Source organism: Algoriphagus sp. A40, assembly GCF_002002735.1.
Taxonomy (GTDB): domain Bacteria; phylum Bacteroidota; class Bacteroidia; order Cytophagales; family Cyclobacteriaceae; genus Algoriphagus.
In genome coordinates this window covers 115344-161429 of sequence record NZ_MUNY01000036.1, presented here as the reverse complement: position 1 = coordinate 161429, position 46086 = coordinate 115344, and the positions used below count along the sequence as shown (strand labels likewise).

At 44.4% G+C, this 46086-nt stretch carries 34 protein-coding genes and 1 tRNA gene (1 of these 35 cut by a window edge); 20 read left to right on the top strand and 15 right to left on the bottom strand.

Features of this window, described 5'->3' with window-relative positions:
• Positions 1-226 precede the first annotated feature (226 nt).
• The gene (locus B0E43_RS25555; protein ID WP_077346849.1) at positions 227-766 is read right to left on the bottom strand and encodes a DUF4924 family protein; all 540 of its coding nucleotides are present in this window, start codon (positions 764-766) and stop codon (positions 227-229) included.
• Positions 767-972: 206 nt separating this feature from the next.
• On the opposite strand from B0E43_RS25555, the gene lepA reads away from it, so the two are divergent.
• The 6 genes from lepA to B0E43_RS25525 all read left to right on the top strand — a co-directional run bounded on the left by lepA (position 973) and on the right by B0E43_RS25525 (position 7457).
• Positions 973-2760 (top strand): translation elongation factor 4, encoded by a 1788-nt coding sequence (gene lepA, locus B0E43_RS25550; RefSeq protein WP_168171886.1) that lies wholly within the window; start codon positions 973-975, stop codon positions 2758-2760.
• A 63-nt stretch (positions 2761-2823) separates the two neighbouring features.
• Positions 2824-3180 (top strand): four helix bundle protein, encoded by a 357-nt coding sequence (locus B0E43_RS25545; protein WP_077346847.1) that lies wholly within the window; start codon positions 2824-2826, stop codon positions 3178-3180.
• A 54-nt stretch (positions 3181-3234) separates the two neighbouring features.
• The gene (locus B0E43_RS25540) at positions 3235-4116 is read left to right on the top strand and encodes a bifunctional 5,10-methylenetetrahydrofolate dehydrogenase/5,10-methenyltetrahydrofolate cyclohydrolase (RefSeq protein WP_077346845.1); all 882 of its coding nucleotides are present in this window, start codon (positions 3235-3237) and stop codon (positions 4114-4116) included.
• 78 nt (positions 4117-4194) lie between these two features.
• Positions 4195-4278 (top strand) — tRNA-Leu (locus tag B0E43_RS25535).
• A 90-nt stretch (positions 4279-4368) separates the two neighbouring features.
• Positions 4369-4911: a DsrE family protein gene (locus B0E43_RS25530; RefSeq protein WP_077346843.1), complete on the top strand. Its 543-nt coding sequence runs from the start codon at positions 4369-4371 to the stop codon at positions 4909-4911.
• A 47-nt stretch (positions 4912-4958) separates the two neighbouring features.
• Positions 4959-7457: an ATP-binding protein gene (locus B0E43_RS25525; protein ID WP_077346841.1), complete on the top strand. Its 2499-nt coding sequence runs from the start codon at positions 4959-4961 to the stop codon at positions 7455-7457.
• A gap of 2 nt (positions 7458-7459) precedes the next feature.
• Here B0E43_RS25525 and B0E43_RS25520 read toward each other — a convergent pair whose 3' ends face one another.
• Together B0E43_RS25520 and B0E43_RS25515 are read right to left on the bottom strand one after the other, a co-directional pair.
• On the bottom strand, positions 7460-8878 hold the full coding sequence (locus B0E43_RS25520) for a sigma-54 dependent transcriptional regulator (protein ID WP_077346839.1): 1419 nt from the start codon (positions 8876-8878) through the stop codon (positions 7460-7462).
• Positions 8879-8963: 85 nt separating this feature from the next.
• Complete coding sequence (locus tag B0E43_RS25515; protein WP_139352653.1) at positions 8964-9281, bottom strand: hypothetical protein; 318 nt, start codon at positions 9279-9281, stop codon at positions 8964-8966.
• Positions 9282-9610: 329 nt separating this feature from the next.
• Here B0E43_RS25515 and B0E43_RS25510 point away from each other — a divergent pair, with 329 nt between their 5' ends.
• The 5 genes from B0E43_RS25510 to B0E43_RS25490 all read left to right on the top strand — a co-directional run bounded on the left by B0E43_RS25510 (position 9611) and on the right by B0E43_RS25490 (position 15618).
• A complete protein-coding gene (locus tag B0E43_RS25510) occupies positions 9611-11494 on the top strand; it encodes an amidophosphoribosyltransferase (RefSeq protein WP_077346835.1) in 1884 nt (627 codons plus the stop codon).
• 311 nt (positions 11495-11805) lie between these two features.
• Positions 11806-12858: a M42 family metallopeptidase gene (locus tag B0E43_RS25505; RefSeq protein WP_077346833.1), complete on the top strand. Its 1053-nt coding sequence runs from the start codon at positions 11806-11808 to the stop codon at positions 12856-12858.
• A 72-nt stretch (positions 12859-12930) separates the two neighbouring features.
• Complete coding sequence (locus B0E43_RS25500; protein ID WP_077346831.1) at positions 12931-13908, top strand: phosphatase domain-containing protein; 978 nt, start codon at positions 12931-12933, stop codon at positions 13906-13908.
• Positions 13909-13912: 4 nt separating this feature from the next.
• Positions 13913-14785, top strand: coding sequence for a diacylglycerol kinase family protein (locus tag B0E43_RS25495; protein WP_077346829.1), 873 nt, complete (start codon positions 13913-13915; stop codon positions 14783-14785).
• Positions 14786-14814: 29 nt separating this feature from the next.
• The gene (locus B0E43_RS25490) at positions 14815-15618 is read left to right on the top strand and encodes a DUF1080 domain-containing protein (protein WP_077346867.1); all 804 of its coding nucleotides are present in this window, start codon (positions 14815-14817) and stop codon (positions 15616-15618) included.
• A gap of 120 nt (positions 15619-15738) precedes the next feature.
• Here the strand turns inward: B0E43_RS25490 and B0E43_RS25485 are convergent, their stop codons facing one another.
• Both B0E43_RS25485 and B0E43_RS25480 read right to left on the bottom strand, forming a co-directional pair.
• Positions 15739-18372 carry a valine--tRNA ligase gene (locus B0E43_RS25485; protein ID WP_077346827.1) on the bottom strand — a complete coding sequence of 878 codons (2634 nt, stop codon included), beginning with the start codon at positions 18370-18372 and terminating at the stop codon, positions 15739-15741.
• A 150-nt stretch (positions 18373-18522) separates the two neighbouring features.
• A complete protein-coding gene (locus B0E43_RS25480; protein WP_077346825.1) occupies positions 18523-19758 on the bottom strand; it encodes a multidrug effflux MFS transporter in 1236 nt (411 codons plus the stop codon).
• A gap of 440 nt (positions 19759-20198) precedes the next feature.
• On the opposite strand from B0E43_RS25480, the gene B0E43_RS25475 reads away from it, so the two are divergent.
• The gene (locus B0E43_RS25475) at positions 20199-22703 is read left to right on the top strand and encodes a phosphocholine-specific phospholipase C (RefSeq protein WP_077346823.1); all 2505 of its coding nucleotides are present in this window, start codon (positions 20199-20201) and stop codon (positions 22701-22703) included.
• 128 nt (positions 22704-22831) lie between these two features.
• Here B0E43_RS25475 and B0E43_RS25470 read toward each other — a convergent pair whose 3' ends face one another.
• Together B0E43_RS25470 and B0E43_RS25465 are read right to left on the bottom strand one after the other, a co-directional pair.
• The gene (locus tag B0E43_RS25470) at positions 22832-23977 is read right to left on the bottom strand and encodes an ATP-binding protein (RefSeq protein ID WP_077346821.1); all 1146 of its coding nucleotides are present in this window, start codon (positions 23975-23977) and stop codon (positions 22832-22834) included.
• Between the two features lie 81 nt (positions 23978-24058).
• Positions 24059-25948: a CocE/NonD family hydrolase gene (locus B0E43_RS25465; RefSeq protein ID WP_077346865.1), complete on the bottom strand. Its 1890-nt coding sequence runs from the start codon at positions 25946-25948 to the stop codon at positions 24059-24061.
• Positions 25949-26118: 170 nt separating this feature from the next.
• On the opposite strand from B0E43_RS25465, the gene fahA reads away from it, so the two are divergent.
• From fahA to B0E43_RS25450, 3 genes are all read left to right on the top strand, one after another.
• Positions 26119-27384, top strand: a complete 1266-nt coding sequence (gene fahA, locus B0E43_RS25460; RefSeq protein ID WP_174567127.1) for a fumarylacetoacetase — start codon at positions 26119-26121, stop codon at positions 27382-27384.
• A gap of 39 nt (positions 27385-27423) precedes the next feature.
• On the top strand, positions 27424-28155 hold the full coding sequence (locus B0E43_RS25455; RefSeq protein ID WP_077346819.1) for a diphthine--ammonia ligase: 732 nt from the start codon (positions 27424-27426) through the stop codon (positions 28153-28155).
• Between the two features lie 359 nt (positions 28156-28514).
• Positions 28515-30023, top strand: a complete 1509-nt coding sequence (locus B0E43_RS25450) for a hypothetical protein (RefSeq protein WP_077346817.1) — start codon at positions 28515-28517, stop codon at positions 30021-30023.
• A 210-nt stretch (positions 30024-30233) separates the two neighbouring features.
• Here B0E43_RS25450 and B0E43_RS25445 read toward each other — a convergent pair whose 3' ends face one another.
• From B0E43_RS25445 to B0E43_RS25425, 5 genes are all read right to left on the bottom strand, one after another.
• The gene (locus B0E43_RS25445; protein WP_077346861.1) at positions 30234-31139 is read right to left on the bottom strand and encodes a sugar phosphate isomerase/epimerase; all 906 of its coding nucleotides are present in this window, start codon (positions 31137-31139) and stop codon (positions 30234-30236) included.
• A gap of 191 nt (positions 31140-31330) precedes the next feature.
• On the bottom strand, positions 31331-32110 hold the full coding sequence (locus B0E43_RS25440) for a glycerophosphodiester phosphodiesterase family protein (RefSeq protein ID WP_077346815.1): 780 nt from the start codon (positions 32108-32110) through the stop codon (positions 31331-31333).
• A gap of 119 nt (positions 32111-32229) precedes the next feature.
• Positions 32230-32352: a hypothetical protein gene (locus B0E43_RS25435; RefSeq protein ID WP_256386897.1), complete on the bottom strand. Its 123-nt coding sequence runs from the start codon at positions 32350-32352 to the stop codon at positions 32230-32232.
• Positions 32349-33869: an arylsulfatase gene (locus tag B0E43_RS25430; protein ID WP_077346813.1), complete on the bottom strand. Its 1521-nt coding sequence runs from the start codon at positions 33867-33869 to the stop codon at positions 32349-32351. The genes B0E43_RS25435 and B0E43_RS25430 overlap by 4 nt, the downstream gene beginning before the upstream one ends.
• Positions 33870-33936: 67 nt before the next feature.
• Entirely contained in the window at positions 33937-36555 is a 2619-nt protein-coding gene (locus B0E43_RS25425) for a hypothetical protein (RefSeq protein ID WP_077346811.1), read from the bottom strand.
• 176 nt (positions 36556-36731) lie between these two features.
• On the opposite strand from B0E43_RS25425, the gene B0E43_RS25420 reads away from it, so the two are divergent.
• The 4 genes from B0E43_RS25420 (at position 36732) to B0E43_RS25405 (ending at position 42932) form a co-directional block, all read left to right on the top strand.
• Positions 36732-39053: a hypothetical protein gene (locus tag B0E43_RS25420; protein WP_077346859.1), complete on the top strand. Its 2322-nt coding sequence runs from the start codon at positions 36732-36734 to the stop codon at positions 39051-39053.
• A 144-nt stretch (positions 39054-39197) separates the two neighbouring features.
• Positions 39198-41468, top strand: coding sequence for a hypothetical protein (locus B0E43_RS25415; RefSeq protein ID WP_077346809.1), 2271 nt, complete (start codon positions 39198-39200; stop codon positions 41466-41468).
• A gap of 298 nt (positions 41469-41766) precedes the next feature.
• On the top strand, positions 41767-42360 hold the full coding sequence (locus B0E43_RS25410) for a hypothetical protein (protein ID WP_139352652.1): 594 nt from the start codon (positions 41767-41769) through the stop codon (positions 42358-42360).
• Positions 42357-42932, top strand: a complete 576-nt coding sequence (locus B0E43_RS25405) for a hypothetical protein (protein WP_077346805.1) — start codon at positions 42357-42359, stop codon at positions 42930-42932. The genes B0E43_RS25410 and B0E43_RS25405 overlap by 4 nt, the downstream gene beginning before the upstream one ends.
• A 316-nt stretch (positions 42933-43248) precedes the next feature.
• Here B0E43_RS25405 and B0E43_RS25400 read toward each other — a convergent pair whose 3' ends face one another.
• Entirely contained in the window at positions 43249-43926 is a 678-nt protein-coding gene (locus tag B0E43_RS25400; protein ID WP_077346803.1) for a hypothetical protein, read from the bottom strand.
• Between the two features lie 231 nt (positions 43927-44157).
• Entirely contained in the window at positions 44158-44532 is a 375-nt protein-coding gene (locus B0E43_RS25395; protein ID WP_077346801.1) for a glyoxalase superfamily protein, read from the bottom strand.
• Between the two features lie 206 nt (positions 44533-44738).
• Here B0E43_RS25395 and B0E43_RS25390 point away from each other — a divergent pair, with 206 nt between their 5' ends.
• Complete coding sequence (locus tag B0E43_RS25390) at positions 44739-45176, top strand: DUF1761 domain-containing protein (protein ID WP_077346799.1); 438 nt, start codon at positions 44739-44741, stop codon at positions 45174-45176.
• A gap of 162 nt (positions 45177-45338) precedes the next feature.
• Here B0E43_RS25390 and B0E43_RS25385 read toward each other — a convergent pair whose 3' ends face one another.
• Positions 45339-46086 carry the 3' portion of a phosphocholine-specific phospholipase C gene (locus B0E43_RS25385; RefSeq protein ID WP_077346797.1) on the bottom strand. It continues 1415 nt past the right edge of the window, so the window shows 748 of its 2163 coding nt (coding positions 1416-2163); its start codon lies beyond the right edge, outside the window — the gene reads right to left on this strand; the stop codon is at positions 45339-45341.

The window sequence follows — 46086 nt, the reverse complement described above, 5'->3', positions numbered from 1 at the left end:
GCTACTCAACCAAAAAAAGAAATATGTTCTCAAGCTTGCAGCAGAAATGAATATGGAAGTATACCAGACAAAATAAACATTCGATAATTGAATAAAATCAAAATAAATATTATCTCGTCATTGGTAGCGGAGTCGAAGCTTTTAGTATCATCACCCTTCGACTCCGCTCAGGGCGACACGAAATCCTAATTTTCCAATCTTCCAATTTTTCAACTTTTAAACCTCTTCAGTTCGGAGACATAAAAATCCGCTGCTGATAATTGAAATTCAGTAGGCTAAGTACCTCGCCAAAGGCTTCTGCAGCCTTAATTCTTTGCTCTTCGACTTGTTTCCCCATAAGTCTGCTCAGCAAGAGTCCATAGACTCCGTTAAGGCAGATTTGGATCTCGTTTCCGGGACTGACTCCGTCAGATTCCACGATCGCTTCCAGGATGAAAGGCTTTGCTTTGGAGTAGGAATTAAAGTAGGCGATGTCAGTCTTGAGGAGTTTCCAGTGAAGATTTGCAAGGTTGTCCACTAGCTCTTTGAGCTCTTTCAAATGGCCTTTTTCGAGAATTTCCTGACTTTTCATTTTCTCCAATATCCCCTCAAACCAGACTGTGATTTCCGCTTTTTCCTCTTCCGAAACAGGATAATGTGAAATAACATACTGGTTGATTTCATCCATATTTCCTTGATAGGACCGGATCAGATCCTCCATTTGGTACATGTAAATCAGGTATTCTCCGATGTTTTGGGATTTTTTCTTTTCGGCAATGGATTTCATGGAACAGGTTTTTGCGAGTCAAAGGTAATGAATGAACAAAAGATAGCTTCGCAGATAATCTTAAGAGATGGCTGTGGCGAAATATTTCGCGCAGCGTATCTCACGAAGTTTATTTCGCAAAGCATATCTCTCCTGCTAACCCTATTTCTCATTTGAGGTTACCTATTCATCCCCCTTTTTTTCCTACTTTTGCGGCACGAATACTTATGAAAAACATCAGAAATTTCTGTATCATCGCCCATATCGACCATGGGAAGAGTACATTGGCGGATAGGTTATTGCAAACAACCGACACGGTTGCAGACCGGGATATGCAAAACCAGTTGTTGGATAACATGGATTTGGAGCGTGAGCGAGGTATCACGATCAAGTCTCATGCAATCCAAATGAAGTACACCCACGAAGGAGAAGAGTACATTCTCAACCTGATCGACACTCCGGGCCACGTGGATTTTTCCTATGAAGTTTCGCGTTCTATTGCAGCCTGCGAAGGCGCGCTGCTGATCGTGGATGCCTCTCAGGGCGTGGAAGCTCAGACGATTTCCAACCTGTATCTTGCACTAAATCATGACCTGGAAATTATCCCGGTTTTGAACAAAATCGATTTGCCGGGAGCAGATCCTGAAGCAGTTGCTGATGAGGTGATTGACTTGCTGGGTTGCAAGCGTGAGGACATCATTTTAGCATCTGGCAAAGCTGGATTGGGAATTGAAGATATCCTCAAAGCTGTGGTGACAAGAATCCCGGCACCTAAAGGGGATCCCCAAGCTCCATTGCAGGCGATGATTTTTGACTCGGTTTATAATTCGTTTCGTGGGGTCGAAGTCATTTTCCGGATTTTCAACGGTACTATAAATAAAGGCGACAAGATCAAATTCGTCAATACAGGCAAAGAATACGAGGCTGATGAAATCGGGATTTTGGGTCTCAACCAAATCCCCCAGCAAACCATGTCAGCAGGCAATGTGGGGTACCTTATTTCAGGTGTCAAAGTGGCCAAAGAAATCAAGGTTGGGGATACAATCACGCACGTGAAGCGCCCTTGCGATGCTGCAATCCAAGGTTTTGAAAACGTAAAACCGATGGTTTTTGCAGGGATATATCCTGTCGAGACTACGGATTATGAAGAGCTTCGCTACTCAATGGAGAAACTTCAGCTGAACGATGCATCGCTGGTGTGGGAACCTGAAACTTCAATGGCATTGGGTTTTGGATTCCGATGCGGATTCTTGGGAATGCTGCATATGGAGATCATCCAGGAGCGTTTGGAGCGGGAATTTGACATGACCGTGATCACCACTGTGCCTTCTGTCCAGTTTAAAGCGCTGATGACCGATGACACCATTCAATTAATCAATGCTCCTTCGGACATGCCGGATCCCACCCGGATGAAACACATCGAGGAACCCTATGTGAAAGCTTCCATCATTACTGCTGCGGAATTTGTCGGCGCTGTAATCACCCTTTGTATGGATAAGCGCGGTCAGATCAAAAATCAGGTCTACCTCACTGCTGAGCGGGTTGAGTTAACATTTGATATGCCTCTGGCCGAGATAGTGTTTGACTTTTTTGACAAACTGAAGACTATCTCAAGAGGCTATGCTTCCTTGGATTACGAACTGATCGGCTATCAAGTATCGCACATGGTTCGATTGGATGTAATGCTCAATGGTGAGGCCGTGGATGCGCTTTCTGCGATCGTTCACCGGGATAAGGCTTACGATTGGGGCAAAAGACTCTGCGAAAAGCTAAAAGAGCTTGTGCCGCGTCAAATGTTTGAAATCGCCATTCAGGCTGCTATTGGACAAAAGATCATTGCCAGAGAAACCGTAAAAGCGATGCGTAAAAACGTTTTGGCTAAGTGCTACGGTGGTGATATTTCCCGTAAGCGTAAACTCCTCGAAAAGCAGAAAAAAGGCAAGAAGCGAATGAGGCAAGTCGGAAACGTGGAGATCCCTCAGGAAGCGTTTATGGCAGTACTGAAGTTGGACTAAATGATTTAAGATTTAAGATTTTTGATTTACGGACGAAAAAGGACTTCAACCCTGATATGACATATGGATAAGTATGTGATGCAAAGGAGAACTAAAAAATTTGCGGTTGATGTCTGGTATTTATGTTCAAAACTTCCGCATTCCCGTGAATTTAACGGGTACGTAAATCAAATCATTCGTTCCTCTAGCTCTGTTGGAGCGAATTATCGTGCAGCTGTTCGAGCAAAGTCAACCGCCGATTTTGTAAACAAATTAAAGATAGTAGAAGAGGAGGCTGATGAGGCTCAGTACTTTCTTGAATTGATTATGGAGGTACAGAAGGATCAAATTCTGAGTGGAGAGATAGAAAGGTTGAGAAAAGAGGCGGATGAAATCGTGGCGATTATTGTCTCTAGTATAAAATCAGTGAAATTGAAATAGGCTTCAACATATTCCGAAGACTTCGTAAATCGTATATCATAAATCAAAAATCAAATGGTACTGATTGATGGAAAAAAAACCTCCTCCGACATCAAAAACGAAATCGCAGCCCGGGTTTCGGAAATCAAAGCTGAAGGTGGAAAAATCCCCCATTTGGCCGCCGTTCTTGTTGGCAGCGATGGTGCAAGCCAAACCTATGTAGGAGCAAAAGTGAAGGCCTGTGAAGAAGTGGGGTTTAAATCCACACTTGTCCGGTTGGATGCTTCTGTTTCTGAGGAGGAACTCCTCAAAGCTGTGGAGGATATCAACAACAATCCGGACATCGATGGATTGATCGTTCAGTTGCCTCTGCCAAAGCATATTTCAGTGGACAAAGTCACCGACAAAATCCGGCCTGAAAAAGATGTGGACGGATTCACTCCTGCAAACGTCGGTCGGATGACTTTAAACTGGCCGGCCTATGTGGCGGCAACTCCCTATGGAATTGTTGAGTTGCTGAAAAGATACCAAATCGAAACTTCAGGAAAACATTGTGTTGTTATCGGCAGAAGCCATATCGTAGGCAGCCCGATGAGTATCCTGATGGCCAGAAACGGCTATCCCGGAAATGCGACTGTGACTCTGACTCACAGTAAAACTCAAAATCTTGCTGAAATTTGCCGAAGTGCTGATATTTTGATTGTCGCCATCGGAAAGCCTGAGTTTATTTCTTCAGACATGGTGAAGCCAGGTGCGGTGGTGATTGATGTGGGGATCCACCGGATCGAGGATGCGACCAAGAAGTCCGGCTTCCGGTTGATCGGGGATGTGAAGTTTGATGAAGTTGCGGAAAAAGCATCAGCTATCACTCCGGTACCCGGTGGAGTTGGCCCGATGACTATTGCAGCATTGCTTTTTAATACCCTTCAGTCGGCTGAAAAGAAGGTTTTTGGCTGAATTTGAAAAAAAGTGAAGAAATCCCTGATTCAGGTTTGCTTCAATTGGCTTGGATTTCTACTTTTGCAGTCCCTAACCGCGCACGTGGTGAAATTGGTAGACACGCCACTTTGAGGGGGTGGTGCCCTTACGGGTGTGGAAGTTCGAATCTTCTCGTGCGCACAAAGCCTAATCGATCATCGGTTAGGCTTTTTTGATTAATGGACTTTTTGGAGCCTGATTTTTAGTTACTTTTCTGACAAATTATCACAAATGAAAAACTCCATTAAAGCCGTCATTTTAGTCTTATACATTTCCATTGCATTTCAGGCTAAGGCTCAGACTCCTCAATTTCCGATTGTTCAGGGATTCGGGGGGATTTATGAAATACCGGATGCGAGCGAAAGGCCGGATCCAAGTCTGGAGTATAAAATAATCGTTGACCTATCTACAGGTGCCGAGGATAACAAAGAAATTTCCCGATGGGTGGATAACATTGCCCGAATGATGAATCTACACGGTTTGGCCGGGGTCCCCAAGGATAAAATCAAGGTAAAAGTCATCGTCCATGGCGGTGCCATTTTCACCCTACTCAATGATGATAATTACAAAAAGCGCTTTGAGGTGGACAATCCAAACCTTAAAGTATTCGAGGCCTTAAAGGCAGCTGGAGTAGATGTAATGGTTTGCGGCCAATCTTTAATAGCCCGAAATCTTAAAACTGGTGACCTTTGGCCGGGAGTGAGGGTGGCCCATTCCGCCCTGACCACGATTACTACCTATGTGCCACAAGGGTATGTTTTGCTGAAATTCTGACCGTCTTGGAATAGTTATTGGGCTGTGATAGGCTCACGTTAAAACACATGAGCTCCTTAACCTCAATTACTTCCACTGGTAGAAAAGTAGCCGCCGGTTTTTTTGTGGCTACATCAATTTTGATAAGTGTTGCAGCTTTAACCTATTTTACCTTAAATCAATTAGAGGAATCGGTTCGACTTCTGGCTCAGCCCAATCAAAAGTTGGATTTACTAAACAACCTACAGGCAGAGATTTTTAGAATTACAAGAATTGGCGGTGATAGCCTAAAAGCTGATGTGCGGGTCAATGACTCTACGATTTCCCTTCTTCAAATCAAGCTTGATAATCTGGACAATCTGGCTTCCGACTCCCTGGAAAAGCAAAGTGTTCAGACAATCCGTGATAATCTAGCCGTTCTCATCAACGGTTATGTGGATCTCTATGAAGTAAAAAAGAACCTGGCTACACGGAATTTCTCCCAAGAAGCGCTAAGCAGGGTGGAACTCGGCATAAGGCGGCGTGCCCAAAGTTTGGAATTCAGGCCTCTCCAGGAGCTGAATCCCAAAAATTACATTTATAACGAACTTCAACAGCAAACTACAAGTCGACAAGACCTTCAAACCGGAATCATTACCCGCGATGAGGACAAATTGGTTACTTATTTAAGAAGGCTTCAGGAGCAAAATTCGCAGATGAGCACCACCACAGAAGCTCAAAATCTGGATAGTATGCTATATTCTCTGAGGGGTGTGATCAGCAGGATTTATCGGGAGGAAAGTTCCCAAAGGCAAAAGTTGGCCATATTGGAAACCTCTCTTTCCCAAAAGCAAAATGAAATAGGCAGTACCATCCAAACACTTATTGGGGACCTTCAATCCAAGGCAATTTTTGCCTCCAATGCCCAAAGTAGCCAAGCCTCCGGATTGGTGTTTGAGGTTACGTTTTTCCTGATCATAGTAGTTATCATTGCTGTTTTGGGAACTTCCTTTCTGGTTTTTTCGGTCTTGAAGGAAATCCGGCTAAATCGAACTTACCAGGAAGATCTTGAGGTGTCCAGAAAAAAATCAGATCAACTAGCCAGATCTAAGCAGGAGTTTTTGGCCAATATGAGCCATGAAATCCGCAATCCACTCCATGTTATCCAAGGTTACCGAGCTATTCTTGAAAAATCAGATTTGGAGACAGAGCAAAAATCCCATTTAAAAATGATCGGATTTGCCTCTGATACTTTGATTGAAATTGTGGATGATATCCTTGATTTCTCCAAACTGGAAGCAGGAAAACTTAAACTTGAAAAGCACCCCTTTGATCCCTATGAGCTGTTTGGATCAATCCAAAACCTTTTTGAGCTCACTGCAAAAGAAAAAAAGCTGGAGTTTAATTGGAACCTGAAATTACCAGAAGATAATTGGCTGATAGGGGACGAGCTCAGAATCAAACAAGTGATGAATAATCTGCTCAGCAACTCTTTCAAATTTACCAAGGAGGGAAAAGTTGAAGTGGGGGTAAAATGGTTAATTAACCATCTGGAGATTGATATCAAAGATTCAGGAATAGGAATGAATCCTGACGAACTGAAAAAAGTCTTTCAGGAATTTGATCAGGCGGACACCTCCATTTCCAGGAAATTTGGTGGGACTGGTCTTGGGCTTTCAATAGTCCAGCGTCTGGTGAATTTGATGAAGGGGGAGCTTCGAGTCGAAAGTATTCCAGGGAAAGGAACTACCATGAGGATCAAGATCCCAATGGACTTGAGTCCCGTTATGGAAATTCGGGAGGCTCAGTCGAGCGCTGAGTTTATTGACCTGAAAGGTTTGAATATTCTTTTGGTAGATGATGACCGGGTAGGTTTACGCTATCTGGAGACTGTATTACTATACTTTGGTGCCAATATTATTTCTTTTCCCGGCGGTGTATCATTTCGAGACGAATTCCAACCGGTCCCTTTGGATCTTGCAATGATCGATATTCAAATGCCCGAATTTTCCGGATTTGATGTGGCCAAAGCAATAAAAAGCTTTAAAGTCTACAACGGCTTGCCTCTCCTTGCAATGACGGCCAACGTTTTTGTAGAGGAAAAGGAAAGACTTTTTTCCCAAGGGTTTGATAACCTGATTTTGAAACCTTTCCAGGAGAAAAAACTGATTTCAATTCTGGGGGATTTTTTCCCTGATCGACTCGAAGTGTTTTCTGAAGAAGAAAGAGGGGCGCCTTTAGCCTCAAATGAATTGTTCAGTCTTTCGGATTTGGAAAAGTTTTGCATGGGAGATCAGGAATTACTTGCAGACATTGTGCGGGACCTGATCAGGGATACAGAAACAGACCTTCAAAAAATTACCCGAGCGAGGCTGAATAATCGCTGGTCCGATATTCTTGAAATCTGTCATCAACTGGGAAGCAGACTGGGTCAGATCAAAAGTCACGCAGGTCCGATTGCCAGAAAAATCGAAAACAGTCTAAAGCTCAACAACCTACATGGGATTCAGGAAGTCCTTGTGCAATTGGATAAAGAAACGAAAAAAATGTTGACAGCATTGAAGGGAAAAGTAGCGGAAATGGCCTGAATTTACTCCAGGCCATATTTTTCCAATTTACTATAGAGGGTTTTTCGATCCATATTTAGAATCCGCGCCGCTTTCGATTTATTGAATCTGGTGTCTTGAAGTACTCTTTGAATCAGTTCTTTTTCCTGTTCTTTCCACTGTGACTTGTAATCCTGTGAAGTTGGCTGACTTCCCGGAGAGTTGGTGATGGAGTGAGGCTGAAAGGAGGAAGCTGCTTGTGCCGGTCTCTCAGGCAAGAAAGATGAATCATACAATTCCATTGGCAAAGCTTCCTTTTCAATTTTTTCTCCTGTGGAAAGCAAAACAGCACGTTTGATTATGTTTCTGAGCTCCCTGAGATTTCCAGGCCAATCGTAATTGTAAAAAATGTCCCAAACAGCAGGACTAAGCCCTTTGATGGATTTGTGGAGTCGGCTATTGCTTTCCTCCAAAAACCCTCCAACAAAGAATTCCAAATCAGCTTTCCTTTGCCTCAGCGGAATCGCATAAAGGGTGAATTCATTGAGTCTATGGTAAAGGTCTTCCCTGAAAACTCCATCTCCGGATTGTGAAATGAGGTTTTCATTAGTTGCAGCTATGATCCTGACATCGATTTCGATTTCCTTGTTGCCACCGATTTTCCTGATTTTTCTTTCCTGGATTGCCCTGAGGAGCTGGATTTGCACCTCATAGCTTAGGTTTCCGATTTCATCCAAGAATATGGTTCCTCCATTTGCCGATTCGAAATGTCCGGTTTTATTGTCCAATGCTCCTGTAAAGGCGCCTTTCACATGACCGAAAAGCTCGCTACCAGCCAGTTCCTTTGGCAAGGCTCCACAGTCAATTGCGATAAACGGGCCCTCTTTTCGATGCGAAAATTCATGAATCCGTTTAGAAATCAATTCTTTCCCAGTTCCGGTTTCTCCCAAAACCAAGACACTCAAATCCGTGGGGGCTACCAGTTGAATATGCTTTTCCAACTTTTCGGCTTCCTGCGATTCCCCGGTCACGTATGCGGATGCTGCATTTGATTTGGGAATTCTTGTAAATTCCTTTGGGGTGACGACAATTCTCTCTTCGATTTTTTGGGCTAATGATTCTTTTACTGTAGCCAACAATTCGTCAGGATTGATTGGCTTGGTGATGTATTCGAAAGCACCGAGTTTCATTGCTTTGATTGCAATCCGGATATCCGAATAATGCGTGATCAGGATAACCTGCAACTTTGGGAAATGGGCTTTTGCCCATTGAAGGAGTTCCATTCCTGTGCCGTCAGGCAATCTGAAATCTGCAATAATCAGATCAAATTTTCCCGTGTTCAGGATATTTTGAGCCTCCTTTACCTTAGTTGTGGTTACTACCTCAAATGAATTTTTTTCCAAAAATGTCTTAACAATTCTGGAATAAGTCAAATCGTCTTCAACTAACAGTATATGAGCCATCCTTTTTTTTGTTTAAGTTACAAAAGGAACAAAAAAAGCACCAGACTAGAGTCCGGTGCTTTTAAAATAAAGGGGATCTAGCAACTTACTCCTTTATTTCTTTTCCTTGTGGGTCGTAAGTTTTCCAAAGTTTATCGGCTGTACCGTTGTCAAAGGCTACTTTGAAAGTAACTTCTCCTTCAACACTTTTGATTTGCCAAGCTTCGGCAACTGGAAATTCTTTCAGCGTTTCGTCTCCCGAAATAGTCTGTTTTACCGGATCCGGCAATTCATCAGGCTTTACTTGGGTTTTCTCTTCCTGAAAAGATATTTCCATAGAATTGTTTACAACTTCAGCAATAGTGGGGGCGGCAAAAGCAGCACCTGCCACTATCATGGCGGACATTAAAATGGTCTTTTTCATGGTGTTTTCTAATTTTTGGTTTAGTTAGTTTTCAGAGTCCGGATTCTGAAATCAGAAACTTATTTTCCGATTGTGCTAAACCTTATGCGAAGGATGTGCCAAGGGAGATTCTGGCCAGTTTTAGGCGTTTTCTTTTAAAATCGTGCAGGATTTTTGGGGACGCACTCCCCGAACTGGGGAAGAAAAAAGACAACACTTGACAACTAACTACCGAAAAGAAGAAACCATCGGCATGCCATAGATAATTCTTCGAAAGAGAACTTTTTATCGAAAATAATTCTTTTGAAAAGACCTACCTTTGAAGTCTCAAAAGAACATTCGCCCCCTCCATGAGTGATGCTATAAAACATGAGTGCGGAATAGCCATGATTCGGCTACGAAAATCCTCTCAATATTACATCGACAAATACGGAACAGCTTCATTTGCAGCCAACAGGCTCTATGTTCTGATGCAAAAGCAGCTAAACCGGGGCCAAGACGGTGCCGGGGTCGCAAATATCAAAATCAATACCATGCCGGGAACCCGGTACATCAGTCGATACAGGTCTATTGAGCCTTCTGCCGTCAATGACATCTTTGACAAAATCAACAAGAAGTACAAGAAGGCAAAGAAACTTGGAGGTCATGATGCGCTTACAGATGCCGATTGGCTCAAAAAGAACATCGCCTTTACAGGGGAAGTTTGGCTCGGTCACCTGAGGTACGGTACCCACGGAGAAAACAGCATCGAAACTTGCCACCCTTTTCTCAAACAGAATAACTGGAGAAGCCGAAACCTGGTCATGGCCGGCAACTTCAACATGACAAACAACGAGGAACTTTTTAGCAAGCTTGTCCAACTAGGACAGCACCCTAAGGAAAAAACCGATACCGTCACCGTGATGGAAAAAATCGGACACTTTTTGGATGAAGAGAATCAGCGGATTTTCGACAAATACAAACACCAATATTCCAACGAGCAGATCACCCATGTCATCGAAAATGAGCTGGATGTAGCCAGGATTCTTCGCAGATCATGCAGGGATTTTGACGGCGGATATGCCATGGCGGGTATGATCGGCAACGGTTCTGCCTTTGTGGTAAGAGATCCTTCAGGAATACGGCCAGCCTTCTATTACGCAGATGATGAAGTGATCGTGGTAGCTTCCGAAAAACCGGCAATAAAATCCGCTTTCAACATCGATTTCAATGCCATCAAGGAAATCAAGCCTGGACATGCCTTAGTTGTCAACAAAGACGGCTCTTATTCTGAGTCTGAGATTCTTCCGGCCAGAGAGAAAAAATCCTGTTCTTTCGAGCGGATTTATTTTTCAAGAGGCACTGATCCTGGGATTTATCAGGAAAGAAAAAATCTGGGCAAAGCTCTGATTCCGCAGATTTTGAAGGCCATTGACTTTGACCTGAAAAACACGGTTTTCTCCTATATTCCAAATACAGCAGAAACTGCCTTTCTGGGAATGATTGAGGGATTGGAGGATTACCTGGTGGCTAAGCGAAAAGAAGTTTTCCTCGAAGGAAAACCTCACGTTGGTGACCTGGTTGACTTGTTGAGTTTTCGGCCTAGAGTCGAAAAGCTTGTCAGCAAAGACGTCAAGCTCAGGACTTTCATTACCAGCGATGATGAGCGAGACTCTATGGTGGCAAGTGTCTATGATACAACCTATGAAGTCATCCGCCCTGGAGTTGACACGTTGGTGGTGATTGATGACAGTATCGTGAGAGGTACCACTTTGGAGAAAAGCATCCTGACCACCTTGGATAAATTGAGACCAAAGAAAATCGTGATCGTATCCTCAGCGCCTCAGATCCGATATCCGGATTGTTATGGGATTGACATGTCAAGAATGAAGGAATTTATTGCCTTCCGGGCAGCAATCGCTTTGCTGAAAGAAAGAAAACTGGAAAATATCCTTGACAAAGTTTATGATCAATGTGTGCAACACCCACATGATTTTGAAAACTTCGTCAAGGAAGTTTATAGCAAATTTACAGATGAGGAAGTTTCCGCTAAGGTGGCTGAAATCGTCACCTCGCCTGAAATAAATGCGGAAGTTCAGGTGATCTTTCAGACAGTTGACAACTTGCACAAGTGCATCCCAAATCACACGGGAGATTGGTATTTTACCGGTGATTATCCTACTTCAGGAGGAACAAGAGTAGTCAACAAGGCCTTTGTAAATTACATGGAAGGCAAAACGGTAAGAGCCTACTAAAATATGATTATCCGCTACTTTGCTAGTAGATCAAAAATTGATGATTGTGCAGCGGATAATCGACCACAGACCACAGTCAACAGTCCACAGCTCGTGATTTTGAACTTCAATCCTAATTTTCTTTGATTTGTGGCAAAAAAACGGAATCCATTAAATGAAATTTTCCTTTTGGAAAAGGTGATCTGAACACAGAGGTCCTTTCCAAAAATCAAATCAAGGCGCAGAGAGCAATCTTTGCGCCTTTTTACATTTCTGGAAGTGGCATTGCTGCCAAAAGTTTTAATTTGGGGAGAAATAGAATTCTTGGAAAAATGGACATAAACGTACCCTTACTAAAGCAAATTTGTGAAATCGCCGGAGCTCCGGGTTTTGAAAAAAGAGTTAGAAATCTGGTCGTTGAGCTGGTTACTCCATTGGCAGATGAGGTGAAGACTGACAATTTGGGGAGTGTCATTGCGATCAAAAAAGGAAAAAGAAATCCCGATGGAAAGCGGGTCATGGTCGCAGCCCATCTGGATGAAATCGGCTTTATCGTCACCCATATCGATGAGCAGGGTTTTGTGAGGTTTCATACCCTTGGGGGATTTGACCCCAAAACTCTTACTGCACAGCGGGTGATTGTCCATGGGAAAAAAGACTTGGTCGGGGTAATGGGTAGCAAACCAATTCATGTGATGTCTGTTGAGGAACGAGCCAAACTTCCAAAAACGACTGATTTTTTTATTGACTTGGGCATGTCAAAGGAAGAAGTTGAAAAGTATATTTCGATCGGTGATCCCGTGACCCGTGACCGGGAGTTGATCGAAATGGGGGACTGTGTCAATTGCAAATCGATCGATAACAGAGTTGCAGTTTTCATTTTGATCGAAACACTGAAGCAACTTGAAAATCCTGCTTATGACGTCTATGCGACGTTTACCGTGCAGGAGGAAGTGGGAATCCGGGGCGCCAATGTCGCTGCCCACAGCATCAATCCGGACTTTGGAATAGCGCTCGACACGACCATTGCATTCGACGTGCCGGGAGCATTGCCTTACGAAAAAGTAACCGAACTCGGCAAGGGCACTGCGATAAAGATCATGGATGCTTCCACGATTTGTGACTACCGGATGGTGGAATTTATGAAACAGACGGCTACCAAAGAAGCCATTTCCTGGCAACCTGAAATCCTGACTGCAGGCGGTACAGACACCGCCGGAGTGCAGCGAATGGGTAAGCAAGGAGCAATTGCCGGAGCGATTTCCATTCCAACAAGACATTTGCATCAAGTCATTGAGATGGCGCACAAAAAAGACATTGCCGACTCCATTGCTTTACTTAAAGCTTGTCTGGAGCAAATCGATGGGTATGATTGGAGTCATTAAATCTGTTGCAAATCCAAGGTTAAGAGGCAATACCTCAGGCTTAATTATCTAACTAAACAATCCACTCTTTTTATGGCAATAACCAAAATCGTTTCAAAGTGGATAGGAAAGCTGGATTCGATTGAAGTTGAGCCATTTTTAGCATTTGGAAACGGGAATCAAATCTTTGTAAAAGGACGAGTAATTTCCGCTTACAAGCAAAGTCGTCCTTTGGCGAAAAATAATTGGGCTAAAAATATTCTTGCTACCATCAGACGATATTCAGTCGTTGGGATTTCAAATGTTAAGGTCAAAATTTCAATTGGCTTAGTAGAGTTTGTGGTGGAAAGTAATCAAGATGGGGTTTTTGAAAAATTATTTGGGGACCAAAATCCAGAGATTGAAAACGTTTATTTCAGAATTTTTGGAGAAAGTAAGGAGTTGGAAATTAAAAACCAGGAACTCAAAATAGATAGGATCCACTCACCGATCGGAGTCATTTCTGATATAGATGACACAGTACTGATATCCCATGCGACGAAAATTGGAAAGAAATTCTGGTTATCCATTTCCAAAAATGCCTACACGCGAAGACCGCTTCCGGGAGTTTCAGAATTTTATAAAAAGCTTACTAAAAATGGAGCTTACCCCATTTTTTATGTTTCGAGCAGTGACTGGTCCCTACATGATTTGATAAAAGATTTTTTGGCCTATCGGAATATTCCCATTGGCCCCATATTGCTGAAGGATAACCATATCAACCTCAAAAATATCTGGAAGTCCGGGGGAGGAAGTCACGATCACAAAATGGAGAAAATACGCATGCTTTTGGAAATGTTTCCAAGCATGGCGTTCCATTTGATTGGAGATAGTGGGCAGCATGATCCGGAGATTTACGAGGAGATTGTGCAAGAGTTTCCGGGGAGGATAAAGACAATTTTTATTCGGATTGTTAATCCCTCGCATGAGGAGACGGATCGGAGGGATCGCTTGAAGAAAATCCCAAATTTCCATTTTGTAAAAAATACAGAGGAAGCTATGGAAGTTTTAGCTCAAATTACCCAATTATAATTTTATGATTAATAAAGCAGTTTTGGTCTATAACCCCACTTCTGGAGATAATTATTTATCTAAAGAGGAAGTGCTGGAGCGAGTACATTTACATTTAGAGGGTTTTGAGATTTATGATTTTGAGATTTTGGGAGAGGATGTTACGGATAGACTTAAAGATTTTTTAACCCAAATCAAACCTAACTTAGTGATTATTGCAGGCGGAGATGGCACAGTTAAATTGACCACTTCATGTTTACCCTCCAGAATTCTTTTAGCCATTCTTCCTCTCGGATCAGCAAACGGACTGGCTAAATGCCTGGGAATCGGAAATATGGAGGATGGTTTAGAAGCTTTGCGAAAGTTGGACACCTTTCCGATGGATGCTGTCCTCATCGGAGATGAACTCTGTCTTCATCTGGCGGATTTTGGATTCAATGCCAGTATGATCCATAAGTTTGAACAGGGGGATTCCAGAGGAATGTTGGGTTATATTAAAAGCTCAATTTCTGAAGCTTTTTCTACAGTTTCCAGTCGTTACCGGCTTGAAATGCCAGAAGAAACCATTGAATTGGAAGCTAAAATGCTGGTCATCGCAAATGGTGAAGAATATGGGACTGGGGCTATCATAAATACTGAAGGAAGTATTGACGATGGTAAATTTGAAATAATTGCAGTGGAGATGAAATCACCCGGGGACTTCATTTCAATTACCAAAGGATTGATTACTGGCGAAAACCAAGAAAAACCAGCGGTAAGAACTTGGTCAGTCAAATTATGCAAGATTTATAATTTGGATCACGCTAACTTTCAGATTGATGGGGAGCTGAGAGGAAACCCAGCTTTAATTGAGGTAAAAATTAAAAAGGGAGCCTTTGATTTTGTTAGAAAATCCTGAATTTGTTGTATTCAAAAAACTCTTTAACCATGAATATTTTTGTAAAATTTTCAATTTCCATTTTGGCCATTCTTTCTTTTTCATTTATCATTTTAGATAAAGGTGAGCCAGCTAATCCTAAGGATGAATCCAAATGGAAAGTTATTTTCAACGGAAAGAACCTGAAAGGCTGGGTTCCCAAGATCCATCATCACGAAGTAGGTGACAACTATGCGAATACTTATAAGGTAATAGACGGGGCGATCGTGGTGAACTATGACGAGTATGGGGCATTTGAGGATCGATACGGTCACCTATTTTACGAAAAGCCATTTTCATCTTTTCACTTGGTTTGGGAATATAGATTCACTGACCAATGGCTGAAAGATGCCGCCAGCTACACTTATCGAAACTCCGGAATTATGTTTCATTCCCAGGCTCCGGAGACGATTCTGAAAGAGCAAGATTGGCCGATTTCGGTGGAGTATCAGATGTTGGCTGAGGAAAAAGAAGGTGTGGCCCGACCGACCGGAAATATGTGTTCGCCGGGAACTGATGTGGTTTTCGAAGGAAAAGTGGACCCGCGACACTGCATCAATTCTACTTCCCCCACTTTCAAATGGAACGAATGGGTGAAAGCCGAACTGATCGTCTATGGAGACTCCATTGTGCACCATTTGGTCAATGGGGATACTGTCCTGACTTATAGTCTGCCCCAAATCGGGGGAGGGGTAGCAAACCGTTTTGATCCTGCCATCAAAGTGGACGGTACTCCGCTGAAGTCCGGATATATCGGCCTGCAAAGCGAAGGGCAGGGGGTGATGTTCCGAGAGATTAAGATTCGGGAGCTTTGATTAAAATTAACCCTCCAAGGGTTTCAAACCCTTGGAGGGTTATAAATAAAAAATCCAGAGCCTCTCGACTCTAGATTTTTTGTGCAGCGTAAACCTTCGAGGTCTTCAAGACCTCAAAGGTTATCCCAGCTTCGCCAAACTTTCCTCCAGCGTCTTGATTTTGGCTTCTGCGTCTGCCTGCTTTTTGCGCTCCATTTCGAGTACCTGAGCAGGAGCTCCGGCTACAAAGCGCTCGTTGCTGAGCTTTTTCATTACAGAATTCAAGAAGCCTCTCGTGTATTCAAGTTCCTTTTGGATGTTTGCTTTTTCCTCCTCGATATTGATCGAGTCACCCATTGGGATAAAGCACTCGTCAGCTTTCACCACAAAGCTCATGGCATTGTCCACCTTTTCAGCGAATGACAAAGAAGACAGGTTGGCCAACTTGGTCAATACTGATTCAAAGCGATTGTACAATTCTGGATTCTTGGCATTGATGCTCAAGTCCAAGGCTTCTTTTGGAGACATTCCTTTGGATGCGCGTAGATTTCTCAACTGAGAGACCACCTCAAAAACTTGTTCGGCTTCTTCAATGATCTTTGGATCAAAGGATTTTGCCTCCGGCCAAGAAGCCAAGATCAGTGAATCCTGTACGGATCTTTCCTTGATCTGATGCCAAAGTTCTTCCGAAATGAACGGCATAAACGGATGTAAAATCTTCAGGATTTTCTCAAAAATTTCAACCGTCTTGTCGTACGTCGTCTGATCGATTGGGTGCTGATAGGCAGGCTTGATCATCTCCAGATACCATGAGCAGAAGTCGTCCCACACCAGTTTATAAGTTGCCATTAGGGCATCGGAGATGCGGAACTTCTCGAAGTGCTCGTTGATCTCGAACAGCGCTTGGTCAAATCGATTCTCGAACCACTCGATGCTTGCCGCATTTGCAGTACCGTCCAGACTCGGGTTAATTTCCCAGCCTTTCACCAGGCGGAAGGCATTCCAGATCTTGTTGGCAAAGTTTCTTCCCTGCTCGACCAGCTTGTCGTCATAAGGTAGATCATTTCCGGCAGGAGACGAGAAGAGCATGCCGGTTCTCACGCCATCAGCGCCGTATTGGGCGATCAGATCGAGCGGATCCGGAGAGTTGCCGAGCGATTTGGACATTTTCCGGCCCAGTTTATCGCGTACGATTCCGGTGAGGTAGACGTTTTTGAAGGGCTTTTCACCCAAATATTCATACCCGGCAATGATCATTCGGGCCACCCAGAAAAAGAGGATTTCCGGTGCGGTCACCAAATCATTGGTCGGATAGTAGTATTTCAGTTCTTCGTTTGGCTTACCTGTGGAAAAGACATCCGTGTCAAACACCGAAATCGGCCACAGCCAGGAGCTAAACCACGTGTCCAACACGTCTTCGTCCTGCTTAAGATCGGCAAGCGTGTAGTTCGTTTTGAACTGAGTATTTGCTTGAGTCAAGGCCTCCTCGGCAGACTTGGCAACAACAAATTCTCCGTTTGGAAGGTAAAAAGCCGGAATCCGGTGTCCCCACCAAAGCTGACGGGATACGCACCAGTCACGCACATTTTCCATCCAAGAGCGATACATGTTCTTGAACTTTGGCGGATAGAGTTGGATCAAATCGTCCATGACCGAGCTCAAGGCCGGCTTGGTGATTTCGTCCATCTTGAGGAACCACTGCAGGGAAAGCTTTGGTTCGATGACTGCGTCTGTACGCTCGGAGTGACCAACGTTCGATTTGTAGTCCTCGATTTTCTCCAGTTGATCGGCTTCTTTCAAGCGTTTCCCGATCATTTTTCTGGCTACAAATCGATCCTCTCCGACGAGAATCTGCGCTTTTTCATTCAGCGTGCCGTTGTCATTCAGGATGTCGATGACTTCCAGCTTGTGCTTGACACCAAGTTCGTAGTCATTTATGTCATGGGCTGGCGTCACTTTGAGGCATCCGGTACCAAATTCCATGTCCACGTACTCGTCTTCAATGATCGGGATGGCACGGTTGATCAGTGGAATAAGTGCTTTTTTTCCTTTCAGGTGGGTGAAACGAGGATCGTTGGGATTGATACAGATCGCCACATCCGCCATGATGGTTTCCGGACGGGTGGTGGCGATGGTCAGGAATTGATCTTCCGTTCCTTCGATTTTGTATTTGATGTAGTAGAGTTTCGAAGCGATTTCTTTCATGATCACCTCGTCATCAGAGAGGGCCGTTTGACCTTTCGGATCCCAGTTGACCATGCGAATGCCGCGGTAGATTTTGCCTTTTTTATGCAAATCCACAAACACGGAGATCACTGCGTCGCTCAGTCCCGGATCCATGGTAAAAGCCGTCCGGTCCCAGTCGCAGGAAGCGCCGAGTTTTTTCAGTTGCTCCAGAATGATTCCCCCATATTTCTCTTTCCATTCCCAGGCATACTTCAGAAATTCCTCACGGGAAATGGACTTTTTGTCGATTCCCATGTCCTTGAGCATGTTCACCACTTTGGTCTCCGTAGCAATCGAAGCGTGGTCTGTACCGGGAACCCAGCAGGCATTTTTGCCCTGCATTCTCGCACGGCGGATGAGCACGTCCTGAATCGTATTGTTCAGCATATGACCCATGTGGAGGACGCCGGTCACGTTTGGCGGAGGAATTACGATGGTGTAAGGTTCCTTGCTGTGATCGATTTTGGAGGAGAAAAGCTTGTGCTCCATCCAGTAACCGTACCATTTGGCCTCGGCCTGCGCCGGATCGTATTTGCTGGCAATAGACATACTTTGGGGTTTTTTCGAAGGGGCAAAAATAGCAGAAAAAGGGGACTTTGGGGGCGTTAAAACCAAGATAGTGACCCTGAGATCTCAATTTCCTTTTGCCAAAAACTGAACAATCCTTAAGATTTTGAGCAGCTGGACAAAGAATTCAGCTTACCTCCCCAGTGAAGGACTATTCCACGTCCTACTTATTGTGCCCGGAATCTGCCGGTCGGCTTTTAAGATGATGAATCCCGCAGCAGCGCAGGCAGCCATTCCCATAACCATAGGCATGGCAGTCCCGTTGTGAAAAAGGCTGATAACTGCAGAAACCACTCCACCCATTGCCATTCGCATACTTCCCAAAAGCGCTGATGCACTACCTGCATTTCTGGAAAATGGAGCCAAAGAGAGCGCAGCAGTATTGGGGCTGTTGAGCCCATGGGCAGTCAGAAAAAGAAACATCAGGCCGACAAGGGTATAGACATTCAGGATTTGGGCATAGATGCCGATGATCAACAGCAATCCGGTAAAAACCTGATAATGCAGGGAGAAATGGATGATTTGCTGGCTCTTGTATTTTCTCAACAGAATATGGTTGAGCTGGGTAGATCCGATCATGGCAAAAGCCAAAATCCCGAAAATCCATCCATAGGTTTGCTCGCTTACCTGATAGATATTCATGAAGACATCCGCAGAACTGGCGATGTATGCAAAAGGTGCCGCTCCAGCCAATCCACCTACCAGCATGTAAACCAAAAACTGACGGTTTTGGAGTACCAGACCGTAGTTTTTCCAGACTTTGGTCGGCTTCAGAGAAACTTCGTGATCGGGTTCGGCACCCTTTGGAAGGACCAGCACAGCTCCAATCCAAATCAATACCGTCAAGATTGCGAGGATGATAAAAACCCAGTGCCAGTTGTAAAAGGCCGTCACATAACCTCCGACGGTCGGAGCTATCATGGGCGAAACCGCAATCACTAAGGTCAAAAGCGAAAGAACCTGGGCGGTTTTTCCTACGGGGAAAATATCCCTGACCATCGCCTGGGCCGAAACCATCCCTGCACAGCCTCCGATTGCCTGCAAAAAACGCATTAAGATCAGGTTTTCGACAGACTGGGAAAGTGCACAACCCACTGATGCCAGGACATAGATACCTAAGCCGACATACAGCGGCTTTCTTCTGCCATATTTATCCAAAAGTGGACCATAAAACAACTGTCCGATCGCTATACCGACCAAATAGCCGGTCAGCGAAAGCTGAATATTGGAAATGGAAGTATTAAGATCCCGGGCCATCTCAGGAAAGCCCGGCAGGTACATGTCAATGGAAAAAGGGCTGATCGTACATAAGGCACCCAGGACCAATACAAGCTTAAAATATTCCCACTTATTGAACTGATTCTTCAAAATAAAAAAAGGATTTTAAATCAATGATATAGAAAGCGAACAGCGCTGATTATTGTAAAGTTCGCAATTGGATGGCAATATCTTTGCCATATTTAAAATCCTGATTTACAGGATTTGGAGACTACAGGGGAGAGGATATGCAATCTATTGGATGAGGCGAATTCTGAGTTTTGATAAATAGGCGATTTTTCCCTTTGAGAAAAGAAGATTTTGTTTTTCAGAAAACGGTTTCCCACAGATTTTCACAGATTAAAATCACAGATGTTAACAGATTTTTATCAACCTGTTTATTTAGTTTTAATGATATGCCTTCAACTGGTAAGTCTAAATGAAAAGTGGGCCGGTGTTTGCCAATCCTAATAGTCCGTTCAAAACTATTCATGGTAATTTAATGTGGAGTTGAGGGAAGATTCATGTACTTCCTTCTATTTTTAAAAATTATGACGGAATCCAGAAGAGAGTTTTTGAAAAAGGCAGCTTTGCTAGGTGGAGCGGTAGGCATTTGGCAGGTTTTGCCTGGATCGATCGAGCGGGCTTTGGCCATCAGTCCAGATCCCGGTACTACATTTTACGATGCGGAACATGTGGTCATGTTGATGCAGGAAAACCGCTCCTTTGACCATTGCTTCGGGACGCTTCGGGGTGTCAGAGGATTTGGCGACCCTCGGGCAATCACCATTCCCGGCAAGTTTCCGGTTTGGATGCAGCCGGATAAGGACGGCAACCGGTTTGGCCCGATGCGACTGGATTTGAACGCAACCAAAGCCACCTGGATGGGAGGCGTTCCGCATTCCTGGACCGATCAGGTGGATGCAAGAAACGAAGGAAAATACGACGGTTGGATTGAAGCCAAGCGTCCGGGCAAAGAGGATTTTCGCCAGATTCCACTGACGATGGGCTATCACACCCGGGAGGATGTTCCATTTTATTATGCTTTGGCCGATGCCTTTACAGTGTTTGACCAGCACTTTTGCGCAGCTCTCACGGGAACTACCACCAACAGGAGTTACTTCTGGACGGGAAAAACCCATGGGGAAAATGGAGAAAAAGCCAAAGTCCGAAACGGAGAGTTGAACTATGAAAACGAAGCGGACTGGACGACTTTCCCCGAGCGACTGGAAGAACTGGGAATTTCCTGGAGAGTCTACCAAAACGAAATCAGTTTAGACACGCTCGTTGAGGACGATTCCCTGTTGTCCAACTTCACAGACAATAATCTGGAGTGGTTCAAACAATACCATGTCTGGTTTAGCCCTAGCTTCTATGAGTTTTTGCAGCATAAGAAAATTGAACTTGAAGAAGAATTTGCCCGAATCGATCGGGAAGGTCTGCCTAAGGATGCGGATGATAAATTCAAAGAAGAACTTCAGAAAAGAAGGGAAGGATTGCCTCTAGTCTTGCAGTACTTGGAAAAGTACGACCCCAAAAACTTTGACAAGGTCCCTGATTTCGAGAAAAGGCTGCATGAAAAAGCCTTCACCGTAAACAGCGGTGATCCCGATTTTCACCGGATCGAAAAGATTAAATACACAGAAAACGGTCAGGAACAGGAGGTTTCAGTACCAAAAGGGGATATTTTCCACCAATTCAGAAAGGATGTCAAGGAAGGAAAACTTCCAGCAGTCACCTGGCTGGTGGCTCCGCAGAAATTTTCTGATCACCCAAGTGCGCCATGGTATGGTGCATGGTATGTCTCTGAGGTGATGGACATCCTGACCCAAAATCCTGAAGTCTGGAAAAAGACCATTTTCATTCTCAATTACGATGAAAATGATGGCTATTTTGACCATATCCCGCCTTTTGTAGCTCCAAATCCCAAGTCCACCGAAGAGGGGATCATCTCCAAAGGGCTGGACGTATCCGGTGAGTTTGTAACCTTGGAGGAAGAATTGAAGGCTGGGTTTGAGGAAGAAAAATCCCGACAGAGTCCGGTTGGTTTAGGGTTCCGGGTGCCTTTGATTGTTGCTTCGCCTTGGACCCGGGGAGGTTGGGTTAATTCCCAAGTTTCGGATATTACCTCAACGATTCAGTTTTTGGAAACTTTTCTCAGCAAAAAGACCGGAAAGAAAGTCGAGGAACCCAATATCAGCAGCTGGAGAAAGACTGTTTCGGGTGATTTGACCTCCGCCTTTAGGCCTTATCTGGGTGAGGCTTTGGAGCGTCTGGATCCTATAGACCGCAATAGTTTTATGCAAAAAATTCACAAAGCCCAATTCAAAGGATTACCTGAAAATTTCATGGCCATTCCCGCCAATCAGGCTAAAGATTGGAGCGAAAGTAGGTTGAGAAAAGAAGGAATTTTGCCCATGCAGGAAGCTGGAACTCGTCCCTCCAATGCCCTGAATTATGACCTTCGGGTATCCGGAAAACTTGAAAATGGGACTTTTACCATAAGGATGGAAGCTTCTAATTCGCTGTTTGGAAAAGATGCCTGGGGAGCTCCTTTTCAAGTTTTTGCTCCCGGTAAGTTTCGAAATGCGAAAAGCGGGGAATGGGAGAACGTGCGGGTATGGAATTTTACGGTTAGTCCTGGAGATGCGTTGGAATACAGCTGGAATCTGGCAGATTTTGAAAATTCGGAATACCACCTGCGGGTCTATGGTCCCAATGGCTTTTACAGGGAGTTTTCTGGAAATGCAGAAAGCAGGGGAGTGGAACTTGATTTTCAGCCCAATTTGAAGCTGAAAGGCCATCGAAAAGTTATCCTGGCTGCCCAAGTTCAGGAAGATTTATCTGTCCAATTAAAAGAGAATGCTTATCGGACCAATGAGAAAGCTTTGGAATTAAAGGCCGGAAAGAAAGTTTCGGAAGCCTTGGATTTCGAATCTTCCCAAGGCTGGTATGATTTCACGGTGCAGGGCCAGGGATTTTCCTGGGCTTATGCAGGAAGATTGGAAAATGGGCTGGAAAGTATTTCAGATCCTTTGTTGGGTGGTGAAGTATAATCAGGAATATTGTGAAGCAAAAAAGGGAGCCAGGCAGCTCCCTTTTTTATTAATCTCCCTGCTTTTCGAGATTTGTTATCTCAATCTCTGGTAGTAGAATTGGAAATCAGACTGAATCGATGAACAGCTCAGATATTCCAAAGATTGCTGATCTGAATCATTTCCCTCTGATGAATCATTGAACCTGCATAGATCACTTTGGATTCAGCATGGGGTGCTATTTTCTGGAAATTTTTAAGTCCCTTGAGAAAATCTGGATGAAAAGTTTCTGAGGTTTTGATTTCGATTGCAATCAACTTTCCGTCTTTTTCCTGAAGGAGATCGACTTCATTTTGATGGGTGTCTCTCCAGAAATAAATAGATGGCTTGACTCCTTGATTTAACTCATTTTTCATGATTTCCGTAATGACCAAATTTTCGAAGATGTGTCCACGTGCAAAATGTAGGTTTAAATCAGCTTCCTTTTTTATTCCCAAAAGGTTACAAAGGACACCTGTATCATAGAAATAAACCTTTGGAGTTTTCAGGATTCGTTTGTTAAAATTCTGATAATAAGAAGGTAGCCTAAAAGCTATAAAGGAAGCTTCTAATACACCTAGCCAGGAATTTATCGTTTTGTTATCCAGCCCCAACTCGTTTGAAAAACTGCTTTGGTTAATTAATTGGCCTGTCCTACCGGCCAGGAGTTGAATGAATTTTTGAAAGGACATCAAATCTTTAACATTCAAAATCTGCCTAACTTCTCTTTCCAGGTAAGTTTGGATATAATTGGAATAATAGTCCAAAGGATCGATGTCGAATTGGTACTTTCTGGGATAACCTCCCGAGACAGCCAGTTCTTCCCATCTTTCAAATTTCTTGATCGGTTCCAATTCCTTCAGAGAAAAGGGCAATAGATTCAGCATGGCCACCCTTCCGGCGAGAGATTGTGTGATTTGTGAGGACAAAAGGAAATTTTGTGATCCAGTTAGGATGTATTGTCCAGGTTTGTTTCGTTCATCAGAAAACACCTGGAGATAGGAAAAAAGCTCTGGAACCCACTGGATTTCATCAATAATGACTCCATTTTGGTAGCTTTTTAAAAAAGACATGGGGTCAGTTTTGGCAAAATCCCTGTAATCGGGAAGTTCTAAATTGACGTAAGCAAATTCAGGTTTGAGGTGTTTTGCAAAAGTAGTCTTGCCGGATTGTCTCGGGCCTGTTATGGCCAAAAAGGGAAATTTGGTAAGAAGATTCAAGGCTTTATCCCTCAAATGTCTATCTAAAAACTCCATTTTGTGAAATTTAGGAATTCAATTCCTAAATTTCACAAAAAATCTAATCTATCAAGTTAATTTCAAAATTTACTGACGTTTTTATTTCATAATTATCGGCAGCACAATCCTACTCAAGCTTTTTCCGCCGTGGTGAATCGAGTTGGTAGCGACCTTTCCTTCGGTTTCATCGTAGTTGTTTCCGCCTGTATTCATGTTTCGGTCGAAGCGTGGGAAGTTGGAACTGCTGACTTCGATGCGGATGCGGTGACCTTTGTCGAAGAAGTTGGAAGTGCTCATCGGGGTCATTTTCACCTCATAGACTTTTCCATTTTCCATCCAGACTTCCTTGTCGTAGCCTTCCCGATAGCGGACTCGCTGGATAGTTTCGTCCAGGTTATAGGCTTTGCCATCAGGATAGACATCGATCAGCTTGATCGTGACGTCAGTGTCTTTGACATCAGAGGACAGATACAGGTAGCTTTCGATAAAACCTGAAACTTCGATTCCTTCCTCCAGCACCTCAGAGGTATAGACCAGGATATCTTCCCGCTTTTCCATTTCGCTTTGATCATACGAACCACCATTGCCGTCGATGGCATTTCCGGTACAGCAGACATTGCCACCGTAGGAAGTCACAGGATTCATCGGATCATATTTGAAGGTGTCCGGAGCGTCTTTCTTCGGCTTTTTGTAGCTGAGTTTGCCGTCGCCATTTAACGTGTTTGCTTTTCCCTCAGAATCCAAATACAGCTCAGTCATCACCGCTTCAGCCGGAGGCCAGACATCTGAAGTTTGCCATTCGTTGGAGCCCATGGTGTAATACTGGACTCTCGGAAGTTCGGAAACGGTCTCATTGTCTTGGCCTTTCAACCACTTGTCAAACCAAGAAGTGATCATTTCATCGTAATTCAGGCGCGCATCGCCGACGCTGAGGTCGCCGACCATCGTATTTTCCGTCGCACGGGTGTAGGAACAGTGGAGGACAGGTGCGATCACCAAGTATTGATTGTCTTTTGCCATTTGGGAAAGGGCATTTTGCCGGGCGTGATTGAAAAGGGCGATGTTTGGCCCAGCCGACACATCAAACCAAGATACAAACCAAAAACTTGGCGTATCAAAAGGCATGTTATCGTGATACAATCCTCCCTGAAACCACTTCGGATCGTTCGGTTTTCGGGTGATCATTTCCTCATAGATTCCTTTCGGTCCATTGGCGGCTTTGATGATATCCTGTACAGGAAGATGACTCAGGCCTTGTTTCCAATCCACTCGGGGATATTCCGGCGACATGTCGTAGAAGCGCTGCAATCTGAGCAGATCTTCCTGAGAGATTCCTGCCGGAAGCTTGGGAGCCATAGGATCATGTTGGACTCCGGCAAGCCAGGCGGTGAAAAGCATCTGTCCGGCACCGCCGCGGTACCAGTTGCCCTGCTCGTAGAAATCGCCTACTTTGCCAACACCCGCACCGTAGCCCTGGGGAACCATCGCTGCCAAAGCCGGATGATCCAATGAAGCGACTGCCATTTGCCATTCTGCAGTGGAGGAGCAGCCTAAAAGACCGACTTTTCCATTGCTCCAGGTCTGCTTTACCATCCAATCCAGTGCGTCGTATCCGTCCGTAAGCGGAACGCCCAAAATATCCCAATCTCCTTCGGAAAAGTATCGGCCACGTTCATTTTGCACCACATAGGCATAGCCCTTTTTCACCCAAGAAAGGGCAGTTTCCATCGTCCGGGTATTCATTTCTCCATTTCCCCAAGTGTTGAAATTGTAGGGTGTCCGGGAAAAAACGACGGGATATTTCCCTTCACCTTTTGGCCTGTAAATGTCAGTCGCAAGCCGGACTCCATCACGCATGGGCATCATGACCTTTTGGTCCACGATGGCCACTTCTTCGAGTTGAACCAGAATTGGTTTTTCCTGCGAAAAAGCCAGCGGGCTTGTTGTCAAAAGCAACAAGGCGATTAAAATTTTAAAATAAGTCTTCATTTGGGTTGGGTTTGGAATTTGAAGATAGAAAGTTCGATTTGGATTAGGTTTCATTTTCCACAAAAGGACAATCGGAAAAGATCATTTGGTCAGAAAAGGTGTTCAATTTCCCCATCGGTTTTTGATTTCCCCCAATCGGGTTAAATTTGCCACCTCAACAATTTTTGAACATGAGCGACAGCCCGATTCCCATCCTGAGTACCTGGGTGGAAGTACCAAAAACTTCTGATTTTACAATTTACAATCTGCCATTTGGCATCTTCAAAAATAAAAAACTCAGCCCCAGAATCGGCATAGCAATAGGAGATAAGATTATCGATTTGAGCATCTTAGATCAGGAAGGATTTTTTGCAAACATGTTTTTACCGGAAGGAATTTTTGTCAAAGATTCCCTTAACGAGTTGATTTCCCTTGGGAAAGTCCAGACCAAAAAGATCAGGGAACGCGTCCAAACCCTGCTTTTAGTAGATAACGGTGAGCTTCGGGATCATTCTGCCCGCGGCAAAGTAATGGTTACACGAAAGGAAGCCGAGATGCTTCTTCCTGTGAAAATCGGGGATTACACAGACTTTTACAGCAGCATTGAGCATGCAACGAATGTGGGAAAAATGTTCCGCGATCCGGAAAATGCACTTTTGCCCAACTGGAAACATCTGCCGGTAGGATACCATGGAAGGGCATCTTCCATTGTGGTGTCCGGCACACAAATCCATCGTCCCAAGGGCCAGTTTAAAGGTTCGGATGGTTTGGATTTTGGGTCAAGTCAAAAGTTGGATTTTGAGCTCGAACTGGCATTTATCACCGGCAAGCCAACCAAGCTGGGAGATTCTGTATCAACAGAGGATGCTGAAGAGTATATCTTCGGATTTGTCCTTTTCAATGATTGGTCTGCCCGTGACATTCAGGCTTGGGAGTATGTGCCTTTGGGACCGTTTTTGGGTAAAAACTTCGGATCCTCCATTTCTCCCTGGGTGGTGACTCTTGAAGCTTTGGAGCCATTTAGATCGGCAAGTCCGCTTCAGGAACCGGAAGTTTTCCCTTACCTGAAATGTCAAAAAGCCCACAGTTTCGATGTCAATCTGGAGGTTTTCATTCAGCCGGATGGAAAAAAACCTTCTAAGGTCTGTACATCCAACTTCAAGTCCATGTACTGGAATGTCGCTCAACAGCTGGCTCATCACACGGTCAACGGCTGCAATATTAACGTAGGGGATATGATGGCATCGGGTACGATCTCCGGCTCAACCGAGGATTCTTTTGGCTCTCTTTTGGAGTTAAGTTGGAACGGAGCGAAGGCTGTCAAACTCGAAGATGGGGAGGAAAGAAAATTCCTGGAGGATGGTGATACAGTCATCATGAAAGGTTTTGCCGAGAAAAACGGCATTCGGGTAGGATTTGGAGAAGTCAGTGGGCAGATCCTTCCGGCCAAGAGTTGATTCGCCGTCGTCCAATAATTTTTTTGAATAAAAAGACCGATGGATCAGGAGGCAAGTAATCCGAAAATCCCTGTCTCACTCAGTTGGTCCGGGGGAAAAGACAGTGCTTTTGCACTTTGGCACCTACTTCAAGATAAGCGATATGAAGTGCTGCGTCTCCATACCACTTTTGGGGAGCAAACCAGACGAGTGGGAATGCATGGAATAGCGGAGGAATTGATAGAAATGCAGTCTGAAGCTTTGGGTCTTCCTCTGGGCAAAATCTATTATCCTGCCAGCGGAGACAATAGTGCATACGAAAAAGCTATCCACGCCTACCTGGACCAACTGGAGGGACTGGGGATTCGGCATATTGGCTACGGGGATATTTTTCTGGAAGACCTGAGAAAGTACCGGGAAGACAAGCTTTCGGCAAGAGGATTTTCAGGAGTTTTCCCCCTTTGGAAAATCCCAACCGGTGACTTGGCAAATGCCTTCATCCAGGCAGGTTTCAAAACCAAAATTTGCGCTGCTGATGCTGATTTGATTTCTGAAGCTTGGGTAGGAAAGGATTTTGATTTCGAATTTTTGAAAAGTCTTTCAGAGAAAATCGATCCCTGCGGCGAAAACGGAGAGTTTCATAGCTTTTGTTATGATGGTCCGATTTTTTCTGAATCCATCCCAATCCAGGTTGAAAAGGTCCTAAGCCAATCCTATGATATCCAGCTTTCCAACGGAAAGAAAGGAAAAAAACACTTCTGGTTTGCTGAAATTCTACCAGTGAAGATTTAAGCATAAAAATCACATCCTATTTTGTTGTATGAATATCCAGCTATTTCTAGATCAGAAATAAACCGATTGGCAGGATGATTTTGAAAAATGCTTGCTTTGAAAAATTATATATTGACATAGATAAGTGTAATTGAAGTCATTTTTTTAAAGTTTTATGGCTTTTTATCTTTTTTAATACTTACTTTAAGTCTCTGGTTAATAAGCTGATTGTTGTGATATCTGTTCGCAAAAAAGCTTAAAGGTTCCCGAATGGGCCCCTAATTGGTTTCTCAACGGGATTTTGTACATGTTCCTCGCTCCAGATTTTTAAAGTGGAGCACTATTTTATCAAATGTTACTTTTCTAAACCCCTACTAACCATGGCCAAAGTTGTAAAAAGCTTATCCATTACTACTCCAATTTTGTTTGCAATGCCCTTTAAAAGTGAATGGGCTCAAAATCCAATCGATCTCAACAAACCTTTGAATAACGGTGATTGGGACGAGGCAGGTACCCTAAAGTTTTCGAGAGGGATAGTGCTGGCAAAAAACGATGCCAAGTTTCTCTACCTGGCGCTGGATCTTACGGAAGACAAAGGGAATGATACCGGTACCAACGACTATTTTTGGCTCAGTTTTGATGTCAACCGGGATCGGGCGATCACCTCTAATCAGGATGTGAACTACGGGCTTTACCCCGGACAGCCGAATAAGCTGGGCAAGCAACTCTACCTTGGCCCTGGCACTTGGACAGGATTGCTACCGGACACTTCGCTCAGCGAAGTGAGACAGGAATTTGGAGCGAGTATGAACTCCTCAGATTCCCATCGGATTTGGAAGTTCAAAATCGACCTGAAAGAAATCAATGTGGCATTATCCTGGCCGCTGAGTACGCCTTATACGTATTTTGGTTTTAGGGTAAAATCCTCAAATCCGGCTTTTACCACAGATTTTCCGGGGGATTTTTACAAGGATTTCTCCAAACTCCGGCAATTGGTCCTGTCCAGAAAACCGGTGATTCCTTCCGTGGATTTGGGTCCTTTGGTAGGAAGCGTGGGCTTGATACCGACCACTAAAATCAATGCTTCAGGGAGGGCAACCACAGATCCCGGATACTTTGTCTTTGTCCAAAATGCTGCTTTTGGTGGTACACTTAATCTCATCGGAAACCGGACGAAAATCCAACAGCTTTGGGACACAGATGTCAAAAAATACAAAGTGGAAATTACCCCTCCCGGTGGCGCAGCCCAGAAACTGATCAGTAACTGGTCGAATTACCGATGGAACGGGAGCACCTATGTGTTGGAATCTTTTGCAGCTTCTGCCCTTGGATTTTATGAATTGGCCAACCCCGGAAATGATTATTCCATTGACGACCTGCTGATCCAGTTTCCTACTTCTGCATTGCTGCCAGGATTGTATCAGATCTCGGTTACCTTCTACAAAAGGATTCTGAATGTGGACGTTCCTAATGCGACCCAGACAATCGGTTTATTCATTGACAACCATCTCCCTGCGGTCAATATTGACAGTATCAAGCACGGAGCGAATGAAGTCTCTGCCTGTGCTATAGAGACCATCGGTGCTGCACCAGACGGACTGAAATTCAATATCACAGGGCATGATCCGGAAGGAAATCTTCTTCAAGTGGGCTTTACAGCTACTTATGGATCAGGACTTTCTACGGGGATATATTCAGAGACTTATGATCCCTCCAAAGGAAATTGGCAAGGATTCACAGCCAAAACAATCCCTGAAACCGGAAACTGGAGGCCTCCACAATCCTGTGCATACAGTTTCATTATCACAGCTTGGGCCCGAACAACCAATGGCTACGGCTATATCGGATATAATTCAACACATCGCAATTTGACGCTTTTGCTGGGTTGATATCACCTGATTTTTAGGGTAAAAGCCATCCTGCATTGTGGGATGGCTTTTTTTTGGGAAAAATCTGGGATCAAAAATTTTTCAAAGTGTTGCATTGGAAACACCAATGCATTTGAAGATCCAAAAGCCAAACTGGACTGTAAAAGTTAAAAACAAAAAGAGAGGAGTCGCGACTCCTCTCTTTTATTCAACAAAGATCAATCATTCGTTTTATTTAAATCCGATTTCCTCCAATCCGGCATGGCTAATTTTAATTGCTTCCAAAGGATCCAAGCCAAACGTATTGTCCTGCTCCACGAGGTAATATTCCATCCCTGACTGCTTTTTTTCAGCCAGAATCCGCTTAAAGTCAATGTTTCCGGTTCCAACCGGCGCAAATTGCCCTTCGTCATTCATGTCCTTCACATGCCAAGCCTTGAATCTTCCGGGATACCTATGGAAGTAAGTTAGTGGATCAACACCTGCCTTTGTCACCCAATAGAGATCCATTTGGAAGTTGACGTGTTTCGGGTCGCAATTATTCAAAATGTAGTCAGTCAGGATAGTCCCGTCTTCCAATGGTAAAAACTCGAAATCATGGTTGTGGTAAAGCAACTTCAAGCCTGCATTGGTACATTTTTCACCGATCGTGTTAAGGATTTCCACAATTTGATCAGGAGTACCGGTCATGCCCATTTTTCGGGTGGCCGGGTCAAACTTGAACATGCCCATCGGGGGAACAGGAATCACGAAATATTCAATTCCAGCAGCTTTTGAGTCTGCAATCAGCTTATCCGCATTTTCCAGATTTACCATGCCCATGTGGGAGCTTTTGGCAGTAAGACCAAGAGATTTCAAATAAGCTTTAAATTCGGCAGGTTCCATGCCATAAAACTTGCCATCTGCATAGCCTGCTGCTTCGACATAGGCATATCCCGCATCGGCAACCGCCTTAAGCGTTCCCTTGGGATCTTTTCCCATGGCATCACGAACAGTGTAAAGGGCCAGGCCTCCAAATTTTTTAGCCTTTGCCTGAGAAACCTCAGAGGATTTTGGTGGGTCCACTGTTTCGATTTTTGGACTAAACGCGGTAAATCCAAGCGTCAGTGCCAGCAATAAAGTAATGGGTCGTTTCATAGGATTTTTGTTTTTGAACAGGGAAAGATACCCAAAATTCACAAAACAGAATGGGGCAAAATGCTTATTGTCTCATGTTAGAGAAAATAGGTTTCCAATCGGAAAAACCACAGCCGATGAGACTGGAAAGGTAATGGTCTTACCCGTTTGGACTTTCGATTCTAGAAGGAAAATGGTGAGAAAAGAGGTACTTACTTTCCGTTGATAAGTTTGAAAAGTAATTCAGGCTCGTCGGTAGTGATGAAGTCAACTTTCAGATCCAAAAGCCATTTCATGTCTTCTTCCTTGTTGACAGTCCAGGCATTAACGGTCAGGCCAAGTTGCTGTGCTTCGGTGATCCATTCAGGCTTTTTTCTAAGAACCCCGATGTTGTAGTCAAAACCAAAAAAGCCGTCTTCCTTGAGTTGGGCAGGTGGTATATTTCCTGTGAGGTAGGCCACATTAGCCTTTGGGTCTGTTGCAATTGCTTTTTTTCCCCCTTCATAGCTGAAGGTGATGTAGTCCACCCACTTTTGGGCTTTCAGTTCCTTTACGGTTTTGACGGACATTTCACCGACTTTTTCGCTTCGCTCCACACTGACCCGGGAAGGCTTGAATTCCAAAATCAACTTGGTTTTCTTTTGCTTCTTGCCTTCTCTCAGGTATTCTTTCAGGGTTGGGATTTTTTCTCCATTGGGAAGCTGTTTGGTCAAAAGCTGCTCGTAAGTGGAGGTTTCGATGTCCATTCCCTGATATTCAGGATCATGATTGACCACCAAAACCTCATCAGAAGTCATCCAGACATCAAATTCAGAGCCTTCACAGCCAAGTCTCACAGCTTCACTGAGAGAGGCAATAGAGTTTTGAGGTATTCCTTGAGTTTTCCAGGCACCCCGGTGTGCGATGACTTTGTTGACATGGAACTTGCCTTGTCCGATTGATGAAAAAGTGATGAAAACCATGGAAAACAGGAGAGTGAGAAGCTTGTGCATTGTGTTTGAGGGGTTATTGAAAATTAAGTCCAAAATATCAAATCCTGATGAAGCTTTGGGCCGATTGAAATAAGTTTACAAAAACTTCATCTATTTAGAGGCGATCAGGGAAAGGTTAGCTACTCTTTGGGTTTTTCGGATGGTTTCGATCCCAAGATTTTATACATGAGCCAACCGATTCCTGCCAGGAAATGAAGGCCCAGGATCGAAACGATGATGATCAGAGTGGTATTGTCTTTCATGGGCTTACGCGTTTTTTCCAATCATAGAATAGGATTTCCAATTCCTTGGCAGTTTCTGGATGTTTGGAAATGACATTTTGGATTTCAGAAGGATCGGTTTTTAGGTTGTAAAGCTCCCATGGGGCATTTTTTCCATGAGTTACCAGTTTCCAGTCCCCTTTTCGTACGGCTCTGCCCACCGACCATTCCCAAAAGATGGGCTTTTCCCGAAGGGATTTTTCACCACGGATGGCGGGTAAAAGACTTTGGCCCTCGGCTGGGAGAACTGATTTTCCGTTGTATTCAGTCGGGTAATCCGCTCCGGCAAGTTCCGCCAAAGTGGGAAGAATGTCGATCAAATGGGCAGGAAAAGGATTAACATCATTTTGATGCCCCAGACCTTTGGGCCAGGAGATGATCAATGGGGTTTTAATCCCGCCTTCAAAAGAGTAGTTTTTGTAAAAGCGAAGTGGCGTGTTACCCACATTTGCCCAATCCGGACCCAAAGAAGTCCAATGGCCTACTGTTCCGATTTTGCCGTCTCCTGGAAGATTGACCATTTCAGCTGAGGACCCATTGTCGGAAAGAAAAATAAAAACCGTGTTTTCCAATTTGCCCTGTGCTCTCAATTTTTGGATGATTTCTCCGATTTTTTGATCCATCCGGTCGATCATTGCTGCATAAACCTCCATTTTCTGCTCTTCGGCTTTTCGAAGGGAATCCGAAAGAGAAGTCCAAGGAACATGCGTTGCTTCGGTCAGAATATTGTTTTCATCGATGATCCCAAGCTGTTTTTGCTTTTCAAATCGTCTTTGACGTATTGCCTCATAGCCTTCAGCATATTTTCCCTGGTATTTGGCAATGTCTTCCGGCCAGGCCATCAAGGGGTCATGGGGTGCGGTGTAAGCTAGAAAAATGAAAAATGGTTTTTCCTCGTCCTTGTATTCCTCGAGCCATTGCAGGGCATACTTGGTAAAGTAGTCTGTGGAGTAGTAACCTTGGGGCGGGGAGAAGGGCTGGTAAAGTTTCCGATCCTCATAAAATGGCCGATCGGGCCTTTTTTGGGCAGGCTGAGGCTCATTTTCCCGCTTAGGTCCGGGATTGAAGTGGTTGGATGCGCCCTCTTTCAGACCAAAATACCGGTCAAAACCCCGGTCCATCGGATGGTCAAAGCCATGGTGCTTTCCGGACCAAAGCGTCCTGTATCCCGCAGATTGAAGAAGCTCGCCCAAGGTAATCCCGTTTTTTAAGGGCTGGAGATAGCTAGCTTCATAGCCTACTTGCTGGGCATACAATCCGGTAAGCAAAGCAGCCCGAGATGGATTGCATTTAGCGGTATTGTACATCTGGGTGAAGCGGACACCGTTTTCGGCCAGCCAGTCCAGGTTGGGAGTCTCCACCTCGCTTCCATAGCTTCCGATATCCGACCACCCCAAGTCATCCGCCAAAATCAAAACGATGTTCGGTTTTTCAGACGTCTTTTCTTCTTTGGTAAGAAAAAGAAGAAAAAGGAGGGTCAAAAAGAGGGGGTAAGCCATTGCCGGTTGTGAAGGAAGGTTAGGTTTTATAAGTTAAGGAAAAGGCCCGGCATTTATCAGCAGGACTCTATTCCTTAATTAGCCAAACCTCCGACACCAAGGTGCCCCAGCCTCCCGAATTCCTCCATTGCTCCACAGTAACCCTGTCGCCATATGCTAAATCTGCGGCTTTCTGAAAACGGATGTGCAATTCTCCGTCTTTGGTCAACTTCCCCGGAATTTCAAAAGTGAAGTGATCGCTCATCTGAAGGGGTATTTCGAGGTCTTGGGCTAGTACCTGTTCATCTGCAAGTATTGTTTCGGATTTCTGGTTCATCCGACTGGCATAGCGATCCTGATACCAAGGTCGGACTAGGGTAAAGCGGATTTTATACTTGGCATTGGGATCGAGATCGCGGTAATGAAGCGTCACTCCCTGAGCCTCATCCTGAGTGAAGTGCATGGAACGCTGACTTGGCCGATTTCCTTCAGAAAGCATCTGCTGGACGTAAGGTTGGCCATGATCGTAAGGATAGCCAAAGACGACATTTGGAGCAGGATTGGCTGTGCCGAGGTTGTCGTACTGACCTCCTTCACCGGGATTTTCATAGTCAGTGATCATCGCCAGGAGTTCTTTTCGGTGTTTTCCTTTGGCTGCAAGAGCACGGTTGAGTTGGCGATCCAGCCATCCCAAACCGATAAAATCATGCTCCAGATTGAAGAAGCCTTCGTTTCTTGAGCCAAACAGCGCATTGCTTTCTTCCCCCAATTGTTTGGCTTCTTCCTTCAATCCAAACATTTCAGGAGATTCCATTTTTTCAGACCTTAGTTTTTGCAGGGCTTGATTAAGGACCTGATCTGAAACTTCCTGTGCTGAACCGGTTTTGACCAATTCTTCCACTTCTGTTTGCAGTTGGATTTGGCGGTTGACCATCAGTTGGGTATAGCGGTCCAGAGCTCCTTTTTGCAGATACATTCTCCAGAGCCAGTTGCTTTTCTTCCAGTTTTCGGGCATTACTTTTCCGGCTTCAGTCACCAATTGGTAGTAGGAAAGGATGCCTTCTTTTTCAGGCAGGGGTTTTCCGGGGATTTCTCCCAGATTTTCTTCCAGTTGGAAGATAGCTTTGGCCATCAGCGGTGCCGCTTCCGGCCCAAACCAATTTTTCGAATAATCATCCACAACATCCTCTACCGAAGTTCGGGGAGCCCAAAGAAGTCGCTGCCACATCCATTGGTTGAAGTGGTCGTGATTGCCTGAGGAGTGGGTAATGTCACCGATACCGTATGGCATCAGATCGTTGAAGACGCGATGATATTGTTTGGGCCAGGCATAGAATGACAGTCGGTTGTATACCTGGGTCAAATATTGATCAGGCCGACGCTCGTAGATGTCATGGCCCCAGTGTGGAGGCAGATCGCCGTTTTTGTCCGCTCTTGGGTACATCTGAACATAGGCATGCTGGGCGTATTTCCAGTGGGTGATTTCATTGTAATACAGGAGCTTGTGTCTCGCAGGCATCTGTCGGGTTATTTCCAGAGGGTACAATCCATACGGTCCAAAACCCGGATACCTGAACAGGTCCATTCGGTGGGTTTGCCGGTGACCTGGCTGCCAGGTGGTCGCGTCCGAACCCGGACCAAAACCCCAAGCCCAAAGCCAATCGCGCGGTTTTTCATTGAGATATTCGAAAATGGCCTCATCATCCGCATTGTCAAACTTCTGGTTGGTGAAGTAGATTCGAGTCTTAGGATGATACTTGTGCATGATATTGGACATTTCTTCCACCAAGTGGATAAATGTCAGTCCATAAGGATCACAACGGTCACATTCACAGCCTCCCCCGTCTCCTCCCTGGAATTTGAGAAAGTCATAAGAGGGGCTAGTTTTTGCAAATTCCTCAAACTTTTGGAGCATGTAAGCTTTGGCCGCAGGGACAGAAGGACAGACATAACCTCCCCGACCAATGGATTCAGAGGCCATCCAAAGTGGGTCTTTGACTTCAGATGCTGTATTTGCCCCAAATCCTCCCTGGGTCATCAAACCAAAAGATTTGATGAAATCATACATCGGTCCCTCATCCACGCTGAAGGTATTGGCGCCTGCAAGTGCATAATCAAGAATGACCCGCTGAGTTTCCTGATCGGTCCAGTCCCGGACTTTCGCCAGGGTTTTTGCCACTCCGCTCTGTCCAAACTGGGTTCCCCGGATTTCAAAAGCAGGTGCGGTCCGGATATTCAGATTGGATGGAAGAGAAATGTTGTCTTTTCCGTAATTGAGCTGCCGAAGTATTTCTCCAACTGCATAAAGGCTTCCACGGTCATCGATTCCTGCTGCCAGCAAAAGATTGGAGTCCAACTGCCTGAGCAAAAAGCCCTCTGGGCCAGGAGCAAGATCAGTCAAAGCCGGAATCCGGTATTTCACGAATTGTTCCTGAATGGAAGAATGGTGCTCGGGTCTGCCTAGCAAAATGACCAAGCCTTTGGCATTTTCCGGATTCTGGGTGATTGCAATTTCGACATCCGATTTTTCAATAATCCGGTCCTTGAGCAAATCCGCAACCAGCTTTTCTACATTTCCGGCTTCTTTTCCAAGTAAGACAGTGACTTGATGATATTCCTGAATTGGTTGCTTTTCAGCCCTAAGTTGAATTGGCAGAAATGCAAAAAGAATCGAGTAGAGAAACAGAGTTTTAAACAGGCTTTTCATAAATGATTTCCGATTTAGGAGAAAAAGGGGAAAGGTGAAGCTGGAATAAATACTGACTTGAGATAAAAAAAGACTAGGCAATAGCCCTAATTCAGAAAATCAAAGTATTGTGTGTGAGAAGTCCAGAAATCAAACCTTTGACAACCTATCACCCCAAAATACAAGTCTTCATGAGAATGAGAATTTCTTTCCTTTTTTGTTTTTTATTCCTTTCCCTTCAGTTTGTCCAGGCTGCATCCATCAACCTGAACAAACTCAATGTGCTCATTTCTGAGGATATCAAACCTCAGGTCAGAGCTTCAGCTTTGGAAATTTTACAGGAGGAAATCGGGAAGCGGAGTAAAATCAGCCTGAGTCAATCTCAGACTTGGAATACAGCTGGAAAATTCACCATCGCACTGGCACTTTCTTCTTCTGCCGAACTGAATGGAAAAAAACTTCCGGTTTCTACCGATAAAAAATCCCCGGAATTTCAACCGGAAGGTTTTCGAATCGTCTTTCAGGACAATGTCATTTGGATCATCGGATCCGACTCCAGAGCAGTGATTTTTGGAATCGGTGAATTGCTGAGAACATCCTCGCTTTCCAAAGGTCAGTTTCTGGTTGACGATCATTTGAACTTTGCCTCTGCACCAAAATATTCCCTTCGAGGACATCAGATCGGCTACAGAAATACCGCCAATTCATACGATGCCTGGACGGTAGAGCAATACGACCAATACATCCGTGAACTGGCTCTTTTTGGCACAAATGCCATCGAAAACATTCCTCCCGACGGTGGAAATGACAACAGCCCGCATTTCAAAATTTCCCGTGAGGAGATGAATGTGAAAATGAGCGAGATCTGTGACAAGTACGACATCGAATATTGGATGTGGACTCCGGCCACTGTGGATCTGACCGATGCGGCCATCCGCACAAAAGAGCTGGATATCCACGAGGCCAACTATCCAAAAATCCCCCGTCTGGACAATATCTTTTTCCCGGGCGGTGACCCAGGGCACAACCATCCCAAAGATGTTTTGCCATTCTTGAAAGACCTTCATGCCCGATTGGTAAAGCATCATCCCAATGCCGGAATCTGGATTTCCCTTCAGGGATTTAGTCAGGAGCAGGTAGATTATTTCTACCAGTATTTGGAACAAAACAAACCGACTTGGTTGCGCGGAGTAGTATCCGGACCGAGCAGCCCGCCGATTTCAGAGACCCGCTTCAGACTTCCAAAGCAATACAAGCACAGACATTATCCGGACATCACGCACAATGTGAGATGTGATTACCCTGCACCGAATTTCGATCAGGCGTTTGCGCTGACCATCGGCCGCGAGGGCATCAATCCCATGCCCGTTTTCTATGCCGGAGTTCATAATAAATATGCGCCTTTCACCGACGGTTTTGTATCCTATTCTGACGGTTGCCACGACGATGTGAACAAAGTCATTTGGAGCCAAAGAGGTTGGGACCCGAACAAAAACGTCCTGGATATCATGAAGGAGTATTCCAATTTCTTCTTCGAGAATAAGCTGGAAGAAACAGCGGCTGAAGGAATTTTGGGCCTGGAAAGAAACTGGGACGGATCAATCATCGACAACGGAGGTATTGAGCCAACTTTGGCCTATTGGAAAAACCTGGAGGCGACCAATCCCCAGCTTTCAAGCAACTGGAGATGGCAGATGTTGGTCATTCGGGCCTATTACGATTCCTATGTCCGTCATCGGAAAATCTACGAGACTGGATTGGAAAAGCAGGCCAACCAAGTGCTCCTTCAAGCCAATGTACTAGGTACAGATGCTGCAATGAAGCAGGCTTTGGATCTGGTAAATCTTGCGGATTCTCAGCCGATTGAGCGGGAGTCACGAAAGAAAATTGAAGACTATGCTCAGGCGCTGTTTACCTCCATCGGGCTTCAGACCTCAGTGGAAAAATATAAGGCAAGCAATTCCCAGCGCGGATGTATCCTGGATTTTGTGGACTATCCGCTCAACAACCGCTGGTGGTTGGCGGATCAGTTTGATTCCATCCGCGGAATGGGTTCAGAAGAACAAAAGCAAGAGTACCTTAATCTGATCGCCAACTGGGAAAATCCGGGTGAAGGCGGCTATTACGACGACGTGTCCAATATCGCCAACAGCCCACACGTGACTACAACGGTGTACGATGCAGTTGATTTTGGCTGGTGGGCAAGTGGATATAGCCGTTGGAGACTTTCCTCGCAGGTTTATCAAGTCAATCCAATTCTGGAGTATGAAGACTTGGATCCAAATGCCCGCTACATGATCCGTGTGACAGGTTACGGCGATGCCTTGATCCGCATTGACGGCAAGCGTCTGGAACCATTGGTATACGAAAAGGAACTGGGTGGATTCAAGGAATTCATCGTGCCGAAAGATGTGGTTGGAGACGGGAAGATGACGGTCACCTTTGACCGCCCTGAGGAATCCCACCTGGCATGGAGACATTATTCGAGAATCTCGGATGTGTGGGTGATTAAGCGATAGGATGGGATTTCGACTGTTGGTTGGATTGTCAACAGTCAACAGACGACGGTCCACCGCAGGGAGGTTTCAGATACAATAAGTAAGAAAAACGATAATGGGTTTAGTGGAATTGGAAGTTCTTAAAACCTGGCCATAGATTTCAAAATGAAAAAAACAGCATTTATTCTTCCACTGGTAGCAATACTGGTTTACTCCTGTCAAAAGCCTGACCAACCTTCCAATGGGAAGCAGCCAGTCTATCAGGATGTGGCCTACCTGCAGGATTATGCGGTGAAGTATTATCATGAGGAAGAAAATCTAGAGTTCAAAAAAGTCTATTCAGACCGAAATGAGGTCATCCAGATCCTGACTTCGAAGGGTCTGATGAACCCAGTGAATGGCCATTTTCAGTATCCAGGCACCCTGCGTCCGGATATCAAATACCTACCGATGGCGGACAAAAAAGTATCGGATTTGATCCTGTACCAAAACCAGTTTGTCTACCTGGACGATGAGGCAGTATTCAGCAATGCTTTTGCTGGCAAGTTGTTTTCCAGACATCAGAGCCCCCAAGCGGATGTAGTTGCGGGTGGTAAGGAGTTTTCTTTTTTGATCGCTTCAGGAAATGCCTATTCCCTGATTAAGGATTCAAAGGCCGTTTTCAGCGGTACTTTGGATTCCCCGGTTTTGGACAGTAAGTATGATGCCAAAAACGGAGTTTTCTATGCACTGACGGCAACTTCCATTTCCCAGATCACTGAAAATGGAGGAGAGAAAAAAGAGATTTACACCGGCACAGGGCTTACTGCATTTGATTTGCTTGCTTCCGGTGAAATCGCCCTGGGCACTCAAGAAGGGTTTTTGGTGATCGATACCTCGGGCAAGAATACCCGACCATTGAATGCCAAATTGCCTTGGACAGAATTGACCGCTGTTGAAGAAATCGACGGAAAGCTGTGGTTCGGTTCGACCAAGGGAGCATTTATGCTAAAAGATGACGGTAAGTTCAATTACTATCATGGTGAAAAATGGCTTCCGGGCAATCAGGTTATCCATATCGCCGAAGGTCCGGAGCAGTCCGTATTGATCCTCACTGACAGAGGACTTGGACAGATTGTCTTCGAAAAAATGACACTGGAGGACAAAGCCATGGTCTTTGAAAAACAAGTCAGACAGCGCCATACCCGTTATGGGATTAACAGTAATGTGAGCCGGGTGCAAGACGGGGATTTGGCCACTGCCCAAAATACCATCGCCGACAGCGACAACCTCTGGACCGGTATGTACATGGGAAGTCAGCTTTTCCGATACCTGGTCACCAAATCCGATGATGCCAAGCAAAATTGCTATGAGGCTTTTGAAGCCATGGAAAGACTGCATCAGATCACTCCGATCAAAGGGCTTTTCGGAAGGACTTACGAAAGAAGCGGCTACTACGAATTCAAAAAGGAATACCGGGATTATGTCGAAAACTACTGGTACGAAGGATATAACAACAACGTCAGCTGGAACCATTCTGCTGATCCCGAGTGGGATTGGAGAGCATCAGCCAGCAGCGACCAGACCGTAGGACAGATATTTGCCCTGATCCTGATGGCGGAATACATCGATGAGGAAGACTGGAAAAACCGGGCCATCACCTTGTTGGACAACATGATGGGCTATATCGTAGCCAACAACTACACGCTGGTGGATGTCAACGGCAAACCTTCCCTTTGGGGCAGATGGAATCCTGAATTTGTCAACCGATTCCAGCCTATGATCGGGGACAGAAAAGTCTATTCTTCCAATCTGATCGCCTTTTTGCAGGCGGCATACAAGTTTACCGGAAAAGAAATCTACAAGGAAAGCGCCGTAAGCCTGATCCATGACCATGGATACCTTGAAAACCTTACTCGTCCTTTCAGCCAGATCAGCAATGCTCCGGCGGATGCGGATGAGTGGAGCAAGATGCTTTCCCAGGAATGGAACCACAGTGATGACGAAATGTACTTCCTGGCCTATTGGGCTTTGTATCCATATGCCTTGAATGACACGCTGAAGCCTATTTATCAGGAAGCGATCAAAGACCACTGGGAATTTGAGCGTCCTGAGAAAAACTCGCTCTGGAACTTCTGTTATGCCATGACTGGTGCGGAAGATTTTGATCTGGAGGAATCAGTCTGGCATCTGAAAGAATTTCCGCTTGATATGGTGGAGTTCAAAACCGAAAACAGCCACCGAAAAGATATTGAGATGATTGAGCCGGGCTTTTGGGGACAGCTTACTGCAGAGGTACTTCCTCCGGATGAGCGACCAGAATTGAAGCACAACAGGAACCTTTTCACCCTGGATGCAGGGGACAGAAAATCCGAACTGAGCGCCGGTGACACCTATTTGCTTCCCTATTGGATGGGAAGGTATCTGGGAGTGATCAGTGCACCGATAAAAGAATAAAAGTAAATATAGTTAATGGGTAGTTTAATTGGTTAAATCCTTCCTCATGTGGGGAAGGATTTTTTTTATAGCTACAATACCTGTTATTTTTATAAGTGCCTGACTTTAAGGGAAGTTTCTTCTGTAAGCCAAATATTGATGAGATGCCAAGAAAGCGGCAAAATTTAAACTTTTAGAAATGCTGACCTATTCTATCTTTTTAGCTTCCTCCAATGAATTACAGTTTGAACGGGAGAAGTTTGAAATTTTCATCTCCCGGAGAAATGAAATTTACAAGACGAGAAATGTCCGCCTGGAATTGAAAATATGGGAAACTGTTTCGGAAGAATTAGGTGCCGGAAGAAAGCAAAATGAGTATAATTCCATCTTGAAAACTGCCGATGTGGTGATTGTATTATTCTGGACTAAAGTCGGAATGTACACTGAAGAGGAATACAGAAATGCAATAGCACTTCGGGAGAAAAATGATCGGCCAAAAGTCTATGTATATGAGAAAAAAGAAAAACCTACTCATCCAATTTCAATTGAAGATGAAACAACCAAGTTGAGATTTATAGAAGCCTTAAAAGCTGGCGGCAAGTTTCATGCGCATTTCAGAGATTCTATTGAATTAGAGAGAAAGTTTCTGGAGGAACTGGATCAGCTTTTTAATGAGGGATATTTTAAGAATGGTGAGAAAGAAACTGTTCTTGAATCGATTTTCAAATTTGCAAAAAGAATACTGGGAATCTCTTTTGTATTAGCGTCTATAGTTATGTTTTATTTTAGAAGGGATGTAATAAATAGATGGACAGGCGGAGACCCTAATTCGCCGATCCACGAATTGATTGCTCCTTTATTTCTAGCAATAATCGGCATCCTAATTTTCATCTTTAGATTTAAAAAGAAATGAAAACCTCAATAAAAACTCACTATTCCTTAAAAGTATTGATTGTATTGATGCTATTCATCTTGCAATCCAATACTTTCAAAATGGGAGGTTTCCAACTGCTCATGAGTTCAGAGCAACAGAAGAAGATCCAACGAATCATGACCTACCTGGAAACCGATCATGGCTTGTTGCATGAAGAGGTTAATGGTATTCTTTATCTTAATGGAGAGAAAAGGAAAAAAATCGTCTTATCAGATGCGCAAAAAAGTAATGTTGCTTCACTTTCTAAAAAACTCGCTGTTGATTTTGATGAATTAAACACATCATTTCGGTCTGTTTATTTTGTTTATGGTAAAGATGACAGTTACAAAAAATATTTTGATCCCCTGATTGAGTTTAGGAGAAGCTTAAATAATTCGACAAAAGATATCGATAAAAATTATTTAAACAATCTATACGCACAGAGTGAAAAAGCTGAAGAGAGGATGGACTTAATAAAGGGTTATGTTGATAAGGCGGCTCTGGAAAATCAGGAGAAGATCGATGCCAGAATCAAGGAAATGTCTATTTGGCAGTGGTTGTTTGGATATTAAGAATCCAAAATGCAGCTGGTTTCTACCTCCGAGGTCTGTGTCTGCACAGACCACTTTACTTATAGTCCTGCTTCTTAAGAAGCCGGGCTGATTACAATCAAACCATTCTTTTCATTCCTCGGCATCGACCGCGTTTCCAGTCAATATTCCTGCACCGAGGTCAATTGGGCGGAGAAAGGGATTGGCTATTGCGCTCTTGTTGTGTAGTGGCGATATTTTTATAGCGAAAGCTTCTTGGCTTTAGCGTCTTTGCCGAAGCGCTAAGGTCTTTATCACGATAGTTTAGCGGAGGAAAAAGCCCTGCTTGAACAACAGGTTATTGCACCACAAATCCGCTTAATAAGTCGAGGTGATTTTTCTCATTTTTTTTCCATATGGCCTCACTCGTCCAGGTGCTGATCTGCACAGACCCGCGATCATCCGAAAAATAGAAAGAATCAAAGATAAAAGTGAAGCCGGATGCCGTCGTTTTTAATACACCCCGAATTACCTCTTGGCCATTTACCAAAATCGATTCAGCTTTGACTACCTCCACTTCCGAACCCATTTTTTCCGACATCGTGTATTTGGCAATTTTGAAGAGATTTTCCTTCTCAATTGGTGTTTCTTCCGAGATGATTATGGCCCAGCTGTCGTTTAATTTCGACTCAAAGGCAAACTCCGCCTCATCGTTTAGCGATGCTGGTGGTACGCGCTTCCATTCTGTTTCATTGTAATAAAAGGAAAATTGGTCATTTTCATTACGGACTTTTTGCAAAGAAGTGGACGGCGTATTGACTGGTTCGGTGATTTTTGTAATTGGGATTTCTTCGGAAAGAAAACCCAAGAGTTCTGGGCGTTCTGCTATTTCCTGTAGCTCATAACTCCATGTCCCGTCATTGTAAACGTAGATCGTGTCGCCTTTTTCGGTGACAGCTTTTATTTGGGAAAATGCAAAATTGCCTGAAGTCAGCGCTAAAATCAGGATCCAAAGACTGATGGTTTTTTTGAGCATGACAGATTGTCTTGAGTATAAAAAGAGAGCCTTTTCTTCTTTGTGAAGGCTTTTCGATTGAAAAATAGAAAAAGGAAAACGTTAAACTATAATCTTTAGAAGAAAATAGTTAGAGGTTCATTCAAGGTTAGAACTAAGTAATTGATTTTTAGATTTTTAATTTTCGTGAAGGAAGAAACGTTGAATATGGGAGGTGTATGGGGACGCAATTCCTTATTGGGGATATTCAAATTATTGGTCAATGACTTGACCAAACCTTAGCGTGTTTCCACTTGGGTCGTTTACATAGAATTCTCTATTACCCCAACTTTGGTCAATTGGCCCGTTATGCACAGGGGAGTCAGGATTATTTGGAACGATTAACCCTCTGCTTACATATTTTTTAAATAATTCATCCACCTCATCCACTCTCACAAATACATTTATACCCAATTTTTGATCGCCTTCTAAAACGGTGAGCCCAAGTTCTGCTTCCCCATTAATTAAATCCACGACCCAATCATCAGCGGAGGCATTGGAGTATTTTAATTCAAAATCCAAAACATGAGTATAGAAGTGAATTGCCTCTTTCATATTTAGGCATCGGAGAAAGGGAATTGTTTTCATTTTGCTTTAATTAAACTACCTGCTTGTCATAAGTTATTTAGAATTTTTGTCAATCGAATCATACTTAGCTTCCCCAAGGAGGGTATTGGGTCAAGAAAAAAGTAAACAACGCCTAGGCGGAGGACACCGAACTAGGAGAAAAAAATCCAACAATAATTGGCTAAATTTTATTGTAAAATCCAACCTTAATCTAACCCGATTACACTATGCCTGAAATACACATCAATTTCGCCGCGGTTGCAATTGCCGTTATTGCCAATTTTATCTTTGGTTTTCTTTGGTACACCCCATTGTTTGGAAAGGCTTGGGCCAAAGAAATGGGCTTTGACATGACCGTAAAACCACCCACCTCAGCCATGTTCAGAGGAATGGGAATCATGATCATCGGAAATTTTCTTTTAGCATGGGTTCTGGCGCATGACCTGACCGTGTGGAACCCGGAATTCTGGGGAATGGATCCTTTCGTAGGCTCTAAAGCCTCATTCGCAGCGATGGCTTCCTTATTCCTATGGTTGGGCTTTTTCGTTCCCGTCGATCTTAATACGGTAGCCTGGGAGCAACGCTCCTGGAAGCTCTTTTTTATCAATACTTCCTACCACTTTCTATCCTTGCTGTTAGTGTCAATGATTTTGATGTATTGGTAAATTCATTTTTATCCATTCCCGCTGCTTGGCAAAGTGGTATGGTTCTCCCTTGAATGGAAGTTTCAATCTGATTTCCTATTAAAAATTTGTTGGGACTAGGTGTTTTGCTTACACTTAGTCCCAACCAAAATCCTACGACACTCAGTGGGGCAACATTCAGCCTTATCCCAAATGCTGCGCCATTGCAGGATCGGTGATACTGGGTTTGGCTGTTTCTACCCGTCCGGCAAATCGGTATTCCATTCCGGCTGATGTGGTGATGGAATAGTCATACCAATTGCCGCTTTTTGACAGCTGCTGATAGGTTTTTTTGCTTTTTTTCAGCGGGATAGAAAGCGTTTCGGAAGGGCCGTACCCATACGTGTTGTCGGTTACTTCTACCTGGATGGAGTCTTTCCCCCCATTTTCACAGTGGATGTGGAGTCCTCCCTCCCGGTGATCATACTCGATCCGCAGGAGCGGCTCCTCGGAAAGCACCGATCCCTTAAACGATTGGAAATAGCCATTGGGCCCAAAGACCTCCAGATGATATTGGCCTGATTTCTCTGCCAGATCCCACTCATCCTGAATTTGCTTCCCGGCCTCGACGGTATATCTTCTGGGAATGCGCTCCAGATTGTTCATGTCATAGACATGATAGACTGCCCCTTTCTTCCCCTGGTTATCAAAGACCAGTTGAATCTGCACCTTGTCCGACATCGGCCGGGCATGGCAATACAATGCATAGGGAAGTGCTCTGGAAAAAACAGAGCCTTTTTCCTGAAACAGCTGAGCGGGTTGCTCGGGAGGAGCTGCCTTTGGAAGCTGGTTGGAAGCGTCGTCCCTCTGTTGAAAGTCCGACATGTCGGGCAGCTTGGGAAATGCAGGATCGTTGGGGGACTCGAAATTAAAAGCTGAAGTCAGGTCACTG

Coding starts and splice junctions, on each gene's coding strand:
- B0E43_RS25475 (WP_077346823.1), top strand. CDS start 20,199: ATGACGGAATCCAGAAGAGAGTTTTTGAAAAAGGCAGCTTTGCTAGGT.
- B0E43_RS25400 (WP_077346803.1), bottom strand. CDS start 43,926: ATGCTCAAAAAAACCATCAGTCTTTGGATCCTGATTTTAGCGCTGACT.
- fahA (WP_174567127.1), top strand. CDS start 26,119: ATGAGCGACAGCCCGATTCCCATCCTGAGTACCTGGGTGGAAGTACCA.
- B0E43_RS25420 (WP_077346859.1), top strand. CDS start 36,732: ATGAGAATTTCTTTCCTTTTTTGTTTTTTATTCCTTTCCCTTCAGTTT.
- B0E43_RS25450 (WP_077346817.1), top strand. CDS start 28,515: ATGGCCAAAGTTGTAAAAAGCTTATCCATTACTACTCCAATTTTGTTT.
- B0E43_RS25390 (WP_077346799.1), top strand. CDS start 44,739: ATGCCTGAAATACACATCAATTTCGCCGCGGTTGCAATTGCCGTTATT.
- B0E43_RS25530 (WP_077346843.1), top strand. CDS start 4,369: ATGAAAAACTCCATTAAAGCCGTCATTTTAGTCTTATACATTTCCATT.
- B0E43_RS25405 (WP_077346805.1), top strand. CDS start 42,357: ATGAAAACCTCAATAAAAACTCACTATTCCTTAAAAGTATTGATTGTA.
- B0E43_RS25525 (WP_077346841.1), top strand. CDS start 4,959: ATGAGCTCCTTAACCTCAATTACTTCCACTGGTAGAAAAGTAGCCGCC.
- B0E43_RS25540 (WP_077346845.1), top strand. CDS start 3,235: ATGGTACTGATTGATGGAAAAAAAACCTCCTCCGACATCAAAAACGAA.
- B0E43_RS25395 (WP_077346801.1), bottom strand. CDS start 44,532: ATGAAAACAATTCCCTTTCTCCGATGCCTAAATATGAAAGAGGCAATT.
- B0E43_RS25435 (WP_256386897.1), bottom strand. CDS start 32,352: ATGAAAGACAATACCACTCTGATCATCATCGTTTCGATCCTGGGCCTT.
- B0E43_RS25500 (WP_077346831.1), top strand. CDS start 12,931: ATGGCAATAACCAAAATCGTTTCAAAGTGGATAGGAAAGCTGGATTCG.
- B0E43_RS25455 (WP_077346819.1), top strand. CDS start 27,424: ATGGATCAGGAGGCAAGTAATCCGAAAATCCCTGTCTCACTCAGTTGG.
- B0E43_RS25505 (WP_077346833.1), top strand. CDS start 11,806: ATGGACATAAACGTACCCTTACTAAAGCAAATTTGTGAAATCGCCGGA.
- B0E43_RS25445 (WP_077346861.1), bottom strand. CDS start 31,139: ATGAAACGACCCATTACTTTATTGCTGGCACTGACGCTTGGATTTACC.
- B0E43_RS25495 (WP_077346829.1), top strand. CDS start 13,913: ATGATTAATAAAGCAGTTTTGGTCTATAACCCCACTTCTGGAGATAAT.
- B0E43_RS25415 (WP_077346809.1), top strand. CDS start 39,198: ATGAAAAAAACAGCATTTATTCTTCCACTGGTAGCAATACTGGTTTAC.
- B0E43_RS25470 (WP_077346821.1), bottom strand. CDS start 23,977: ATGGAGTTTTTAGATAGACATTTGAGGGATAAAGCCTTGAATCTTCTT.
- B0E43_RS25545 (WP_077346847.1), top strand. CDS start 2,824: ATGGATAAGTATGTGATGCAAAGGAGAACTAAAAAATTTGCGGTTGAT.
- B0E43_RS25485 (WP_077346827.1), bottom strand. CDS start 18,372: ATGTCTATTGCCAGCAAATACGATCCGGCGCAGGCCGAGGCCAAATGG.
- B0E43_RS25465 (WP_077346865.1), bottom strand. CDS start 25,948: ATGAAGACTTATTTTAAAATTTTAATCGCCTTGTTGCTTTTGACAACA.
- B0E43_RS25520 (WP_077346839.1), bottom strand. CDS start 8,878: ATGGCTCATATACTGTTAGTTGAAGACGATTTGACTTATTCCAGAATT.
- B0E43_RS25555 (WP_077346849.1), bottom strand. CDS start 766: ATGAAATCCATTGCCGAAAAGAAAAAATCCCAAAACATCGGAGAATAC.
- B0E43_RS25425 (WP_077346811.1), bottom strand. CDS start 36,555: ATGAAAAGCCTGTTTAAAACTCTGTTTCTCTACTCGATTCTTTTTGCA.
- B0E43_RS25515 (WP_139352653.1), bottom strand. CDS start 9,281: ATGAAAAAGACCATTTTAATGTCCGCCATGATAGTGGCAGGTGCTGCT.
- B0E43_RS25430 (WP_077346813.1), bottom strand. CDS start 33,869: ATGGCTTACCCCCTCTTTTTGACCCTCCTTTTTCTTCTTTTTCTTACC.
- B0E43_RS25440 (WP_077346815.1), bottom strand. CDS start 32,110: ATGCACAAGCTTCTCACTCTCCTGTTTTCCATGGTTTTCATCACTTTT.
- lepA (WP_168171886.1), top strand. CDS start 973: ATGAAAAACATCAGAAATTTCTGTATCATCGCCCATATCGACCATGGG.
- B0E43_RS25510 (WP_077346835.1), top strand. CDS start 9,611: ATGAGTGATGCTATAAAACATGAGTGCGGAATAGCCATGATTCGGCTA.
- B0E43_RS25490 (WP_077346867.1), top strand. CDS start 14,815: ATGAATATTTTTGTAAAATTTTCAATTTCCATTTTGGCCATTCTTTCT.